General features: G+C 69.8%; 35 protein-coding genes and 1 pseudogene (1 of these 36 running past the window's edge). 18 read left to right on the top strand and 18 right to left on the bottom strand.

The features are described 5' to 3' along the window. Nucleotides 1–221: 221 nt before the first annotated feature. The gene (locus tag QRX50_RS10375; protein WP_285971741.1) at nucleotides 222–791 is read left to right on the top strand and encodes a superoxide dismutase; all 570 of its coding nucleotides are present in this window, start codon (nucleotides 222–224) and stop codon (nucleotides 789–791) included. Nucleotide 792: 1 nt separating this feature from the next. Here QRX50_RS10375 and QRX50_RS10370 read toward each other — a convergent pair whose 3' ends face one another. Beyond that, entirely contained in the window at nucleotides 793–1,194 is a 402-nt protein-coding gene (locus tag QRX50_RS10370) for a pyridoxamine 5'-phosphate oxidase family protein (protein WP_285971740.1), read from the bottom strand. 60 nt (nucleotides 1,195–1,254) lie between these two features. Further along, on the bottom strand, nucleotides 1,255–2,673 hold the full coding sequence (locus QRX50_RS10365) for a DUF2339 domain-containing protein (protein WP_434533253.1): 1,419 nt from the start codon (nucleotides 2,671–2,673) through the stop codon (nucleotides 1,255–1,257). A gap of 186 nt (nucleotides 2,674–2,859) precedes the next feature. On the opposite strand from QRX50_RS10365, the gene QRX50_RS10360 reads away from it, so the two are divergent. Further along, complete coding sequence (locus tag QRX50_RS10360) at nucleotides 2,860–3,285, top strand: hypothetical protein (protein WP_285974791.1); 426 nt, start codon at nucleotides 2,860–2,862, stop codon at nucleotides 3,283–3,285. Nucleotides 3,286–3,968: 683 nt separating this feature from the next. Here the strand turns inward: QRX50_RS10360 and QRX50_RS10355 are convergent. Together QRX50_RS10355 and QRX50_RS10350 are read right to left on the bottom strand one after the other, a co-directional pair. Continuing rightward, entirely contained in the window at nucleotides 3,969–4,139 is a 171-nt protein-coding gene (locus tag QRX50_RS10355) for a hypothetical protein (RefSeq protein WP_285971739.1), read from the bottom strand. Nucleotides 4,140–4,646: 507 nt separating this feature from the next. Beyond that, a complete protein-coding gene (locus QRX50_RS10350; protein WP_285971738.1) occupies nucleotides 4,647–5,597 on the bottom strand; it encodes a Gfo/Idh/MocA family protein in 951 nt (316 codons plus the stop codon). 74 nt (nucleotides 5,598–5,671) lie between these two features. On the opposite strand from QRX50_RS10350, the gene QRX50_RS10345 reads away from it, so the two are divergent. Next, nucleotides 5,672–6,226 carry an isochorismatase family protein gene (locus QRX50_RS10345; RefSeq protein ID WP_285971737.1) on the top strand — a complete coding sequence of 185 codons (555 nt, stop codon included), beginning with the start codon at nucleotides 5,672–5,674 and terminating at the stop codon, nucleotides 6,224–6,226. 11 nt (nucleotides 6,227–6,237) lie between these two features. On the opposite strand, the gene QRX50_RS10340 is transcribed toward QRX50_RS10345, so the two are convergent. Then, nucleotides 6,238–6,756: a 3,4-dihydroxy-2-butanone-4-phosphate synthase gene (locus QRX50_RS10340; protein ID WP_285971736.1), complete on the bottom strand. Its 519-nt coding sequence runs from the start codon at nucleotides 6,754–6,756 to the stop codon at nucleotides 6,238–6,240. Continuing rightward, nucleotides 6,756–7,547, bottom strand: coding sequence for an alpha/beta fold hydrolase (locus tag QRX50_RS10335; protein WP_285971735.1), 792 nt, complete (start codon nucleotides 7,545–7,547; stop codon nucleotides 6,756–6,758). Before QRX50_RS10335 ends, QRX50_RS10340 begins: the two co-directional genes overlap by 1 nt. 182 nt (nucleotides 7,548–7,729) lie before the next feature. On the opposite strand from QRX50_RS10335, the gene QRX50_RS10330 reads away from it, so the two are divergent. Then, the gene (locus QRX50_RS10330) at nucleotides 7,730–10,624 is read left to right on the top strand and encodes a GAF domain-containing protein (RefSeq protein WP_285971734.1); all 2,895 of its coding nucleotides are present in this window, start codon (nucleotides 7,730–7,732) and stop codon (nucleotides 10,622–10,624) included. Next, nucleotides 10,621–12,579, top strand: coding sequence for a helix-turn-helix domain-containing protein (locus tag QRX50_RS10325; protein ID WP_285971733.1), 1,959 nt, complete (start codon nucleotides 10,621–10,623; stop codon nucleotides 12,577–12,579). The genes QRX50_RS10330 and QRX50_RS10325 overlap by 4 nt, the downstream gene beginning before the upstream one ends. On the opposite strand, the gene QRX50_RS10320 is transcribed toward QRX50_RS10325, so the two are convergent. Both QRX50_RS10320 and QRX50_RS10315 read right to left on the bottom strand, forming a co-directional pair. Beyond that, nucleotides 12,476–14,011 carry an AMP-binding protein gene (locus QRX50_RS10320; protein ID WP_285971732.1) on the bottom strand — a complete coding sequence of 512 codons (1,536 nt, stop codon included), beginning with the start codon at nucleotides 14,009–14,011 and terminating at the stop codon, nucleotides 12,476–12,478. The genes QRX50_RS10325 and QRX50_RS10320 overlap by 104 nt on opposite strands. Continuing rightward, complete coding sequence (locus tag QRX50_RS10315; protein ID WP_285971731.1) at nucleotides 14,011–14,592, bottom strand: NADPH-dependent FMN reductase; 582 nt, start codon at nucleotides 14,590–14,592, stop codon at nucleotides 14,011–14,013. The genes QRX50_RS10320 and QRX50_RS10315 overlap by 1 nt, the downstream gene beginning before the upstream one ends. A 151-nt stretch (nucleotides 14,593–14,743) precedes the next feature. On the opposite strand from QRX50_RS10315, the gene QRX50_RS10310 reads away from it, so the two are divergent. The 4 genes from QRX50_RS10310 to QRX50_RS10295 are packed head-to-tail and all read left to right on the top strand — an operon-like array spanning nucleotide 14,744 to nucleotide 18,382. Further along, nucleotides 14,744–15,541, top strand: coding sequence for an SDR family NAD(P)-dependent oxidoreductase (locus QRX50_RS10310; RefSeq protein ID WP_285971730.1), 798 nt, complete (start codon nucleotides 14,744–14,746; stop codon nucleotides 15,539–15,541). A 17-nt stretch (nucleotides 15,542–15,558) separates the two neighbouring features. Then, nucleotides 15,559–16,332, top strand: coding sequence for an alpha/beta fold hydrolase (locus tag QRX50_RS10305; RefSeq protein WP_285971729.1), 774 nt, complete (start codon nucleotides 15,559–15,561; stop codon nucleotides 16,330–16,332). Between the two features lie 12 nt (nucleotides 16,333–16,344). Further along, nucleotides 16,345–17,106 (top strand): SDR family NAD(P)-dependent oxidoreductase, encoded by a 762-nt coding sequence (locus QRX50_RS10300; protein ID WP_285971728.1) that lies wholly within the window; start codon nucleotides 16,345–16,347, stop codon nucleotides 17,104–17,106. A gap of 31 nt (nucleotides 17,107–17,137) precedes the next feature. Further along, nucleotides 17,138–18,382, top strand: coding sequence for an LLM class flavin-dependent oxidoreductase (locus tag QRX50_RS10295; RefSeq protein WP_285971727.1), 1,245 nt, complete (start codon nucleotides 17,138–17,140; stop codon nucleotides 18,380–18,382). Between the two features lie 59 nt (nucleotides 18,383–18,441). Here the strand turns inward: QRX50_RS10295 and QRX50_RS10290 are convergent, their stop codons facing one another. Beyond that, complete coding sequence (locus tag QRX50_RS10290; protein ID WP_285971726.1) at nucleotides 18,442–19,791, bottom strand: MFS transporter; 1,350 nt, start codon at nucleotides 19,789–19,791, stop codon at nucleotides 18,442–18,444. Nucleotides 19,792–20,118: 327 nt separating this feature from the next. Between QRX50_RS10290 and QRX50_RS10285 the strand changes: the two genes are divergently transcribed. From QRX50_RS10285 to QRX50_RS10270, 4 genes are all read left to right on the top strand, one after another. Continuing rightward, entirely contained in the window at nucleotides 20,119–21,159 is a 1,041-nt protein-coding gene (locus tag QRX50_RS10285) for a zinc-dependent alcohol dehydrogenase (protein WP_285971725.1), read from the top strand. 392 nt (nucleotides 21,160–21,551) lie between these two features. Next, nucleotides 21,552–21,683 carry a hypothetical protein gene (locus tag QRX50_RS10280; protein WP_285971724.1) on the top strand — a complete coding sequence of 44 codons (132 nt, stop codon included), beginning with the start codon at nucleotides 21,552–21,554 and terminating at the stop codon, nucleotides 21,681–21,683. A gap of 36 nt (nucleotides 21,684–21,719) precedes the next feature. Further along, on the top strand, nucleotides 21,720–22,865 hold the full coding sequence (gene dusB / locus QRX50_RS10275; RefSeq protein ID WP_285971723.1) for a tRNA dihydrouridine synthase DusB: 1,146 nt from the start codon (nucleotides 21,720–21,722) through the stop codon (nucleotides 22,863–22,865). 65 nt (nucleotides 22,866–22,930) lie between these two features. Further along, a complete protein-coding gene (locus QRX50_RS10270; RefSeq protein ID WP_285971722.1) occupies nucleotides 22,931–23,554 on the top strand; it encodes an SAM-dependent methyltransferase in 624 nt (207 codons plus the stop codon). 118 nt (nucleotides 23,555–23,672) lie between these two features. Here the strand turns inward: QRX50_RS10270 and QRX50_RS10265 are convergent, their stop codons facing one another. After that, nucleotides 23,673–24,317: a hypothetical protein gene (locus QRX50_RS10265; protein WP_285971721.1), complete on the bottom strand. Its 645-nt coding sequence runs from the start codon at nucleotides 24,315–24,317 to the stop codon at nucleotides 23,673–23,675. 248 nt (nucleotides 24,318–24,565) lie between these two features. Further along, nucleotides 24,566–24,988, bottom strand: coding sequence for an Hsp20/alpha crystallin family protein (locus QRX50_RS10260; RefSeq protein WP_285971720.1), 423 nt, complete (start codon nucleotides 24,986–24,988; stop codon nucleotides 24,566–24,568). A 149-nt stretch (nucleotides 24,989–25,137) separates the two neighbouring features. On the opposite strand from QRX50_RS10260, the gene QRX50_RS10255 reads away from it, so the two are divergent. The 5 genes from QRX50_RS10255 to QRX50_RS10235 are packed head-to-tail and all read left to right on the top strand — an operon-like array spanning nucleotide 25,138 to nucleotide 29,756. Further along, the gene (locus tag QRX50_RS10255) at nucleotides 25,138–25,836 is read left to right on the top strand and encodes a GntR family transcriptional regulator (RefSeq protein WP_434533252.1); all 699 of its coding nucleotides are present in this window, start codon (nucleotides 25,138–25,140) and stop codon (nucleotides 25,834–25,836) included. Next, on the top strand, nucleotides 25,833–26,822 hold the full coding sequence (locus QRX50_RS10250) for an ADP-ribosylglycohydrolase family protein (protein ID WP_285971719.1): 990 nt from the start codon (nucleotides 25,833–25,835) through the stop codon (nucleotides 26,820–26,822). The genes QRX50_RS10255 and QRX50_RS10250 overlap by 4 nt, the downstream gene beginning before the upstream one ends. Further along, entirely contained in the window at nucleotides 26,819–27,742 is a 924-nt protein-coding gene (locus QRX50_RS10245) for a PfkB family carbohydrate kinase (protein ID WP_285971718.1), read from the top strand. The genes QRX50_RS10250 and QRX50_RS10245 overlap by 4 nt, the downstream gene beginning before the upstream one ends. Nucleotides 27,743–27,765: 23 nt before the next feature. Then, the gene (locus QRX50_RS10240; protein ID WP_285971717.1) at nucleotides 27,766–29,229 is read left to right on the top strand and encodes a purine-cytosine permease family protein; all 1,464 of its coding nucleotides are present in this window, start codon (nucleotides 27,766–27,768) and stop codon (nucleotides 29,227–29,229) included. Next, entirely contained in the window at nucleotides 29,226–29,756 is a 531-nt protein-coding gene (locus tag QRX50_RS10235; protein WP_285971716.1) for a cysteine hydrolase family protein, read from the top strand. The genes QRX50_RS10240 and QRX50_RS10235 overlap by 4 nt, the downstream gene beginning before the upstream one ends. 56 nt (nucleotides 29,757–29,812) lie before the next feature. Here QRX50_RS10235 and QRX50_RS10230 read toward each other — a convergent pair. The 7 genes and pseudogenes from QRX50_RS10230 to QRX50_RS10200 form a co-directional block, all read right to left on the bottom strand. Further along, a pseudogene (locus QRX50_RS10230) lies at nucleotides 29,813–31,254 on the bottom strand (amino acid permease). A 218-nt stretch (nucleotides 31,255–31,472) separates the two neighbouring features. Beyond that, a complete protein-coding gene (locus QRX50_RS10225) occupies nucleotides 31,473–32,375 on the bottom strand; it encodes an SDR family oxidoreductase (protein WP_285971715.1) in 903 nt (300 codons plus the stop codon). Between the two features lie 19 nt (nucleotides 32,376–32,394). Then, nucleotides 32,395–32,919, bottom strand: coding sequence for a type VII secretion system-associated protein (locus QRX50_RS10220; RefSeq protein WP_285971714.1), 525 nt, complete (start codon nucleotides 32,917–32,919; stop codon nucleotides 32,395–32,397). Beyond that, on the bottom strand, nucleotides 32,909–54,463 hold the full coding sequence (locus QRX50_RS10215) for a WXG100-like domain-containing protein (RefSeq protein ID WP_285971713.1): 21,555 nt from the start codon (nucleotides 54,461–54,463) through the stop codon (nucleotides 32,909–32,911). The genes QRX50_RS10220 and QRX50_RS10215 overlap by 11 nt, the downstream gene beginning before the upstream one ends. Nucleotides 54,464–54,501: 38 nt before the next feature. Next, nucleotides 54,502–54,942 carry a hypothetical protein gene (locus tag QRX50_RS10210; protein WP_285971712.1) on the bottom strand — a complete coding sequence of 147 codons (441 nt, stop codon included), beginning with the start codon at nucleotides 54,940–54,942 and terminating at the stop codon, nucleotides 54,502–54,504. Continuing rightward, nucleotides 54,939–55,337, bottom strand: coding sequence for a YbaB/EbfC family nucleoid-associated protein (locus QRX50_RS10205; RefSeq protein ID WP_285971711.1), 399 nt, complete (start codon nucleotides 55,335–55,337; stop codon nucleotides 54,939–54,941). Before QRX50_RS10205 ends, QRX50_RS10210 begins: the two co-directional genes overlap by 4 nt. A gap of 11 nt (nucleotides 55,338–55,348) precedes the next feature. Beyond that, nucleotides 55,349–57,671 carry the 3' portion of a right-handed parallel beta-helix repeat-containing protein gene (locus QRX50_RS10200; RefSeq protein ID WP_285971710.1) on the bottom strand. It continues 998 nt past the right edge of the window, so the window shows 2,323 of its 3,321 coding nt (coding positions 999–3,321); the start codon falls outside the window, past its right edge — the gene reads right to left on this strand; the stop codon is at nucleotides 55,349–55,351.

The following is a 57,671-nucleotide window of genomic DNA, read 5'->3' as shown; positions in this document are numbered from 1 at the left end:
CGGGTTGGCTCGGCGCTGTTCGTCGGGGTCAGTCATCGGGTGGCTCCAGGGTCGGCTTCGTGCCGAAACACTAAGCCCGACCACCAGACCCCGCCCTCCCCGCGAGCCGGGCCGACCGGGCCGTGGAGGATTCACCCGGCGCCGCCCACGACGGGGGAACTGCTCACACGTTCGGGTGGCGCCCATGGCGTCGCAGTCCGCGCGCTGGCTAGAGAGTGACCATGCGAATCGCTCCCACACTCCTTTCCGCTGCTCTCGTCGCCGGCTTGGCCGGCCTCTCCGGTGCCACCGCCGAAGCGGCAACCCCGGTGCACTTCACCTCCGCGCACGGCACCTTCACCGGATACGTCCCGGGCGCCCACGCCGTGACCTATCGCACCGACCTCGTCCCGGGCGGCGCGCAGGCCCACGTGTTCGGCACCTCGGCGCACGCCACCGGCACCACCACCGCGCTCGTGGTCACCGGCCTGCTGCCGAACCACCAGTACGGCGCCCACGCCCACGCGAACGCGTGCGGCCCCACCGGCGACGACGCCGGCCCGCACTTCCAGCACACGCCGGACCCGGTGAAGCCGTCGGTCGACCCCGCCTACGCGAACCCGCGCAACGAGATCTGGCTCGACTTCACCACCGACCGCTTCGGCACGGGTCACGCCAAGTCCATTGTGGACTGGACGTTCGGCTCACGACGCGCACACTCCGTGGTGATCCACGAAACCCACACGCACACCGACCCCGGTCACGCCGGAACCGCGGGCGCCCGGCTGGCCTGCCTGGACGTCGGATTCTGACCTAGAACCCCCAAGAGCGCTCCGGGACGATGCGGACGCGCACCGAGAACGACGCGTCGAACGCGGCCGCGTCGGCGTATCCGACGCCGGCGTAGGACGACTCGTACTTGTCGAGGTAGCCCGGTGCTTCGGAGGGTTTGCCCTCGTCGACGTGGGCGCGGCCGTTGACGACGAGGATGCTGCCGCCGTTTTCGTCGCTGTTGAGGTGGAAGCTTGCCTCCGGGCTGCCGGCGATGTGGCGGAGCTTGGCGGTGTCCGGCTGGCTGAACACCAGAATGTCGTTTTCGTCGAGGACAAACCACACCGGGCGTGGGGCGGGACGCCCCGTCGGGGTGATGGTGGTCAGCCAGCCCACGGGCTCGCCGGCGCGCTTGATCAGGTTCGGATCGGGTGTGTACGTCATCTTCGGTCTCCCCTCGGAAGTGGTGAGATCAAGAGAACCACAACCCACCGACAGTTTCCGCTAGCGCGAGGCGACCATCCGCGCATATCGGCTCCCTGCAAGCAAAAGAACGAGACCGGCGCCGAGAAATGCACCCACTCGGGCGAGACCGTCGAGCGCCGCGAGGTCGAACAGCACCAGCTTCGCGACGGCTGCGGCAACCAGCACGAGACCCACCACGCGAAGCGCGACGACAGCGATACCGCGGAGAAGCATGATGAGGGCGGCGACCGTCCAGGAGACGGTGATCAACGCGTGGCCCAGCAGGAAACCGGACCGGCCGGGAACCGCCAGCAGTGCCGCGCACAGGACCAGGCCGGCGGCGCCGTAGAGGGCCGCGAGGCCGCCGGGAAGCCACGGCAAAAGCTTGCTGGGCTTGAGAACTTCGAGGCGCACGGCAGCCCAGGTCAACGCGATCGCGGCGCCCAGCATGAGCGCGGCCGCGGCGAGTGCGGCGCGCAGGTCCGCGGTCAGGTGCAGGCGCGGGACGACGAGGAGCGCGGGTGTCACGTCCACAACGATCGCCACAAGCCCACCGATCACCGCGAACGCCAGCGAACCCCCCAGCGCGAAACGGTTTTTCGTGTAGCGAGCGGCGAACGCGAGCGCCACCGCTTCGCCGAGCAGAACCGCGCCCCCGTCGAATTCCGTGACGGTGGCCTGCAGCGCGGCGACGAGGCCGGCGACGCCCGCGACAGTCCCGGCTTGACCGCGCACGAACGGCCATGTCGCGACAAGGACAACCGCCACCGCGCCCGCCAAAAGTGCCGCCTGCGTCTTCGGAAGCACCACTGCGGCGGCCAACACGGGCAACGGCGCGACGGCGAGCACGGCCAGCAAGGTCGGTTCGTTTTCCTTGCGGTGCAACATGATCAGCGAAAGCGCGACACTCACGGCACCGGTGACAATCGCGACGGCGGTGCTCTGCGTGTGCAAGACGGTGCCGATCAGCGACGCTGTCAAGGGCGGAATCGCCGAAGTGAGCGAAAGGGACCACCACGACCGTCGCAACTGGACGGGCACCGTCGCGATCTGGATGATGAGCAAGAAGGTCATGAGTTCCGGCGTGAAGCCCTGGGTGATCACGGGTGCGCACACGCCGCACGCGACGACGACGGAACTGGCGAGCAGAGGGGAATTCCACATGACGGCGAGCAACAGCCCGCCCACCGCGGTCACGAGCCCGACGGCGAGGCCCGCGAGGATGGGCAGGAACTCATACAGGGAGGTGGCGGCTATCGCATCGAGGTAGAGCGTCGCGATCCCTGTCGCGGCAAGGGCGAACGCACCGGTGCGCGCGGCCGGCTTGCGATGCAGCCACGCCCCCGCACCGACGAGCGCCGCACCGAACACGGCCCCGACGAGCACCCGCGGCAACGGCCCCAGCCATCCGCGCTGCACCGCGAGCACGAGCAGCAGCACGACACCCAGCAACGTCACGGCCCCACCGACCCACGCGAGCAACCGCGACCCGGCGCCCTCCTTGCCGAGCCGCTCACTCAGTGTGGGCGACGGGGTGTAGGGCGGAAAGGGGTTGGTCTGGGGGTAGGGCTGCCGTGCGTACGGCTGGGGCGCGGGCGGCATCGGGTAGGCGTAGGGGCCGGGGTAGGGCTGGTAGGCGGGGCCGTGGGGCGAGTACGGCTGCGGGCCGGCCTGGGGGTGAGTCGGCTGCGGCCCTGCCTGGGGCGGCTGGTCCACTCCAGCTTGGCTCTGCGACTGCTCGCCACCCACCTGAGGCAACGCCTGACCCGCGCCGCCCTCGGCGTGCAGTGGCTGCGGCCCCGCCTGCAGCGGCTGGTCCACTCCAGCTTGGCTCTGCGACTGCTCGCCACCCACCTGAGGCAACGCCTGACCCGCGCCGCCCTCGGCGCGCAGTGGCTGCGGCCCCGCCTGCAGCGACTGGTCCACTCCAGCTTGGCTCTGCGGCTCCTCGCCACCCACCTGAGGCAACGCCTGACCCGCGCCGCCCTCGGCGCGCAGTGGCTGCGGCCCCGCCTGGGGCGGCTGGTGCGCTCCGGCTTGATGGGTCGGCTGCGGAGCTGCTTGGGGTGAGGCGGGCTGAGCCTGCGGCTGCTGGCCACCGGGCTGCTGCGGACTGGGCTGAGCTTGCGGCTGGCCACCTGCCACGGGCGAGGTCTGGTTCGGACCTGCCTCAGGCAGGCTGGTGGGCTGTCGCGGGTGCCGGCCCGACGCGGGGTGCACCGGGTCCGCGCCTGCGTGGGATTCCGTCGAGCCTGCCGGGCTCGCGGCTGCAGCCTGAGTCGGCTGCGAAGCGGGGTCGGTGGCCGACGGGGCGTCGTGCTGGCCACGATGCGGAGCTGGCTGCTGGCTGGCGCCGGTGAGGTGCGCCGGTAGGTCGCCTTCGTTCGCACCGGTGAGGTGCGCTGGTGCGGCCGGCTGCACGCTGGCCTGCGGCTGCACAGCGGCCGACGGAGGGTGCGGCTGGCTTGAGTCCTGTACAGCCTCGGCCTGCGGAGCCTCGGCGGGCGCCACTGGCCGGCCCAGCGGCACTGGCGGCTGGGGAGTGGGCTTGACCAGCGGGTTTACCGGCCCACCCTGCGTGGCCGGGTCCGTGGTCGACGTGCCGGGGGCCCCGGCGGCGCGGAGTTCGGTGCCGACGACGGTGATGTGCCGGCCGAGGTCGTCGAGGGCGTCGGCGAGGCGGTGCAGCGTGGCGGCGTCCGTGGTCATGCGGTCAGGGTCGGGGATGGGTGGCGGTGATCGGATCCGTAGCACTACTCAACCCCGGACACGGGACGGTTGCGATCATCCTGGCTGGTCTTCGCGGCGAAGGCCCGGCGACGAGGAGTGGCGTGGCCGATCAGCCGCTGAACGACCTCGCCGAGCCGGCCGAGGTCCTCCGGCCGCACGACCCGGGCGCGACGACGTTCCTCCGGACGCACCACGAACGGCTCGTGCAGGCACAGACCCGGCTCGAACGGCGACGTGCGCTGAGGTCGTTGCTCGGGCTGTTCCGCGGTGCGGCGGGAAGCTTCAACGACCTCTCCCCCACTACCACGGCGACCTCCTGCCCGAGAACGCGCGCATGGAGGAACTCCGGGCGGCCGTCGCGCGGCAGGCTCGCGAGGAGCTGGATTGCCGCTGATCCGGGGCCCAGTCGCGCGGGCAAGCGAATTCTCGAGGCAGAACCCGGAGACAACCTCGGACGGCCAAGCACGGCCGACACGCACCGATGCACCGCGGACAGCCAATCACCCGCAGCAGCAATCTGGACCGCCCACACCCGATGCGGTCCGGTGGCCGAGCCTCAACCCGACAGCAGGTTCCGGCTGAAGACGAAATCGCAACAAGTGGTCGCCGGCTGCCACCCGAGCCCCGAACCCGGGCTACCGCACTTCGCGGACGGGCTACCCGCCACCTGGGCCGGCGGATAGCCCCGAGACCGGCGGCCGTCAGCCGGCTTGAGCGATCACCTCGTCCATCGTCGCCATGATCGAGATGGTTTCGTCGAGCGGCATCAGCGGGCTTTCCAGCGCGCCGGCCGCGAGGAGGCGGGCGACCTCGTCGGCCTGGTGGCGGAGGCCGCGGCCGGGATCGGTGTGGGTGTGGCGGACGGGGGCGCCGCCGCGTGGGGTGATGGTGAAGGAGGCCGGGGCGTAGAAGGCGCCTTCGATGTCCAGGCGGGCTTCGGTGCCGACGATGGAGGCCGTGGTGGGTGAGGCGGCGCGGAGGGCGCAGTTGAGGACCGCGTGGGCGCCGCTGTCGTAGCCGAAGAGCATGGACGTCTGCGCGTCGACGCCGGTGAAGGCCGGCGAGACGATCGAGGCCACGCGCGAGGGCGTCCCGAGGATCATCGACGCGAACGAAACCGGGTAAACGCCCAGGTCGAGCAGCGCGCCGCCACCGAGGGCCGGGGCGAAGAGGCGGAAGTCGGCGTCCTCGGCGAACCACTGGCCGTGGTCGGCGGAGACGGTGACGAGGTCGCCGAGCTCCGGGAGCAGGCTGCGCACGTGGTGGATGTGCGGCAGGAAGCGCGTCCACATCGCTTCCATGAGGAACAGTCCGCGTTCACGGGCGAAGGAGACCAGCGAACGGGCCTCGTCGGCGTTCATCGTGAACGGCTTCTCCACCAGCACCGGCTTGCCGGCGGACAGTGCGAGCATCGCGTTGTCGTGGTGCATCGGGTGCGGGGTGGCGACGTAGACGACGTCGACGTCCGGGTCCGCGGCCAGGTCCTCGTAGCTGCCGTGGCGGGTCGGGATGCCGAGGCGGTCGGCGAACGCGTCGGCGGTCTCCCGGCTGCGCGAGCCGACGGCGGCGACCACGCCGGAATCAGTGAGCTGCAGGTCCTCCGCGAAGGCACCTGCGATGCCGCCCGTACCCATGATTCCCCAGCGCAGCATGCGTCCTCCACGTTTTCGCCCGAAACTGTCGGACCGAAGACATACCATCGACCCAACCGAACGGAGGAGGCGCCATGACCACGCTCGTCAACCGCCCGAAGACCGGCCTGCTCGTGATCGACGTGCAGAACGGCGTGGTCGACCACGCCCACGAACGCGACAAGGTGGTCTCGAACATCGGTGCGCTCGTGGACAAGGCGCGCGCCGCCGACGTCGACGTGGTGTGGGTGCAGCACAACAGCGACGGGATGCCCCGCGACAGCGAGACGTGGCGGTACGTGCCGGAGCTCGTCAGGCACGACTCGGAAGCGTTGGTGCAGAAGGCGTACGCCGATTCGTTCGAGGAGACCGACCTCGAGTCCGTGCTGGCCGAGCGCGGGATCGGGCGCCTGTTCGTCTCGGGCGCGCAGACCGACGAGTGCATCCGCTCGACACTCCACGGCGCCATCGCGCGCGGGTACGACGCCACCCTGGTCGGCGACGCGCACACCACCGAAGACCTCTCCGAGTACGGCGCGCCGACGCCCGACAAAGTCATCGCGCACACAAACCTGTACTGGAACCACCACACGGCACCCGGCCGGAAGGCCGGCACGGTGTCCACCGAGGAGGTCGACTTCACGGCCTGACCTGCGCGAAGTCAGAACACCTCCGCTGCCGAGACCCTCGGCAGGCCGGCGAGTGCCGGCTCGTCGCTCTCGACCGCGGCCAGCACGGCCGCCGCAGCAAGGCCGGCTCGACGGCACAGCTCCACAGCCGCTTCCGCCACGCCCGTGCAGCCGGGACGGGCCAGGATCGGAACGACGTGGCCGGGCCGGGTGAGGTCGGTCCACGTCGTGGCCGGGGCCGCGAGGGTTCGCGCGGTCAGGGCACGATCGTGAGCGGAGATGCCGGTGGTGGTGCCGTCGGCGGCGTCCACGGAGACCGCGAACGGCGGGCAGTCGGTGTCGTCGGCGGGGAGCAGCGGAATGCGCAGGGCACGCAGCCGCTCGCGCGGGAGGGCGACACAGGCGAAACCGCTGGTATAGCGGATGAGGAAGGCCATCGACGCCGTGGTCACCAGCTCGGCCGAGAGGACCACGCAGTCGTCGAGCCGCACCGGTTCGCCGCGGCTCAGGGCCGCGAGTGCTCCGACGTCCAGATCGGCAATGAGGCTCATCAGCCCAGGTAGTCCGTGATCGCGGCGAGAGTGTCGTCCGGGTACTCCAGGAGCATGGCGTGGCCGCCGCGGGGCAGGACGCGCAGCGACGCGTTCGGCAGCAGCGAGGCCATTTCCACCGACTGCGACACGGGCGTCAGGACGTCTTCGGCGCCGGCCAGCACGAGAGTCGGGGTCAGCGCCGACGGAAGGTCCGGGCGGGAGTCGTAGACGCGCAGGCCCGCGGCTTGCGCTTCGAAGCCCGCCAGCGACGTCGGGTACGGGTCGTCCGCGGCCAGTTTCGCCTGATTCGCAAGGGTTTCGTGGTCCGACAACACGCGGGCGGTGAAGGCCCAGGCCATGCCGATCACGCCGACGGCCAGCGGGTCGACGTTGGCGCGGCGCAGGGCGAGGCCGGCGTCGAGCCACGCGAGCTGGATGGGGGTGTACGACGGGAAACCGTTGAGTAGCACGGCTTTCGACAGGATCGAGCCGTGGCGGATGAGCATCGACTGCAGCACCGACGCGCCCAACGACCAGCCCACGGCGGCGACCGGACCGAGATCCAGGAACTCCACCAGCGCGGCCGCGTCGTCGGCCAGCGTGTCCACCGCGTACGGACCCGGGGGCACCGCGCTGCGGCCGACGCCCCGGTTGTCGAAGGTGATCACGGTGAACCGGCGGCTCAGCTCGGGCACCGCGCCCGCCCACGCGCTCGAGTTGGCGCCGAGGCCGGCGATGAGCAGCAGCGGCGGGCCTTCTCCTGCGGTGTCGTAGTGGAGGGTCACGCCGTTCACGGTCGCTGTGGCCAAGGGGCACCGTCCTCTCGAAGACACGAGCATCCGGCCGCGCCGGGTCGCGCGACAACGGGAGGATGTACACGAGCCGCACATCGGACGTGGGTGAACGCACACGCACTGCGCCATCCAGCGGCTTTTGGTCGACGGGGCCGGACATCTGTGGTCAAGATGTCAACAGGCACCGAGGAGACGAGATGGACACCAACGGCGGTGTGACCACCACGGAACGGGACCTGGCCAGGCTGCTGCACCTGCTCGCCGACGAGACCGGCGCGACGGGCGAGTTCGACCGGCTCGGCGAAGACCTGGCGGGCGAGGGTGATGGGGAGCTCGTCGCCCTCACGCTGACCAGGGCGGCGCGCATCCGCGGGCTGCTCGCCGACCGCAAGCGCCGCGAGCGGGAGATGCAGGCGCTGCTGGACACGGCCAGTGACCTCGCCTCGGTGCGCGAGGTCGACGCCGCGCTCGACGCGATCGTCGCCCGTGCACGACGGCTGCTGGGCACGGACGCGGCGTACATGGCGCTCGTCGATCCGGAGACGGGCGACGCGTACATGCGCGTCACGCTCGGCACGATCACGCGGCCCATCGAATCGCTGCGGCAGCCGCCCGGGTACGGCGTCGGCGGCTGGGTCGCACAGGAAGGCCGCCCGTTCGCCACCGCCAACTACCTGCGCGACGACCGGATCCGCCGCAAACACTCGGTCGCGTCGGCCGTTGCGGAGGACGGGATCGTGAGCATCCTCGGCGTCCCGATGCGGGTGGGTTCGGAAGTGATCGGCGTGCTGTTCGGAGCCAACCGCGACGAGCGAACATTCGCGCAATCCGAGATCGATCTGCTGGGCTCGCTGGCGGATCACGCAGCGATCGTGTTGGAAAACGCACGCCTCTTCGCAGCCACGAAAGCGACCGCCGAGGAGCTGACGGTCGCCAACGACCAGCTCGCCCGCCACAACAAAGCCCTCGAACAGGCAGCGACGGCCCACGAACAGCTGATGGCGATGGTCCTGCGCCGCGCCGACTTGGCCGAACTGGTGGCGGCCGTCGCGGAGACGCTCGACGGTGCGGTCCTCGCCGCCGAACCCGACGGGACGCCACTGGCAAAGGCCGGTCCGGTGGAGCTGCTGGATCGGCTGCCGGAGCTGCCACCGGACGACCCCGGACCCGCTCGACCGCGGAACTTACGACCGAGCGCGCGGAGGGCGCCTGCGCTCGCTGCCGAATTCGGCAGGACACCCGCGGTTCCGGCCGATCGACCGGAACCGGGGCAGAGGGAATCCACACCCCACCATCGCCGAGGCCAAGGCGCCCGCTCTACCGCGCCCGTTGTGGCGCCCGGGAGGACGCCCCCACCGACCTCCGGATGGCCGACAGCACCCCGGCCGGAATCCGCTCCCGGCCCAGACCGCGGCCGGAACGCGCGGAAGACGCCCGCGCACGCCCCCGAGCCCGGCTGGACGCCATCCGCGAACACCGGCTCACCGGAATCACCCCTGAAGCAACACCCGGCCGACCCAGACCGCCGCCGGAACCGGCCGCGGACGCCCGCACGCGCCACCGACTCCGACAACACACCATTGGCGAACACCGGCCCACCGGAGCCGCGCCAGCGGGAATACGTACCCCATCACCGCCACGGCCGGCGCACACCCTCGACCGCGCACGCCGACAAACCCGACGGCACACCACCGGCGAACACCAGCTCACCGGAGCCGCCCCAGAGGGAATCCGCCCCCCACCATCGCCGAGACCAAGGCGCCCGCACTACCGCGCCCGTTGTCGCACCCGGGACGGCGCCCGCGGTGAACTCCGGATCGCCGCAATCACCCCGGACGGAATCCGCGCCCGGCGAAGATCGCGGCCGAAGCGGACGGAAGGCTGCCGAAGCCGCCGGGGCGACGGTGGTGGAGACCAGCATCCAGCCGCCTGACGAGCCGGGCATCGGCCGACGAAGCGGGCAGGGCCGCGACGCGCGGGAGGCGGCCGCGCTCGCCGTGGAGGGCGTCGGAACGCACCTGGTGGCGGACGGCCTGACGGCTCCGGCTGCGCTGTCCGGGGAATCCGGAAACGAGCGAGGCGGGCGCGCCGACGAGACCGGAAAGCCCGGGCTGCCTGAGTGGCAGACCAATGAGCCCGGGCCTGGCCGGGTGCGGGATCTGGGGCGGCGCGCGTGGACGGTGCCCGTGCGGGCCGGGGGTGAGACGTTCGGGCATCTGGTGTTCGCGGGGCGTGTGGAGCCGTTGGAGACCGACAAGCGGATCCTCGAGCGGTCGGCGCAGACGGCGGCGTTGTTGTTGCTGGTCGAACGTCAGATGTCCGCGGCCGAACAACAGGTGCGCGGGCAGGTGGTGGATGAGTTGCTTGCCGAACGTGAGCCGGATTGGGCGGCGCTGCGCAGGCGCGCGAAGGTGTCCGGCGCCATCGACTTTGCCGTGCGGCAGACGGTGCTCGTGGTGTCGGCCACCGGCACCACCAGGCGACGGCTGCTGAGGGCCGCCGCCGACTACGTTCGGGCGCACGGGGGTGTGGCGACCGAGCACGGTGGGCACGTCGTGCTGTTGCTCCCCTGTGCCGACGCGACGGCCGCCGTCAGAGCCACGCGAAGGCACCTCGAGCGCGCGACCGGCGGCACCGTCACGGCGGGAGTGGCGGGGCCCGCCGCGACCGCGCCCGTCGTGCGGAGCCTGCACCGGGAAGCCGAGCGCTGCCACCGGTTGCTCGTCGCGCTCGGGCGCGCGGGCACGGCCGCCAGCCTGGCCGACCTGGGCGTGCTCGGCCTGGTCCTCGACGGTGCCTCGCGCGAGCATGTCCGCCGCCTCGTCGAGGACAGCGCCGGCGCGATCCTGGCCTACGACGACGAACACGGATCCCTGCTGGCCGAAACCCTCGACGGCTACTTCGCCGCCGGCGAGAACCCCCGCGCCGCCGCGCGCCGGCTGCAGGTGCACGCCAACACCGTCTACCAGCGCCTCGACCGCGTCGACCAGGTCCTCGGGCACCGCCGTTGGCGCGAGCCCGCGGGCGCCCTCACCCTGCGCATCGCCCTGCAGCTGCGGCGCGTAATCGACCAGATCCCGGTGGTGTCATGACAGCGGATGCGCTCATCAGGTCCACAGTAGACAATCCCGCCGAAGTACTGGCCCATCTCACCTTCCTGCTCGCCGAAGAGGCGCCGGCCGCTGATTTCGAGGCTGTCGAGGCGCACGTCCGGGCGCTTCCCGAAGGCGACCGGAAGAACCTGTTGCGGCAAGCGATCGCGGACGCCCGCACCGTCCGCGGCATCCTCGCCCGCCGCGCGCAGCGCGAACGCGAAACCCAAGCCCTGTACGAAACCGCACGCGACCTGACCTCGCTGCGAGACGTCGACGAGGTGCTCAGCGCCATCGTCGACCGCGTCCGCCGCCTGCTGGCCACCGACTCCACCTATATCGCCCTCATCGACGACGACACCGGCGACGCCTACATGCGCGTCACCTCCGGCACGGTCACCGCGCCGATCCGCTCGGTGCGCCAACGGCCCGGCTCGGGCGTCGGCGGCCGCGTGATCGCGACCGGACGTCCGTTCGCCACCACCAACTACCTCACCGACCCCCGCATCCACCGCGAAACCCAGGTGGCGAGCGCTGTCGGCGAAGACGGCGTGGTGAGCATTGCCGGTGTGCCAATGAAACTCGGACAACGCGTGATCGGTGCACTGTTCGCAGCCGATCGTCACGAGCGAACTTTCGATCAACACGACATCGCTTTGTTGACATCGCTCGCACACCACGCGTCGGTGGTGATCGACAACGCGCGCCTGTTCGGCCAGCTCGGCAGCACCACGGAGGAACTGCGCGAAATCCACGCGCAGATGTCCGAACAACGCCACGCGCTCGAGCTCGCCGGAGCTGCCCACGAGCTCCTGGTGCCACTCGCGCTCGCGGGCGCCGACCTCGGCGAAGTGGCCGACACGATGGCGCGGCTGCTCGACGGCACCGTCGCCCTCGAGACCGGCACCGACCGCGTCGCCGCCACCGCGCCCGGCGGGATCCCGGTCGAGGCCGTGTTCCACACCGGCACCGTCGTCCCGCTGCGCGCCGGCGGCGAGACGCACGGGCGGCTGTACTTCGGCCGCACCCAGCCCCTGACCGAAACCGAACTCGGCACGCTCGAACGCGCGGCGCAAACCGCAACGCTCCTGGTACTTCTCGAACGCCAGACGGCAACAGCCGAGCAAGACCTACGCCACGAACTGGTGGAAGACCTCCTCGGCGAACGCGAACCTGACTGGGAATCCATCACGCGGCGTGCGAAAAGGTTCACCGTCCTGGTGGAAAACGAACCGCACGTGATCGTGGTGGTCTCAGGCGATGCGCAAGAACTCACAACCGCCGCGGAATGCGCGGCCACCCGGCGTGGTGGCCTCGCGAGCGAAGTGGACGGTCACGTCGTCCTGATCCTTCCCGGGTGTGACGCCGGCGCCGTCGCCCGGGCCGTCGCGGCCGAACTCGACGCGAGCACCCCAGTCACCCCAGTCACCGCCGGAGCCGCCGGCCCGGCCCACGATCTACCGGCGCTGCGCACCACCTACCACCAAGCTTTGCGCTGCCATCGCCTCCTGCTCGCCCTCGGCCGAGAAGGCAGCGGCGCCGGCCTCGACGAGCTCGGCGTGGTCGGCGTCGTCCTCGACAACGTCGGCCCCGACCAACTGCACCGCGTCGTCCGCCGCGCCCTCGGCCCGCTGCTCGACTACGACGCCGAACACCGCTCGTCCCTGCTGGCCACCGTCGAGTGCTACTTCGACCGCGGCCAGAGCCCACCCGCCGCGGCCCGCGCGCTGGGCATCCACGTCAACACGCTCTACCAGCGCCTCGACCGCATCGACCACGTGCTCGACAGCGCCGGCTGGCGCGACCCCGAGAACACCCTCGACCTGCAGGTCGCCCTGCAGCTCTACCGGCTCATGCCGGATCCCGCCGCGCCCGCTCCCGCAGCACGAACTTCTGCACCTTCCCCGTCGACGTCTTCGGCAGCTCACCGAACTCCACCGACTTCGGCGCCTTGAACCGCGCCAGCCGCGACCGCACGTGGGCCACGATCTCCTCCTCCGTCGCCGACGCGTCCGCGTGCAGCGTCACGTACGCCGCCGGCACCTCGCCCCAGTGCTCGTGCGGCGCGGCGACCACCGCGACCTCCAGCACGGCCGGGTGGTCGGCGATCGCCTGCTCCACCTCGACGGACGCGATGTTCTCGCCGCCGGAGATGATCACGTCCTTGCTGCGGTCGCGTAGTTCCACGTACCCGTCGGGATGCAGAACGCCCAGGTCACCGGTGCGGAACCAACCGTCGGGCGCCGCCGCGCGCGTGGCCTCGGGGTCTTTGAAGTAACCGAGCATCACGTTGTTGCCCCGCAACGCGATCTCGCCGACCGTCCTGCCGTCGGCGGGCACGTCCACCCCGTCGGCCCCGATCACCCGCACGACGCAGGCGATCATGTTCCCCACGCCCTGCCGCGCCTTCATCCGCGCCTGCGCCGGCGCGTCGAGATCGTTCCACTCCGGACGCCAGTCGCAGATCATCGCCGGGCCGAAGGTTTCCGTGAGCCCGTACAGGTGCGTCACGTCGAACCCCAGCTCACCCATGCGCCGCAGGATCGCCGGCGACGGTGGTGCGCCGCCGGTCGCGACGCGCACCGTTGGTGTGACCCGCACAGCTTCCTGGGCGTACGCCAACATCGACAACACCGTCGGCGCGCCGTTGAGGTGGGTGACACCCTCCTCGCGGATCAGGCGCCACACCTCGGCGGGCTCGACCTTCGGCAGGCACACGTGCGTCGCCGCCGCTGCTGTGACGGCCCACGGGAAACACCAGCCGTTGCAGTGGAACATCGGGAGTGTCCACAAATGCACAGAAGATGGTGACAATCCGACGTGACCCACCATCGCCAACGCCTGCAGGTACGCGCCGCGGTGGTGGTACACCACGCCTTTCGGCCGGCCGGTGGTGCCGGACGTGTAGTTGATCGACAGCACCGCCCGCTCGTCATCGGGTGTCAGCGCCAGCGGGGCAGCGGCCGCGAGCAACGCCTCGTACTCCTCCCCGGCCCGGATCCGCCGCACCCCGCCGACACTCGACAGCACCTCGTCCACCAGCGGGTCGAACACCGGATCGTGCACCAGCACCGACGCCTCGGAGTGCTCCAGGAGGTACGCCACCTCACGCGCCGACAGCCGCGTGTTCACCGCCACCAGCGGCACTCCCGCCCACGGCACGCCGAAGTTGGCCTCCAGCAGCACGTGCGTGTTCGGCGCCAGCACCGCCACCGGACGCCCGCCGGCCAACGGCGCCAGCACCCCCGCCAACCGGCGACACCGGTCGTGCAGCTCCGCATACGTCCACCGAGAAGCACCGTCGACCACCGCGACGCGAGAACCATGCGCCGCGGCCGCACGGTCCAGATAGGACAGTGGCGTCAGGGGCTCGAACGAGAGCTCCATCAGGCGACCCGCGCCCCGGCGACGAAACCCGCGAACCGCACCACCTCGTCGGCCACCAGGTGCAGCTGCTGGACCACGCGCGGCTGGTCACAAGCACCGTCCGCGAAGTGCGCCTCCAGCGAGTTCACCACCGCGCCGTACGGCGTGACCCAGCCACGCAACGCGTGCACCACCGACCGCAGCGCCCCCAGCGTCGTCACTCCCGCCTGCCACCCGTGCGCCGCCACGACCAGCCCGACGGCCCGGTCGGCGAGGTAGGACAACGGGTCCTCGCGCATGTCCTCCACGTAGTCCAGGGCGTTCTTGACCAGCCCCGACATCGACCCGTGGTACCCGGGCGACGCGATGATCACCCCGTCGGCCCGGCGCAGGTGTTCGACGAGTTCGCGCGCCACCGCGCCGCCGTCACCGCCCGGCGCGTACATCGGCAGCTGGGCCAACGAAGCCCCGGCGAACGCGTGTGTGGTTGCGCCCAGCTCTTCCGCGTGCCGCAACGCGATCCGCAGCGACTGCTCACTCGACGATCCGGGGCGCACGGTGCCCCCGAGGCCCACGACGTGCAGCTGTCCAGCTCGTTCCACGATCCACCACCCGTCACTCGTGCTGACTTGGCCACCTCATCGTCAGCGGCAGCCCCGCGCGGCGGCAATGGGAATCCGCACATGCCGCAGGCCCGCAGCGCGCACGAACTTCCGTTGTCGCAACCGCGTGCCGCAGGTCACAGTCGAGCGCATGGTCATGGCACTGGAGAACAAGATCGCCGTCGTCACGGGCGGCGCGAGCGGCATCGGCCGGGCCACCGCGGTGCGCTTCGCGCGCGAGGGCGCACACGTGGTGATCGGCGACGTGCAAGATGCGAGCGAAACCTTACGGCTGGTGGAAGAAATCGGCCAAAAGGCTGTGTACAAACGAACAGACACCACGAGCGAAGCCGACTGCGACGCCCTCGTCGCCGCGGCGGTAGCCGAGTTCGGCCGGGTCGACGTCGGCGTGGCCGCGGCGGGCATCGCGACCGCGGCGGGAATGAGCAACGTCGAGACCCGCGCCGAGAACGGCGACGCGACGCACGTGGTGAACCTGGCGACGGAGGCGTTCCGGCGGGTGCTGGACGTCAACGTCCTGGGCGTGATGATGACCGACCGCGCACTCGCCCGGCAGATGCTCGACCAGGGTGACGGCGGTTCGATTGTCAACATCGCTTCGAGCGCGGCGAAGATCCCGCTCGCCGGCGCGGCGCCGTACTGCACCTCGAAGGCCGGCGTCTGGATGCTCACCAAGGTCCTCGGCCTCGAGCTCGCCACCACCGGCGTCCGCGTGAACGCCGTGGGCCCCGGCTACACCGCGACGCCGATGATCGCCGGCATCGAGGACAACGAGGCGGCCTACTCCTCGGCGATGAGCATCACGCCGATGAACCGCCTCGGCACCGCCGACGAGCAGGCGAACGCGGTGCTGTGGCTCGCGTCCGCCGAATCGTCGTTCGTCACCGGCCAGATGCTGCACCCGGCGGGCGGCCAGTTCACCGACTGAGGAATGGAGGTTCCCGCATGACAACGCTGGACATCGCAGGCATCGGGCGGTTCGAGGTCGACCTCTGGGAGGACGGCAGCGGGTCGCCCTTGCTGTACCTGCACGGGTACGAGCGCCACCCCGGCGGCGCCGGCTTCCTGAAGCGGCTCGCCGAGTCGCGGCGGGTGCTCGCGCCCGAGCTGCCGGGTTACGGGAAGTCGACCGGGTTCGAGCACTTCACCGACGTGCTCGACGTCGCCCTGTTCCACCGCGAACTGGTCAGCTCGTGGGGGCTGGAGCAGGTGGACGTCGTCGGGCACTCGCTCGGCGGGATGTTCGCAGCCGAACTCGCCGTGATCGCTCCCCAACTCGTGCGGCGGCTCGTGCTGGTGGATCCGTTCGGAATCTGGCTCGACGACCAGCCTTCACTCGACCCGTTCGGCGCGGCCGCCGACGTGAAGGCCGCCAAGTGGCACGCCGGCCCGCCCGAGCAAGAGCCGACGAACTTCGTGCCCGACCCCGAAGACCCCCACGCGGGGATCCTGTTCTCCGCCCGCAACCTCGGCTCGGCCACGAAGTTCATGTGGCCCATCGCCGAACGCGGGCTCCGGCGCCGGCTGCCGCTGATCTCCGCGCCGACGCTCGTGGTCAACGGCGCGTCCGACGGCCTCGTGACCACCGCTTACGCCGAGGAGTTCGCGCGGCTCGTGCCCGACGCCAAGGTCACCGTGATCGACGACGCCGGGCACTACCCGATGGTCGAGCAGGAAGACGAATTCGTGTCCGTGGTCACCGCTTTCCTGGATTCCTGAGAGGACATCGAAATGGGCAGGGTAGACGGCAAGGTCGCACTGGTCACCGGGGGCGCGGCGGGCATCGGCCGCGAGACCGCGTACACGCTCGCGCGTGAAGGCGCGACCGTGGTGGTCGCGGACATCAACGAGGATGGCGCCAAGCTGGTGGCCGAGAAGATCGGTGACACGGCGAGCGCCGTGCGGTTCGACGCCACCGATCAACAGTCCATTGAGGACATGGTCGCCGCGATGATCGAACGGCACGGGCGAGTGGACGTGATCCACAACAACGCCGCGCTCGTCGGCCCCGACGCGTGGTTCGGCGACACCACGGTGATCGACACCGACATTATGCTGTGGGACCGGGCGTTTGCCACGAACGTGCGGAGCATCTTCCTGGTGTGCAAATTCGCACTTCCGCACATGGTCGGGGCCGGCCGCGGCGGTTCGATCGTGAACATGGCGTCGATCGGCGGGCTGCGCGGGAGCGGCGGGCTCACGGCGTACGGCACCACCAAGGCCGCCGTCGTCGGGTTGACGCGGTACATCGCGGCGCAGCACGGACGTCAGGGCATCCGCTGCAACGCGATCGCACCGGGCGTGATCCAGACGCAGCAGCTGCTCGACGCCGTACCCGACCTGCCGGAGAAGTCGCTGCCCGGCACCGCGTCCCCGCGCGCCGGGCTGCCGTCGGACATCGCGAACATGGTGCTGTACCTGGCTTCCGACGAGTCGGCCTTCGTCAACGGCGAGACCTACCGCGTCGACGGCGGCTCCATGGCAGCGGGCTGAACCCCTACTCCTCCGAAAGGCAGGTGCGCACGTGAAGTTCCACTGGTTCGCACAGCAGTACTACACCAAGCTCCCCGACGACTACGGCAGCACCGTGCACAGCTCGTGGGTCACGCCGCCGGCGTCGGTGGCCGACCCGTCGCAGGTGCACGAGGATTACCACACCTACCTGCGCCTGATGCAGCAAGCCGACGGCCTCGGCTGGGACTCCCTGTTGTTGAACGAACACCACCAAACATCACTCGCGATGACGCCGTCGCCCAACCTGATCGCCGCCATCCTCGCCGGGACCACACAGAACTCCGCGATCGCGCTGTGCGGCAACTCGCTCGCGCTGTACAACCCGCCGGTGCGCGTGGCCGAGGAGATCGCGATGCTCGACACCATCTCCGGTGGCCGCATCATCGCCGGCATGGTGTTCGGCACCCCGATGGACACGGCCTTCTCCTACGGCGTGCCACCGATCGAGCTCCGCGACCGCTTCCACGAAGCCCGTGACCTCATCACGCGCGCGTGGAAGTCCGAAGAACCGTTCCCCTTCAACGGGAAGTACACGAAGCTGCGCTACGTCAACACGTGGCCGCGGCCGGTGCAGGACGAGATTCCCGTGTGGATCCCGGGCAGCGGCAGCGTGGAGACCTGGGATGTGGTCAACGCCTTCAACTACTGCTATGGCTACCTCTCCTTCAGCGGCAAGCAGAGCGCCGAACCGATCGTGAAGGGCTTCTGGGACTACACCGAGCAGCAGGGCGCCGACACGAACCCGAACCGCATGGCGTTCACGCAGATCATCTGCTGCGCCGACAGCGACGCCGAGGCCGAGCGGCTCTACGGCGACGCCGTGAAGTACTTCTACCGCCAGAACCCCACGGCGCTGGAGTTCGCGACGCCGCCGGGCTACAACTCGCTGCCGTCGATCAAGGCCAACCTCACGCGGGCGCGCACGATGTCCAATGAGGAACGCATGAAGGCCCAGAACGGCGAGCTGTCCTTCTGGGAGTACGACGAGCTCGGCTACATCATCGCCGGCACGCCGGAACGGGTCGAGCAGCGCGTGCGCGACCTCGTGACGGACCTGCGGATCGGCCAGCTCATCACCTGCATGCACGTCGGCAACCTGCCCGAAGAGGTCGCGGCGATGAACAACCAGCTGTTCGGCACGCAGGTGATCCCGAAGCTGCGTGACATCTGGGCCGGGCTCGAGGACCGCTGGACGCCCAAAGTGAGCCAGCAGCGGATCGCGGAACGCTTCCCCTCCGCGGTCACCGCGGGCTGAAACGCCGAAAGGGGCTTCCCCGCGCGGTGCGGGGAAGCCCCTTCTTCAGCTCATGTGCTTCAGGACACCGGATCGGTGGTCCGGGCCGGCAACGTCGGCTTGAGGTCGCCCGCCACGGCCTGGTGCACCCGTACCTCTTTGGACAGAAGGACCGGGATGATGGCCACGGCGAACAGGATCGCACCGACGATCCAGATGGTGTCGAGCTGGCCGCGGCCCGACACCGACGTGTCGATCCACTTCCCGCTCTGGTCGGTGATGATCCAGCCGACCGCGACCTGCATGGCCGCCGACGCGCCGTTGAGCGTGCCGGTGACCTCCGGCCGGGCGATGCCGGCCCAGTAGCTGTTGACCGTGCCCCAGAACATCGGATCGCAGAGGAAGGCGAAGGCCCCGATGAAGAATCCCCACAGGACCCAGGTCGAATCGTGCAGCAGCACACCCATCAGGAACCCGACGGCACCACACGCCGGCCCGGCCACCAGCCACGGCCGCGTGCGGCCGCCGAAGAGCCGGGTCACCAGCGTGCCGTTGATGAGTCCGAAGAGGACCGGGATCGCCGCGATGAGCGGGCTGACCCAGGCCACCGTGTCGGGGTTGACCTTGTCGAGGGTGATGAGGCCGTAGGGCAGCCACGGTCCCGAGAGCCACGTCGGGGTCGTCGCCAGTGCGGTCGCGATGATCATCGTGAGGATGCTGCGGTTCTTCAGCGCTCGCAGCAGTTCACGGAAGCTCAGCTTCTCGCGGACCTCGACCCCGCGGTGTTCGGCGTGGATGCGCGCGATCTCTTCAGGCGTGATCCCGCGCAGCTTCTCGGGTTTGTTGGCGGTGAACAGAACCAGCATCACCAGCGCCGGCACACCCAGCGCCGCCACCACGATGAACGCGTCCCGCCAGGACAGGTGGTTCGCCAGCGGCAGCGCGATCGCCGGCGCGAGCACACCGGCGATGAGGGTCGAGCTCATCCACGTCGACGTCGCCCTGGCGCCGAGCGCGCCCGGGAACCACACGGAAAGGAGCCGCTGCGATGGGGCCCAGGAGAATCCGAAGAAGACGCCGAAGATCAGGTTCCGCCACCACATCTCGTCGTAGGTGTGGACGAACGCCATCGTCGCCGAGAGCACCGTGACGCCGGAGATGCAGATGATGAGCATCAGCTTGGCGCCAATGCGGTCGGCGAGGATGCCGGCGAGCAGCAGCAGGGGAAAGTACCCGAGCAGATAGCTCGCCGTGACGCTCGAGATCTGGCTCGGCGAAAGGTGCAGGTCGGTGGACCAGAACGGGTTGAGCAGGCTGAACTTCGCGCTGTCCAGCCAGACCACGAAGTTGACGATCAGGATGCTCGCGAGCATCAGCCCGCGTTTGCCCGTGAAGAGCTTGGGGCGGGTTACCGGTGCGGGGAACGACATGACAGACCCTCCGGACACAGGGGTGCGGATGCAGGTGGTGGATAGGGAGGCGAATCAGGTGCCTCAGCCGAAGTGCTCCCGACCGACTAGTCGGTTCGAGACAGCTTGCGCCCGGGTTCAGAGTGTGTCAAGCACCACTTCGGAGCTTCTCGATTCAGGACAAAGTTCTTGTACAGCAACGGGTTTCTTGATCTTTCCGGATTCACCCGTGCGGCGCATTGCATGGTTACCGTGGGTCGGCTTTCGAGGTTTGGTGGGGCTCCGCGGTTTTCTTCTCGGCCACAAAGGACTTGGATTTTCCGGAAGACATCCACTTAGGAGGCTGTTGTGCGCGTAGTCACTTGGCAGGCGATCGAAACCCTTTCCCTGGACGAGGTCGACGCACCGGTGTGCGGACCGTCCGATGTGGTCTTGTCCGTCGGGGCGTGCGGGATCTGCGGTTCGGATGTGCACTCCTACACCGAGGGCGTGTGGATCGCGCCCGGCGTGCCGCTCGGGCACGAGTACGCGGGAACGGTGACGGCGGTGGGTTCTGACGTGGCCGGCTTGCGCGTCGGCGATCGGGTCGCGGTGAACCCGGCTGCGCCGTGCGGGTCTTGTCCGCGGTGTTCGGAAGGGCGGCAGAATCTGTGTTCCGGCGGATCCGGTCATTCCGGCGGGTTCGGGGACCAGGTGCTGGTGCGCAACGCCGTTTCCGGACAGCACCTCTTCGTGTTGCCTGGCGACTTTCCATTGGAGGAGGCCTGTTTTCTCGAGCCGCTGTCGGTGGCCGTGCGGGCCGTGCACCACGCCGCGCCGGCGTTGGACGAGCCGATTTTGGTGTTCGGCTTGGGAACAATCGGACAGTGCGTGGTGCAAGTCCTCCTCGCGGCGGGCGCCCGTGATGTGATCGTGGTGGATACTTCACAGCGCCGCCTCACCGCCGCCATGTCCGCCGGGGCGCATGAGGCGTTGAACCCCTCGTCCGACGATGTGGGCGCCTCTCTGTTCGCTTCACGCGGCACGACTTCGTCGCCCTACCAACCTCGTTCGGGTGCGATCGGGGCGGTGTTCGAGTGCTCCGGTGCCGCGCCCGTGCTGCCGCTGGCGTTCTCCCTGGCCCGCGCCGCCGCGCCGATCGCCGCGATCGCGCTCGCGGCCCACCCGTTGAGCATCCCGGTCGACGACCTGGTCCAGAAGGAGCTCCGCCTGCTCGGCAGCTTCGCCTACACCCCCCGCGACTGCCAGGAGGCGTTCGACCTGCTCGTGTCGCGGCGGGTGGACGTCCGGCCGCTCATCTCGCACCGCTTCGCGCTCGCGGACATCACGGCGGCGTTCGAGGCGCAGCGGGATACGGGGGCGTCGATCAAGGTGGTGGTGTCGCCGTAGTGGGGTGTCGTGGGTCGGGCCCGCCACGCGCTCGGTTGGGGTCGCCGTCAGCGACGTAGCGGGCGAGGATGCCGGGCGTGACCACCATTCGGACGGGAAGTACGGAGCCGCGCCGCTGCCCAGTTGCGACGAGGTCGCGGCGCGGGTCAGGAACTTGCCGCCGAAGAGGTCCGAGACGGCGCTCCAAGGAAGCGAGCGGTGGCTGTGCATTTTCGCCGACGCAGGGGGTGCGACGTCGGTGCGCCTCGATCTGGAGGTCAACACCGTGAACGGCAGCGTGCGGGGTTCGACGTCGGCACGTCGTCCGGGCGTATGTCGCGGATCCGGCGCTTCACCTGGGCGAGAAGGCGGCGTGGGGCCTGCTGCCCAGCGGCCAGGCGTGCGAACTGGCAGTGCTGGACAGCAACGCGACGTTCAAAGTCGCCATCGACAACTGGGATGCCGATCGAAGCGATCCGGAGACCTGCAAGATCCGGGCGGCGACTATCGCGCAGGCGTTGTACGGCTCGATCCAGCCCCGGTGAGCCCCCTGGTCGACGTGATCGACACCACAAGCGACAATGGAGGACGTGACCGCCACCTTGAGCAAGCCCGCCCTGCGGATCGGCCCCTACCAGGTCGATCCGCCGGTCGTGTTGGCGCCGATGGCGGGGATCACGAATGTCGCGTTCCGGCAGTTGTGCGCGGAGTACGGGGCGGGCATCTACGTGTGCGAGATGATCACCGCGCGGGCCGTGGTGGAGCGGCACCCCGGGACGATGCACATGATGACCTTCGGCGAGCACGAGAAGCCCAGGTCGATGCAGCTTTACGGCGTGGATCCGAAGACCATGCGCGAGGCCGTGAAGATCATCACCGGTGAGGGGCTCGCGGACCACATCGACTCGAACTTCGGGTGTCCCGTCGCGAAGGTGACGCGCAAGGGTGGCGGGGCGGCGCTGCCGTTCAAGCGGAGGCTGTTCGCGGACATCGTGCGCGAGTCGGCCGCGGCGGCGGCCGAGGCGGGGGTGCCGTTCACCGTCAAGTTCCGCGTGGGCATCGACGACGACCACCGCACGTTCCTCGACGCCGGGCGCATCGCCGAGGCCGAGGGCGCGGCGGCAGTCAGCCTGCACGCGCGCACGGCGGCGCAGCGCTACTCCGGCCAGGCCGACTGGTCGAAGATCGCCGAGCTCAAGCAGGCCGTGACCAGCATCCCCGTGCTGGGCAACGGCGACATCTTCTCCGCGGCCGACGCGCTGCGCATGGTCGACGAGACCGGCTGCGACGGCGTGGTCGTCGGGCGCGGGTGCCTCGGGCGGCCGTGGCTGTTCGGGGAGCTGGAGGCGGCGTTCGCGGGGCGCGAGATTCCGGCCGGGCCCAACCTGGGCGAGGTCGCGCGCGTGTTGCGCCGGCACGCGGAACTGCTGGTCGCGCACGACGGGGCGACCAAGGCGCTGCGTGATCTGCGCAAGCACATGGCGTGGTACTTCATGAATTTCCCCGTCGGCTCCGAGCTGCGGCGTGGGTTCGCGATGGTGTCGAGCCTCGACGAGCTCGACGACCTCATCTCCCGCCTCGACTTCGACGCGCCGTTCCCGGAGAACGCCGACGGTCCCCGCGGCCGCCAGGGTTCGCCGGGCAAGGTGACGCTGCCGCACGGTTGGCTGGACGATCCGGATGACGACTGTGTGCCCGAGGCTGAGGACATGCATTCGGGCGGCTGACCCGGGTGCGACTTTGTTGGTCGCCGACGGAATTCGAGCACGACCTGTCGCATAATTCGCGGCCGGTGAGGATATTCGCGCGCGGCACGCAGTTCCTCGACTGCGGTTCCGGCCTGCCGACGGCCGAAAACGTGCACCAGGTGGCGCAGCGCGTCAACCCGGAGTCGAAGGTCGGGTACGTCGACAACGACCCCGTGATCACCGCCCGCGGCCGCACGCTGTTGGAGGAGAACGAGCTCAACCGTTACGTCGAGGGCGACATCTTCAACCCGCGGTCCATCCTCGACAACGAGACCGTGCGCACCCACCTCGACTGGCACCAGCCGATCGCGCTCTCGCAGGTCGCGACGCTGCACCACCACAAGGGCGAGCGCAGCGCGCCGGCCGAGGTGATGCGCGAGTACATCGACGCCCTGCCGCGCGGGTCCTACGTGATCATCTCCCACCTGCTCGACCCCGAGTCCGAGGACACCGCGGTGATGCGCGAACTCGAAGAAGCCGTCGCGCGCGGCTCGCTGGGCGGCGCGACGTGGCGCACGCGCACCGAGATCGAGGAGCTGTTCGACGGGCTGGAGATGGTGGAGCCGGGCATCACCGAGCTCGTGCGCTGGTGGCCGGACGGCCCGCAGCTCAAGCCGCTCACGGTCGCCCACCGCATCATCGCCGGCGAGATCGGGCGCAAGCTCTGACCTGCGATTTCAGACGTTCTCCACAAGCTGTCCCCAGGTTGTCCACAGGGGGTTGTGGATAAACGGCGAAAAAGCCACTCCGAACGCCGGAGTGGCCGTTTTCGCGAGCGGGGCAGGATCAGGCCGCCGCACCGATCAGCACCGACTGCACCTGGCCGAAGCCGAGGGCGGCGAGGTCGGCGACGTCCTTGGTGACGACGAGGGACTTGCCCGTGAGGTCCGGGCCGGTGTAAAGCGTCAGGGTGCCGGAGACGAACTGGATCGAGCCGGTGGCCGGGATGTTGATGTTGACCTTGTCGCCGACGTTGCCGTTGATGCCCTGCGAGCCCTGCGGCTCGGAGAAGTTCTTGCCCGAGTCGATGATCGCGCTGGCGCCGGCGACCGGCGGCTTCACGGGGGCGTTGTCACCGATGAAGATCGACTGGACGTGGGCGAAGCCGGCGCCGAAGGTGGCCGGGATGTTCGAGACGCTGTCGGTGAGGACCGCGGCGTCGCCGGTCTTGCAGTCGGCGCCGGTCCACAGGGTCATCGTGCCGCCGAAGCTCTGCAGCGAACCGGTGGCGGGGATGCCGACGGTGATGCACTCGCCGCCGTCGCCACCGATGCCCTGGGAGCCCTGCGGCTCCGAGAAGTTGATGCCCGAGTCGAGAATGCCGCTCGCACCGGAGGCGGCGGGCGAAGCGGAGGCGATGCCGGCACCGCCGAGCACCGCGCCGGCGACGGCACCGAAGGCGGCCAGGGAGAGAACAGTCTTGCGCAGCATGGGATTCTCCAGAACCTTGTCGGGTTTCCCGGCTCCGCACCTCGGTGCCGGACACCCGCAGACACGGACCCCATCCCGTGAACGGTTCACGATCTTGATGTGACGGCGGCCACACCGCACGGCGAAGGTGAGACGGGGCAAACGTACTTGCCCGGAAGAATCCTCGACAGAAAATCCACTGTGGACAGACATGGTTCGGCCCCGTCGTTCCGAAAGGAGCGACGGGGCCGTGGAATGAGCCTGGGGACTCAGTTCTCGAGCTGCTGCGGCTCGCCACCGACGGTGATCTTGCGCGGCTGGGCCTTCTCGGCAACCGGGATGCGCAGGGTCAGCACACCGTCGACGTACTCCGCGGCGACGCGGTCGGTGTCGAGGGTGTCGCCGAGCACGAGGCGGCGCGAAACCTGGCCGCGCGAACGCTCGGAGACCTGCACGCGGGCGTCCTCGCCGAAGGCGGCAGCGCGCTCGGCCTTCACGGTCAGCACGTTGCGCTCCACGCTCACGTCGATCGACTCGCGGGCCACGCCCGGGAGGTCGAACTGCACGACGTACTCGTCACCGTTGCGGTAGGCGTCCATCGGCATCGTGCGCGGCGAACTGGTGGGCTGGCCGGCGAAGAACTGCTGGGTCAGGCGGTCGAACTGGGCGAACGGGTCGGTCCGGATCAACATCTGCGTTCCTCCTTCAGGTGGCCTCGATCAGCTCCTGAGCGGCTGACCGGACCTTACGAAGTTGACAACGGCTCGCTCAACTTAGTTGTTCCCGCTAGACGCACATCACAGTCGGGAGTTGTCATTCGCCCATCACGAGGTGTACAGGTATGAACATGTCCGTGGGCGGAAAGAAACAGCAGCTCGTGGGCGACCTCGCCGAGCTCATCCGCTCAGGCCGGCTCGCCCACGGTGACCAGCTACCCGGTGAGCACCAGCTCGCCGAGCAGTACCAGGTCAGCCGGGGGACGGTGCGCAGCGCGCTGTCCGAACTGCAACACCAGGCGCTCATTTCCACACACGCCGGCGTCGGGTCGTTCGTGACGTTCGACGGTGTCACGCTCGACCAGGGCGTCGGCTGGGCCCGCGCGCTCGCCGACTCCGGCGCGCCCGTGACCACCGAGCTGCTCGGCATCACCGAGGTCGAGGACGCCGAGCTCACCCGCCGCTTCACCACGCCGAAGTTCGTGCGCGTGAAACGGCTGCGGCGCGACGAGGCCGGCCGCAGCGTCTCACTCGAAGAGGCCACCCTCCCGCCCGTCGGGTCACTGGCCGAGCTGCGCCTGGTCGACGGCTCCATCACGACGACCTTGCGCGAAGCCGGTCTGCATCCGACCGGCGGCGACCAGTGGATCACCGCCCAGCCGCTCGACGCCGCGTCGGCCGCGCTGCTCGGCCGCCCCGCCGGTGAGCTGTTCCTCAAGGCCACACGCACGTCGCTCGACGCGGATTCCCAGCTCGTCGAGCACGTCGTGAGCCTGCTCGACCCCGCGCGCTTCAGCTTCCACCTCACCTTCGGCCGACGATGAGCCCCCGCGACCGCGCGCTCGCCGCGTTGACCGGGCTGGCCGTGGGTGACGCGCTCGGCATGCCGACGCAGTCGATGTGCCGTGCCGAAATCCGCGCCGCGTACGGGAAGATCGCCGGTTTCCGCGACGCGATCGCCGGCCAGCCCATCGCCCCCGGCCTGCTCGCGGGCACGATCACCGACGACACCGAGCAGGCTCTGCTGCTCGCGCGCCTGCTCGTGGACGGCGGCGGCCACGTCGAACCGCGGGCGTTCGCTGACGCGTTGCTGGCGTGGGAAGCCGACATGATCCGCCGCGGCTCGGCCGACCTGCTCGGGCCGTCGACGAAAAAAGCGTTGTCACTGCTGGAAAACGGCGTCCCCCCGGAGGAGGCGGGCCGCGGCGGCACGACCAACGGCGCCGCCATGCGCGTGACCCCGGTCGGCATCGCGACCCCGGTTGACGACCTGGCCACACTCGTCGACGCCGTGGCCGAGACCGCGCGCGTCACACACAACACCTCCCTCGGCCTCGCCGCCGCGGCCGCCGTCGCCGCGGCCGTGTCGGCGGGCGTCGACGGCGCGAACCGCATGGACGCCTTCGACCTGGCCGAACGCGCGGCCACCCTCGGTGCGGCGCAGGGCCACTGGAGCGCGGGCGGCAGCATCGCCGCGCGCATCCACTGGGCGCGCGACTGGGTGCGGGGCCTGCGGCGCAGCGAGCTCGACGACGCCGTGGCCGACGTGATCGGCACTTCCGTGTCCGCGCAGGAGTCCGTGGTCGCCGCGTTCGCGCTGGCCGAGGTGCTCGATCCGGCCGACGCGCTGACGACGGCCGCGGGGCTGGGCGGCGACACCGACACCGTCGCCGCGATCTGCGGGGCGCTGCTCGGCGCGTGCGGCGAGGAGATCCCGGCTGAGCTGGGCGAAACCGTGGTCCAGGTGAACGGCCTCGACCTCGGCCCGCTCGTCGACGGCCTCGTCACCGTGCGCAGGACCATCCCGTGAGCCGCTTGATCCACACGGGACAGGTCGTCGTCGACCTGGTGCTCACCGTGCCTCAGCTACCGGCGCCCGGCGGCGACGTGCTGGCCACGTCCACGAACCTGTTGCCCGGCGGCGGGTTCAACGTGATGGCCGCGGCCGCGCGCTCCGGCGCCGACGTCGTCTACGCCGGCACGCACGGCACCGGCAGCTTCGGCGACCTCGTGCGTGCCGCATTGGAGACCGAAGGCATCACGGTCGCGCAGGAACCCACGGCCAGCGGCGACACCGGCGTGGTGGTGGCGCTTGTGGACCCGTCCGGCGAGCGGACGTTCGCCACCGGCACCGGCGCGGAGGGCCGGCTGCGCGTCGGCCAGCTCGCGCGCGTCGCCGCCGCGCCCGACGACCTCGTGTACATCACCGGTTACAGCCTTTTGCACGCCGCCAACCGCGAAGCCCTGCTGCGCTGGCTGCCGGATCTGCCGGGTTCGCGGGTGCTGTTCGACCCTGGCCCACTGGTGTCCGAACTGGACACACAAGCGCTGTCCACCTTGCTGTCCAAAGTAGACATAGTCAGCTGCAACGCCCGCGAGGCCGAGTCCCTCGACGTCACGGAACTCGCCGGGACCACGACCGTGATCGTCCGCGACGGCCCCGCCGGCTGCACGATCCACCACGGCGGCGAGGCCACCCGGATCGACGGCTTCCCCGTCACCGGGGTCGACACGAACGGCGCCGGTGACACCCACTGCGGCGTCCTGGCCGCCGAGCTCCTGCGTGGCGCCGACCTGCCGCGAGCCGCTCGCCGGGCCAACGCCGCCGCCGCGCTGTCCGTAACCCGACACGGCCCCGCCACCGCGCCAAAACGTGCGGAACTGAACGAGTTCTGTCGGAATATTGACGGCGACACGGGCGACTTCTACCGTCGCACCGACCAAAGATGAACAGGTTCAGATAGGCGGGCACCATGGCCAGGACCGAACAACAGGCACCGGAAACAGGCAGCCGGCTCAAGGTCGAGACACACGGCATCAACGTGATCGGCGACGCCGAGCGCCGAGGCCGGCCGCGGGACCTGTTCTGGCCGTGGTTCGGCGCGAACGTGTCGATCCTGGGCCTGAGCTACGGCTCCTTCGCGCTCGGGTTCGGCATCTCGTTCTGGCAGGCGACGATCGCGGGCGTGATCGGGATCGTGTTCTCATTCTTGCTCTGCGGCTTCATCGCCGTGGCGGGCAAACGCGGCTCCGCGCCGACGATGACGCTCTCGCGCGCGGCGTTCGGCGTGCGCGGCAACCACCTGCCGTCGGCGATCTCGTGGATCCTCACCGTCGGCTGGGAGACAGTGCTGACCGCGCTCGCGACCATGGCCACGGCGACGGTGTTCGAACGGCTCGGCTGGGGCGGCGGCACGACGACGAAGGTGATCGCGCTGATCGTGGTCGCCGGGCTCACCGTGCTCAGCGGCGTGATGGGCTTCGACCTGATCATGCGGCTGCAGACGATCATCACGTGGATCACCGGCGTGCTCACCGTGGTCTACGTGATCCTGGTGGCCGGCCACGTGCACTGGTCGGCGGTGAGCGCGGTGCCCGCGGGCTCGGCGCAGGAGTTCATCGGCGCGCTCGTGTTCCTGATGACGGGCTTCGGGCTCGGCTGGGTCAACGCGGCGGCCGACTATTCGCGCTACCTGCCGCGCTCGTCGTCCGGACGCGGCGTGATCGGCTGGACGACGTTCGGCGCGTCGGTGGCCCCGCTCGTGCTGCTGGTGTTCGGGCTACTGCTGGCGGGTTCGTCGCCGGAGCTGAACTCGAGCATCGCGGCCGACCCGATCGGCGCGCTGACCACGATCCTGCCGCTGTGGTTCCTGGTGCCGTTCGCGATCGTCGCCGTGCTCGGCCTGGTCGGCGGCGCCGTGCTCGACATCTACTCCTCAGGCCTGTCGCTGCTGTCCGCGGGCCTTCGGATCCCGCGCTACGCCGCTGCCCTGATCGACGGCGTGATCATGATCGCCGGCACCGTCTACATCGTCTTCTTCGGCGGCACTTTCCTCGGCCAGTTCCAGGGTTTCCTCACCACCCTCGGCGTGCCCGTGGCCGCGTGGTGCGGCGTGATGCTCGCCGACGTGCTGCTGCGCCGCCGCGACTACGCCGAAGCCGATCTCTACGACCCCCGCGGCCGTTACGGCGACGTGCGCTTCGGGCCCATCGCCCTGATCGTCGTCGCGACGGCCATCGGCTGGGGCCTGGTCACCAACGCGTCCGCGAGCTGGCTGCACTGGCAGGGCTACCTGCTGGCGCCGTTCGGGCTCGGTGGGCGCGAAGGCTCGTGGGCGTTCGCGAACCTCGGCGTGCTGGTGGCCCTGGCCCTCGGTTTCGTGGTGACGCTGCTGGTCAGCCGCTCGCGCGTGCGCGAGCAGGAGGCCGCCGCGTGAAACCGCTGCTCGGGGTGATCGACCTGCAGAACATCTTCGGCGACTCGGCGAGCGGCTGGTTCACGCCGGGGTTCGCGTCGATCCTGCCCCAGGTGCGTCGGCTGGTGGCCGCGTTCGGGCCGCGGGTGGCGTTCACGCGGTTCCTGGCCTCGGAGAAGCCGGCCGGGGCTTGGGTGAAGTACTACGAGCAGTGGCCGTTCGCGTTGCAGCCACCGGATTCGCGGGCGTACGCAGTGGTCGACGAGTTCCCCGTCGAGTCGACTGTGGACGCCTACACGTTCGGCAAGTGGACGTCCGAGATGGCGGCGCTGGTCGGCGACGGCGGCTTGGTGCTCGCCGGCGTCTCCACGGACTGCTGCGTCCTCTCCACCGCCCTGGCCGCCGCCGACGCGGGCGTCCCGGTGACCGTGGTGTCCGACGCGTGCGCGGGGGTGTCGGACGAAAGCCACGAGCAGACGCTGGCGATCCTGCGGCTGTACGGTCCGTTGGTGGAGGTCAGGACGACGGACGAGGTGCTGGCGAACTGAAACTGGGCCCCCGGCGGAGAAACTCACGCCGGAGGCCCAGGTGCTCAGGACCGAACCTACGTCAGCTCATCCTGCCGCTGCGCCGCGATCCGGCGGACGCGCCCGCGGACGCCGAGCCAGCCGGCGACCAGCACCAGCGCCAGCACGGGAATGCCGTAGATCAGGATCCGCCCGGTCGTGCCGCCCCACCAGCTCATCGTGAGGACCAGCAGCAGGAACGCGAGTGTCACGTAGTTGGTGTACGGCGCGCCCGGCAGGCGGTACGACGGCCGGGACATCTCACCGCGCGCGGCTTTCCGGGTCATCGCCAGGTGACAGATCACGATCATCGACCACATGCCGATGATGCCCAGCGCCGAGAACTCCAGCGCGACCTCGAAGGCTTCACCGGGCACCACCAGGTTCAGCACCACACCGAGCACGTACACCGCGGCGGTCAGGAGCACGCCGCCGAAGGGGACGCCGCTCTTGCTCATCTTCGAGGTGAACTTCGGGGCCGAGCCGGCGATCGAGAGCGACCGCAGGATGCGCCCGGTGGAGTAGAGGCCCGAGTTCACGCTGGACAGCGCCGCGGTGAGGACGATGACGTCCATGATGCCGCCGGCCGCGGGGATGCCGAGCTTGGAGAAGAACGTGACGAACGGGCTCTCCCCGCTCTTGTACGCCGTCCACGGCAGCACCATCACCAGCAGCAGCACCGAACCCACGTAGAAGATGCCGATGCGCCAGGCGACGGAGTTGACGGCCTTCGGGATGACCTTGCGCGGGTTGGCGGTCTCGCCCGCGGTCACGCCGACCATCTCGACGCCGGAGTACGCGAACACCACACCCTGCAGGATCAGCAGCGCGGGCAGTACGCCGGTCGGGAACAGACCGCCGTTGCCGCTGATCAGGCTCGGGCCCGTCACCACGCCGTCGACGGGCGTTCGGCTGATCAACACGAAGATCGCCACGACCATGAACACCACGAGCGCCAGCACCTTGATGGCGGCGAACCAGAACTCGAGTTCGCCGAACAGCTTCACCGAGACCATGTTCACCGCGAGGATCGCGAACAACGCGATGAGCGCCGGAATCCATTGCTGCAGGTCGGGCCAGAAGAACTGCGTGTACTTGGCCACCGCGGTCACGTCGGCGACGCCCGCCGTGGCCCAGTTCAGGAAGTACATCCAGCCGGCGAAGAACGCGGCTTTCTCGCCGAGGAATTCGCGCGAATAGGACACAAAGGATCCGACGACGGACGGTGCATCACCAGTTCGCCCATCGCGCGGACCACGAAGAACGCGACAATCCCGGCCACCGCGTAGACGACGGCCAGCGCCGGACCGGTGCTGTGCAGGCGCGAGCCGGCGCCCAGGAACAGGCCGGTCCCGATGGCGCCGCCGATGGCGATCATCTGGACCTGACGGTTCTTCAGTCCTTTGTGGTACCCGGCTTCCTCGTGCTTGAACGAGGTTTCCGGTGGCTCGGCGACCGCCGTCTGATCCGAGGGCGACATGTGATTCCCCTGTTCTGACAACAAAGTGCGTGTCGTGACGCAGGGGTCGGCCGACCACTGTGTCGTGCCAGATCATGATGTGGTCGGACCGCATCCGGCCGCAACGCGAGCGGCGATAACTTAGGGTTGATTTGAGCTGGGAACCTCAAGCCATTCTCAAATTTGCCCGATAACACCGAGATTCACGGGCTCCCGGGCCGGAAAACGCGAAACGCGTTTCAACGCCAGCTGTCCGGCTGCGAGCCGTCGAGGTCGGTGAAGCCGTATTCGCGCGCCAGCTCCGCCGAGCTCACCGACTGCTGGTTCCACCGCGCGCGCTCCGGGTCGGCGGCCAGCGCCGCCACCGCGCGGCCCACGTACCGCGGCGACTCGGACTGCGCGAACGGCGGCGGGGCGGTCGGCAGGCCGTCCGGACGGCCGGGCGCCAAGGCGGTGCGCCAGGTTTCCTCGGTGACGCCGTAGTTGTCGAGCATCATCTCCGAACGCAGCCAGCCTGGCGTGATCGCGACGGCCGTGCCGCCGTGCGCCGCGAGCTCGTGGCCCTGCGAGAACGCCAACCGGTTCACCGAGGCCTTCGCGAGGTCGTAGAACACGGAGATCCGATACTGGGCGGCGTTGTACTCCAGCGTGCCGTCGGTGACCTCGACGAGGAGCCCGCCGGGCTGCGAGACGAGCAGCGGCAACAGATAGTGCGAAGTGACGAGGTGCGTTTCCACGCCCAGGCGCAGGATCCGCAGGCCGTCGTCGAGGTCGTGCTCCCAGATCGGCGTGTTCCAGTCCGCCGGGCCGCCCTTGAGCCGCTCGGCGCCCCAGATGTCGTTGACCAGCACGTCGAGCCGGCCGTGTTCGCGGCGGACGCGTTCGGCCAGCACGCGCACCTGCTCGTGGTCGAGGTGGTCGACCTGCCTCGGCTCGCCGGTGCCGCCGAGGCTGGTGACGAGCGCGGCCGTCTCCTCGATCGTCTCGGGGCGGTCGTAGTCGGAGTGGCCGTCGCGTTCCCAGCTGCTGCGGCCGGTGCAGATCACCGTCGCGCCGGCCTCGCCGAGGGCCGCCGCGATGCCGCGCCCGGCGCCGCGGGTCGCGCCGGCCACCAGGGCTACCCGGTTCCGGAGATCAGCCATCACACCGAGTGTGACACGGTCAGCCGGCCAGCGCGTCCCGGACGGTGTCGGCCAGCAGGCGGGTGCATCCGGGGGCGCCGGGGTTCAGCAGCAGGTCAACGCCGTCGTGCGCCTCGAGCAGCGCGGGCAGGTCGCGCGCGGCGACGGGCAGCCAGCCGGCCGCGCGGACGCGGTTCCGGTGCGCCGGCGCGGTGGTGGCGAGCACGCACGGGATGTTGTCCGGCGACGGCGCCACCAGCGGCCCGTCGTCCACGTCGAGAGCGACCGACACGGTCGATTCCCGCAGGATCGCGGCGAGCTGGCGGGCGTCGGCATCACCGCGGGCGACCAGGCGGAGCACGGCGTCGAGCGGGTCGCTCGGCGAACCCGGGCCCGACGGTTCATACGCGGGGTTCGCCTCGAAGCGGCCGACCGCACCGTCCTCACCGGCGAGCCAGCCGCCCACGACGGCGGCCAGCGGCGGGGCCGCCACCTCGGCACCGTCCTCGGCGGACGAAGGCGCCCACGCCGGGTCGACGAGCAGCACCCACTGGTCATTCGCCATCGCCGGCGCCTCCTCCACTCGCGTGCGGCTCGCCCACCGAGGCGAGGAAAGCGTCTTCCGCCGCACCCACCTTGGCCGGCATCGCGTCCTGCTTCGCCGCCTGCTCCTTCATGCGCGCGGCGTACTGCCGGATGTGCTCGGCGGTGCGCCAGCGGTTCAGCCACGCCAGGCTGCTCAGGTGCAGGCGCCGCATCACCCACAGCGTGTCGCGGGTCCGCTCCACGCGCTGTTCGAACGTACCCGGCCCGCCGCGCCAGCCCTCGAGCGCGCCGCGTACGGCCTCCTTCAGCACGTCCGGCCCGAGCTTCTCCGAGGCGAACGCGCGGATCGCCGTGGCGAGGTCGCGGGCGTAGGACTCGGCGTCCGCGTGCCCCAGGATCTTGCGGAACTGACCGAGGAACAGGCCGTTGTCCAGCGCGGCGTCGAGAGCGCCGTGGCGGTCGAGGACCTCGACGGCGTCGGCGGCCCGGCCGACGTCCGTGCCGTGGGCGACCTCGTTGGCCAGGTCCAGCAAGGCATCGCGGCCGGTCTTGGCGAGCAGGGTGTCGGCGACGCCGTGCAGCTGCAGGAGCGTGTACTCCTCGGCCAGCCCGACGGCGACGGCGATTTCGGTGGCGGACAGCGTGGCCGGTGCCGCGGTCGCCGGCAGCGAGATCGTCGCCATGGCCTCGGTACCCGGGCCGGGGGTGACGATCGAGGCCGCCGCGTGGGGCGTGACACCGGCCGGCGTCAGCTCCGCCAGCCTGGCCTGGACCTGCGCGACGAATCGGTCCCGCACGTCGTCCGGGCCGCTGACCTGGACGCTCGGTGCGGGCAACCCGTCGGCGGCGCGTTCCACTGTGGACTCGGCGATCCACCGCGCGACGGAATCGTCGAGCGGCAACGACAACGGCTCGAGGTCGAAGTCGCTCGCGGGACCGGGTTCGGTGTTCAAGCGCACGGGCCGGGACACCGCACCGTCGCGCCAGACGCCCTTGCCGGTCACCGTGAACCGCTCGCGCGCCGACTCCGGCAACCGGACCTGCAACCAGCGTCCGTCGACGAGCCGGTGGTCGATCACGTGCTGCACGCCGGTGTTGTGCGACGCCAGCTCCAGCGCCGCTGTCCACAGGAGATCGGGCTGCTCGTGGCGGCCCACGACGTCAGCCGCGGCCGTGAGGTCGAGCGCGGTCCCGCCCGAGCGCAACGCGCTGACCGCACCGCTGAGCAGCGCCAACGTGCCGGTGCGGTCGTCGAGGCGCACTGGGCCGGCCGGAATCGACGGCCGGTACCACCAGCCGTGTTCGGCGGCGTGGCCGAGCTCGGTGATCGTGCGGCGGTCGTCTTCGGTCAGCGCGTGGTCGCCCGAGACCAGGTAGGAGATGGCCGGGAAGGTGTCCACGACGTTGTCGGGCGACGGCTTTGGCGAAGCGTGCACCGGAAGGTCCATTCCGGACGAACGCACGTGCTGCGTGAACTCGTCCGCCAGCGAGTCCGACGCGAGCACCAGCGTCGGCGACCGGTCCGCCGCCTGTGCCAGCTCGGCACTGCCATCGGGGGTGGCGTCGATCTTCGTGACCACACCGGGCTTCGCACCGCGGTAGCCACCGAACGGCGGTGAATCCGAGGAGTACGGCTTCCCGTCGACACCGCCGAACAACGCGGGAGCGGCCGGTGCGTCGAGCGAGAACTCCACTGCGGCACCCTGCGCCGGCCGGAACGACACGGTGATGCCCGAACCCTCGGCGACCCGGATCTTCACCGGCACCCGCGCCAGCAGATCGCGGTCACCGAGCTCCCGGCCGAGGTGCCCGGCCAGCGCCCGCGCGGCCTCGCGCGCCTGCGCACGATCGCCACCGGTCACGTGGATCGCGGGCAGCTCGCCCTCGACCGCCCGCAACGCCCGCGCCAGGTCCCGCGCGCCGGTCTCCAGCGGACTATCCATATCGGACACCAGGACCGCGTCGTCCCGGGTCCGCAGAGTCGCCCCGTGCTGAACTTCACCCAGCGTGCGATGCACCCGGTCGCGATCGAGGTCGAGCAGGGCCCGCGCCGACGCAGGCAACCGCACAACGTGGTCGGCCCCGGTGTACGTGTGCTGGTCGGTCACCGTGCGCACGAGCGGCGCCAGGTCGGGATCCGCCGCGACGAACGACAGCGCCGCGTCCCACACCAGGTCCGGGTCGGCGTGGCGGCGCACGGCGGGCTCGACCGCGGTCAGGTGCAGGTCACCGGCGCGGTTGTACAGCCCGCGCACCAGGCTCTGCACCACGTGCTGGGTCAGCTCCAGCGTCTCGTCGCGCCCCGACACGGGTTCGGTCCCGCTCGCGGGCGGCTTGAGCCAGCTGCCGTCGCTGTTCATCCGGATGTCGGTCATCTCCGGCAGGTCGAACGCCGACGGCAGGCCGATGCGCCGCGCGGTGCCCGACAACGCCGAAGGCCCGGTACGGCGGATGATCGAGTTGCGGTGCCCGCGGCCCTGCGGCAGCTGGAAGAACGCCGGCGGGAGGTCGTACGCCTCGGGCGGCATGAGGTTCCGCTGGGTCTTGCCGTAGTTCTCGCGCACGACGTCGAGGTGCACGCGCGCGAACGGGTGCCCCTTGCTCATCGCGAACGCCGAGTTGGCCACGTTCATGCCGATGCGGTGCGTCGCGTAGCCCTCGCGCGAGGTCGCCGCGTGGAACAGGTCCTCGAGGCTTTCCACCACGTTGTCGCCGTCGGTGTAAAGCCCGCCGAAGCGGTTCATCAGCTCCATGCGCAGGATGTCGCTGGCCGCGGCGTAGCCCGGGCCCGTCAACTTGCCGGTCTCGGACTGGTAGAACTCGTTGAGCAGCATGGGATTCTCGCTCGAGAACACCTCGTCGACGTTCACCAGCCGCACGTGGTGCTGCTGCGCCCAGTTCACGAAGTCGCGCACGTCGGCGAGCGGGTCGGGACCCTCGGCCGGCGGCTCCGTGGTCAGCGCGAGCTCGATCTGCGTACGCGGGACGTCCGTCCACAGCACCGGCACCACGCCGTCGTGCAGCCGCGAAGCCGCGCCGCCGAAGTTCTCGCGGAACGCGCGCATCGTGCCGGCGTCGCGCAGCGGCCCGCCGAGCCAGATGGCGTGCATGAGCAGCGGCGTGGACGTGGTCTTTTCCAGCGGCTCGACGTCGCCGGGCGCCCACGCGGACAGCCGGTCGTCGGCGCGCGTGTGCTCGACGGTCCAGTCCCTGAGGTCGGGCAGGTTCGCCGGGTCGGCCTGGTCGCGTTGCACCGGCACGCCGCGGGTCAGGTCGAGCGTGTCCAGCAGCGCGAGGCCCTGACCAGCGGTGCTGGTCGAATAGTCGTGGCCACGCAGGAAGTCGGGCGGCTCCGGCGCGCGGTAGAGGCCGAACAGGTCGGGCCCGAGCAGCGGCGCACCGTCGGGCGCTGGGCCATGGTTCGCCGAGGCGACGCGCAGGTCCTGGGCGAGCTCTTCGGCGGAGGTATACGGCGGCAGCTCATCGGGCATCGCCGTCGCCCGCAGGTACTCGTTGACCACCGCGGCGAGCAGCTCGGGATCCTCGTGCCGGCCGAGCAGCGTCTGCACCTCGTCGTCGGGCGCGCGGTCGTAGACGGCGTTCACGACCTCGGCCGCCAGGTACAGCGTGCGGGCGCGGTCGGCGAGGCGCACGGGGCCGGGCGTGGCGGCGACCCAGGCGTAGCGCCAGTTCTTGAGCAGCGCGTTCGTGAGCTCGTCGACCACGGCGTCGGCGTCGAGCGGACGGCCGAGTGTCTCCCAGTGGCCACCGCGCACCACGGTCGTGAACGCGGCGTCGCCGTGGTTGACCAGCACCGAACCCGTGGCGGCGTGGACGATCGACGGCCCGCCGTTCGTCTCGAGCGCGGCCTGGAAGTCGTGCGCGACACCGCCGGGGCCGAGGTGGCGGGCCGCGGCGGGCTGGAACAGGGTGATCGAGTCCGGCTGCGCGTCGGCGAACTCTGGCGACGCCGCGACGATGCGCGCGAACGTTTCGCCGTCGACGTACACCGCTCGCCGCGTGCCGTCCGGGCCGGTCAAGAAGACCTTCACGCGGATTTCGTCGCCGTGACCGGTGACGAGGAACGTGCGGCCTTCGGCCAGTTCTCCGGCCCACGGCGGGTGCACGGGAAGGCCGCCTTCGCCGGGGGGTCGCGTTTCGTCGGGCTCGGTCTCGACAAGCAGGTGCTCGCCCCGGGCCTGGACCTTCGTGGCCTCAGGGGAGTCGAGGAAGGTCAGGCCACGCGCGGTGCCGGTGTGGTCGGTCAGCGCGGTCGTGGTGACGGCGCCGGGCGCGAAGTCGACGGTCACGCCGGGTTCGCCGACGACCTCGCCGGTCAGGCGCGTGTGGTCAGCGTGCACCAGGTGGGCGAACGCAAGGTCGCCGAAGCCGCGCTCGTCCAGCGGGCGCGTGACGTCGGCCGTGAACTGGTCCACGCGGTCCGCGGGCACCGTGACCAGCGGCAGCGGCCTGCCGTCGAGGTGGTGCTCGGCGAGCGTCTCGGCGTAGTGCGCGGCGTCAGGCCGCGAGTGTGTGGCCTCGCGCGCCGGGCCTTCGGTCCACGCGGGGTTGAGCCGCGCGGGCCGGGCCAGTTCGTCGGCGTTCCAGGTGCCCTTGCCCGTCACCGTGATCAGGCCGCGCGCCATCGGCGGCAGCGGCACGCGCGTCCACTCGCCGGTGTCCGGGTCGCGGCGGGCGTCGACCACGGTGTGTACCGGCGTGTTCCCCGAAGCCAGGTGGGTCAGCACAGCCGAGTAGACGACGTCGGGCCGCTCGTGGCGGGCCACGAGGTCGTGCACGTCGGTGAGCCGCAGCTCGCCGGTGCGGGCGGCCGCGGCGGCCAGCTGTCGCTCCACAGTGGACGCCAGCGCGAGCGTGCCGTCGTGGTCGGCCAGCGAGATCGGTCCATCCGGCGGTTCGGCGTGGTGGCTGGTGTCGAGTTCGCGGACGAGGTCGACGATCGCCTCGTCACCCGGGCGGCCGCCGAACGTGCGGAAGTGCCCGCCGTCCGTGACCGCGGTGAACGCGCCGGTGGCGCCGAGCGCCCTGCCGAGCGTCGCGGTGTCGCGGCCGAACAGCGTGGGTTTCGTGGGCGCGTGCACCGTCGCCGGCCCGCCGAGGTCGCTCAGCGCGCGCTGGAAGTCGTGGGCGACGCCGCCGGGGCCGTCGGTCTGGCCGGTACCGCAGGCGATGAGCGTGACCGACGACCTCGGCCCGGCCTGCGCGAACGGCGCCGAGTTCGCGACGATCCGCGCGAACGTCCTGCCGTCCACCCGCACGGTCTGCCCGCCGACCAGCGTCAGCTTCACCGACTGCGGCTTGCCGTGCGCGAAGACGAAGAACGTGTCTCCGGTGTCGGTGCCCCACGGCGCGGGCGACTTCGTGGCCCAGTCGCCGAAGCTCCGTCCGCCCAGGTCAGGCGTGGTGCCGTAACGGCGCGCCTCGGCGACCACCGGGTCGAGCGTCTTCGACGTCACGCCCTCGTCGAGCGAGGAGACCTCACCGGAGTTGTCGGCGACCCAGTCGTGCTCGACCGCGGACGTCTGCTCGGCCGCCGGCAGGAACGACACCGCGACGACCTTGTCCGAGCCGTCCGTGACCTGGTGCAGCTGGACGTCGTTGACGTCGAAGTCGTACGGCCGGTCGGCGTTGACGTCCCAGCCGGAGATCGTCGCGGGCCCAGTGTCGGGTGCGGTGTCCGGGGCCTCGACGACGTGCTCCATGGAGCGCGGATCGAAGCGGGACTCGACCTTCTTGGCCGGCCACACGTGCGTGGCGAGGCGCCAGTCGACCTCTTCCTTGGCCTGCCACCACTTCTTACGCGCCTCGTCGGCCGCCTCCCGCGCTTCGCGCACCTGGCGCAGCGCGTCGTCGCGGCGGGAGGTGAAGTCGGAATTGTCGTTGCGGTAGGAGTCGAGGACGTTGGCCAGCTGCTCCGCGCGGTCCTGCGCGTCCTGGCGGCGCTGCACGAGCTCGGGCTGCGCGGCGCGGATGTCGCGTACACCCTGCTCAGCGCGGGCGACCTGGTCCAGCAGCTGCTGCCGCTCGGGCGAACCCTCGTCGGTGACCGACGCCAGGGCCAGCGCCTGCTCGGAGACGTCCTGCAACCGCGTGATCTCGGCGTTGCCCTCGCGCAGCTCGCGGCCGGCGGCCTTGGCGTGGTTCTCCTCGTCGGTCAGGGCCTGGCGAAGCTCGCGCACGGGGTCGGGGTCGGCGTCGGTCTCGACGTCGAGGCCGTTCGCGTCCTTGGTCAACGTCTTGACGCTGTCGCGCTCGTCGAGCCAGCGGTCGTCGGCCTCGTGCTGGGCCGCCTCCACGGCCTCCTCCGCCTTGCGCCAGCTCGAAGCCGCGTCCTTCACCGCGTCCTGCGCCTTGGTGATCGCGTCCGGCAGCGCTTCGCCCAGAAGCTTTTCGAGGTCCACATCGGACATCCGGACCAGCGCCGACGCCGGCACCTTCACCTCGACCGCCGCCGTGCGGCCCCCACCGAGGTCGGCGACCACGCGGTACTCCACATCGAACCCGACGAGTCCGCTGCGGCCCTTCGGTTTCGCGACGGTGGAGCGCTGTCCACCCGAAACAGTCGCCGTCCGGTCGCTCATCGCGGCCGGGTTTCGGATGTCCGCGCCGCTCCATGAGTGCGAGTTGTCCTTCGGGTCGGTGACACCACCGACGCCGGGCAGGTACTGGTTCTCGCCGCTCAGGGCTTCCTTTGCCTCGCCCGTGAACGTGGCCGTGGTCTGGTCGGTGCGCTCCAGCTTGACCGTGTCACTCAGGGCCGTGAGGTCCGGGTTGACCAGGCGCGAGTAGACCCTCACGCTGCCGTGGCCGTTTTTGATCAGCGACGCTTCGTGCAGGTCGGGTGCGGCCAGCGGGCCGTCGAGCATGTTCGGCAGGTGGCCCTGGAGGATCTCGTTGGTCAGCGAGGTGACCAGCGTGTTGTTGGCGCCGGTGCCCGGGCCGGTGAGGCCGGTGCCGGCGCCGGAGAGCCGCAGCGCGCGCACGGCCCCGGCTTGCACCGCGGCCGACCCGCGCACGCCCTCGGGGTGCGCCGACGGCGGCAGCTTGCCCACGCCGCCGGCCTGCCATTCCGCGAGCTTCTCGGGGTTCGTGTCGGCGGCGGTGAGCTCGGTGGTGCGCGGCTGGTAGGCCTTCGATGACTGGCCTTCGGTGCTGATCTTGTGGTCGTCGGCCGCCGAGCGCACGGTCACGTTCGCGTTCTGCTCGGTGACCGGGTACGTCTTCCCGCCGCGCTGCACCACGAGCTCGAACTTCAGCTGGTGGCGGTAGCGCACGGCCGGGCCACTCTGCGAAGCCTTGGAGCCCCTGGTTGTCGCGGTGGCCGACACCGTCTGGTCGGTTTTCGTCTTCGAGCCGGAGACACCGAGCGTGAGGCCCTCGTAGCCGCTCACGTCCGCCTTGGTGTCGCTGAACAGGCCGCGCCCGGCGCCGCGGAACTGGCCGCCGTAGGACGAGCCGTGGCCGGCGTTCTCCTTGTCCGTCACGGCCGCGCTCACGACGTGGTCGATCTCGCCGCCGTCGTGGACGACGTCGAGGAACTCGGTGTCGGTGATCGTCGCCTTGAGCAGCACCTGGTAGGTGTCGGTGGACAGCAGGCTGGCGTCGTGCAGCAGCAGGGGCGCGCCACCGTCGAGCGCACTGTCCACAAGGGAGGTGACGGCGTCGGGCGAAGCGAGGTCGAGCGTGCGCTGCAGGTTGGTCATGGAGTCGTCGAGGACCGACTTCGGCAGCAGCTTGTCGCCGGTGCGACCGAGCGCGGTCCGGGCGTCGCGCACGAGCTGCGACAGGTCCGGCGCGTCCTCGACCACGGCGGCGCCCAGCGCGCTGGGGTTGTGGCCGACCAGCGCGGGCGGCGCCATCTTGCCCGGCGGCTCGGTGCGCGGCTCGACCTCGGGCAGCAGGCCCTGCTCGCGGGCCTGGTCCTCGGACATGCGCACGTAGACCGCGCCGGGCAGCTTCACGTCGGCGCCGGCGCGCGAGGTCGAACCGTTGACCAGGCTCTCCTGCCGCGTCTCGGCGACCAGCCGCACGTCCGCGTCATACTGCACGAGCACGGTGCGGCCCTTGGCGTTGGTGCGGTTGAGGTGGTCGACGCTCGCGCTGACCTCCGTGGACCCACCCGACGTGCGTGTCCACGGGCTCCACTTGGCCGACGCGTAGACCTGGCCCTGACCGTGGGCCGTGGCCATGCTGCCGTCCGGACGGATGGTCACGCCGAGCTGCACGTTGCCCTCGAGCGCCTGTTTGTGCGTCTGCTCGAACGCGGCCTTCGCACCACCGGCGAACGTGGTCTCACTGCCGCCCGCGTCGGACGCCACGACGACCTTCGGGTTGCTGAGCGCCACGTTCATCCCGAGCCCGCCGACCCGGTCGGCCACGCGCCGTTCGTAGCGGAAGCCGCCGGCCCGCGCGCCCTGGCGCAGGAACTTCGGCAGGCCACCGCGGAACGTCTCGGGCGAGAACATGCGGTCCACGCGCTTGCGGGCCTCGCCGCCGGACAGACCGAGCACACCGTCGCCGTCGGACGCATGTTCCAGCTGCCGCAGGGCCTCGTCGCGCAGGGCCTCGGTGTTGGTGAACGCCTCGACGTGCAGGAACTTCGGCTGCTCGGGCTTGGGGCCGGCCAGCATGTCGTCGATGGTCGGGGTGTCGTTCTTGGTCAGCACGGTGGTGCCGGGCTTGCCGGGCAGGAAGTCGCCGGGGTCCTTCTTCAGCGCGGAACCGTCGTTGACCCACAGGTCGACCTTGCCGGAGAGCTTCGGCAGTGCCGGGTCACCGGTCTTGGCCACAGTGGACACCTTGGGCGTGACGCGGAACGGCGAACCGGGCGTCAGGCGCTTCACCCACGGACGGTTGCGGGTGTAGCTGGTGATCTCGACCTCGAACTCCACGTCATGCTCGAACACCTGCGAGTCCGGGCTGCCGGAAAGACTCGTGGTGGTCGTGACGGTGGGGCCGCCGGAGTTCTTCCAGCTGTAGGCGTCGGAGTACTGGATCGGCACGACCGCGGGGCTGATGCTGGAGTTCGCGATCGACGTGGGCTGCGGGATGACCATGCGGCCTTCCAACCCGACCGACCAGCTCTTGTCCACAGCGGTCGCACTGCTCAGCGACGGCGCCGTGGCGACCGAGCCCTTGACCGAGCGGCCCGTGGCCTGCCCGAGGTGCCGGCCCGGCGACAGCTTGGCCTTCACCGTGACGCTGAGGTACTCGTCGGTGAACAGACCGCGCCGCTTCAGCTGCACGGACACCCCCGGGCCGAGCAGGGTGTCCATTTTGGCCTTGAGCGCGGCCGGTGAGAACGTGGCCGTGAGCTTGCGCAGGTTGGCGAAGCGCTCGGCGATGTCGCGGCTGGAGCTCTTGTCGTCGGCCTGGAACTTGTCCCAGCGCGGCAGGAACTTCGCCATGCCAGGCCGCTCGCGCAGCGCGTTTTCGATCTGCGGCTGCACTTTCACGGCCGGGGTGAACGAGCCCGTGCGCACGTGGCCCGCGGCGGCGGCCGCGGCGAGGTAGGGCGGCTCGTAGCGCCGGCCGACGTCGGTGAGCTTGTCGCGGGTGTCGCCCGGCACGGGCAGGCCTTGGACCTTCGCCTCGGGCAGGCCCATGCGGACGTACGCGGTGGCCTCGACGGTCTCGACCTCGCCGGCCGAGGTGACGACGTCGACGTCCACCTTCACCTTGTAGATCCCGATGTCGCCCTTGGCCTCGACGGTGTTCTTCGCCGTGACGCCGGTGCCACCGGTCGCCGTCTCCGTGACCTTCGACGACACCGACCCGCTGACGCCGACGAGGCCACCGACCTTGCCCGGCAGGTAGGAGCCACCGCCGACCGTCACGGCCAGGTCCATTCCGGTCTTCGACGCCGCCGCTGTGGCCCCGCCGTTCACCGACGAGTCGTTGAACCGCAGCTCGCTGTCGCCCGGCACCACGCCGACGAGCTCGACGTCCTTCGGCCGCGCCTGCAGCTGCACTGCGTCGCGGTGGCTGCCGTGGGGGCTGAGCAGATCGTTGGACACGACCGGGCCGCCCTGCAGCGCGGTGCCCAGCACACCGCGGATGCCGCCGCCGCTGACGAACTCGCGCAACGCCTGGCGCCCCGGGGCGCCGAACTTCGTGACCGACGGGTGCAGCCGCTTGGCCACCTTGTCGAACAGCGCCTGCTCGTCGAGCAGCACGGCCTCGGGCGCGAGCAGCTCGATGTTCTCGGCCCAGTCCGGCTTCGGGTCGCCCTTGGCTTCCGTGTCCGGCTTGAGGTTGCCGAGGTCCTGCGACCACAGCAGCGAGACCTGGCCGTCCACAGTAGACCCGGTGAGCCCGCCGACCTGGTCGGTGACGGTGATCGAGTACTTCACGTTGACGTCGGCACCGTCCACGTCGCCGGCCGAGCGCACCACCCGCTGCTCGGTGCCGGTGACAGTGGACGTGTGCGTCTGCGCCGCGGTCGCGAGCTGCACCATGGGCGCGACCGAAACGTAGGCGCCGGGCGGGATCAGCGCGAAGTACGACGTCCCGACGGTCCGCGCGATGGTGTCGTTCTGGCCTTGGGCGTGCGTGGCCTGCGTCTGGTCGTTGACGTCGCTGATCGTGGCGTGCGGCTGCTTCGCGATCCCGTCGGCCTGCACCGCGTCCAGGTCGAGCTCGGCTCGCACGTGGACCTCGTACCACTTCTCGCCGACGCGCACCATGGACTTGCGGCCCGGCCCGAGGAACGATTCGAAGGCGGCACTGTCGAGCGTGCCGGTGATGGCGTCGATGCCCACCGGGTCCGGCGGGTTCCGGCGGGAGTCCAGCGAGGTGACCAGGCGCTTGATGGTGTCGCCGACCTGCTTCACGCCCTGCGGGTTCATCGGCACGAGCGAGCCTAGGGCCTGGCCCTTCTTGGCGTACTCGGGCAAGCGGTCGGTGAGCGAGCGGGTGTCGGGCGCCGGATCGTCGTCGGCGACCGTGACCACGCGCTCCTGCTCTTCCTGCTCGCGCCGCACGTCGTCGTCGAAGAGCTGCTTGAGCTCGTTGTACTTCTGCGCGTAGTCCGGGTCGTAAACGAAGCGGTGGCCGCCGTCCGTGGTGACGAGCGGACCGTGGGGGCGCGCCTCCTTGATCCCCGACAGGGCCGACTTGGCGCCGAAAGCCTCTACCCTTCCATTGTGGACGAAGTGGCTGTCGGCGTAGTACGACGAGAAGTCGGCCTGGTAGTACTGGTGGAACTCGTCGAACAGCTTCTTCACGTCGTAGGCCCGCACCGGACCGCCGCCGGGCCGGCCGACGTCCTTCGCAAGGTTTTCGATGAAATCGTGCACCTGCTGCGCGCCGACATCCTTGCCGCGGAAGTAGAAGCCGAACGGGTCGGCGTCCACCATGGACCGGGCGATGCGGAAGTCGCGGGCGGAGTTCCAGAGACCTTCGTGGCGGTTCATCTGCTCGACGGCGCCGCGGTGCTCCGGCTCGTTGTCGTGCTGCTCCTGCCCGGCGCCGTACTGGTTCTTGGAGTTCAGCTTCTCCATGTCGTGGAACAGGATCGCCTTGGCCAGCGTCTCGCGCGGCACGAACCGGTCGGCGTCGTGTTCGCCGCGAGTGAGCCGCAAGTACTGGTTGAGCACCATCTGCGCATGCTCGCCGAAGGTGTTCGGGTTCGTCTTCGTCCCGGTGCGGTAGCGGTTGTGCTTGCCCTCGGCCTTCACGACCTCGTTGAACTTCCGCGCGATCGACTCGTGGGTGTCGGGCGTACTGCCGTCCGGCCGGCTGTCGAGCCGGGTGACGAGGTGGTCGAGGATCCGCTGGGCGCCGTGGTGATCGTCGTCGGTCTTCGCCAGCTCGTCGCTGATCACGGTGTCCAGGCCGCGGCCGATGTCCTGGTGCCGGTCGAACTCGCCGGCCGGGTGGAACCGCGTGTGGCCGCGGGTGGCGCCCTGCGACCAGGCGCCGAACTCGTTGTCGAACGTCTTCGAGTCGACCTGCTTGGTGGCGGGATCGTAGGCGTTCTCGCGGGTGTTGAAGTCGACCTTCACGCGCTTCTCGTCGGTGGCGATGGCCGCACCGATCTCCGCCTGGGTGGCGTAGTCGGGCACCTTCGCCATGAACGCGTCGACGTCTTCCTGCGTCACGGGCTTGAAGGTGATGCCCTTGACCGTCTCGGGGTTCAGCACCCTCGCGGCTTCGTCGGCGAGGGCCTCACGCTGTGCGGTGGTGGTGAACTTGAGCACGGGGTCCTTGTCCATGCTCGCGCGCACCTTGGCCGCCGCATCCTGCAGGCCGTTCTCGAACACCTCCTGCAGCTGCTTCGAGTCGAGGCCGACGAGGTGCTGCGTCGTCACGTCGGAGACGGCGTCGGGCAGCACGCCGTCGGACAGGCGCTGCTTCACCGTCTCCCGGTCGAAGCCGAGGCCGGAGCCCCTGGCGTCCTGGGCGAGGTCGGCGTTCTTCAGAGCCGCCGAGACCTCGGCCGCGACGGCGTCGGCACGGTTGCCGGCGAAGTAGTTCTTCTTCGCGCCGTCGTTGTTCGCGAACCCTTGCTCGACCTTGTCGTTGAACTTCCCGCCGGTAACGGTGAACTGCTGCTTCACGGCGTTCTCGACGGCCGTGGTCAGCTTCTGCTTGAAACCGTCGACCCCGCGGTTGGCACCCAGGGCATCGAGCGTCGTGGTCACCAACTGGTCGGCCGTGTTCTTGGCGATGGCGTCCACGAGCTTCTCGTTCGCCATCACCTCGCGCAGTTTGGCGATCGACTCGATCTTCGCGTCGGGGGAGACGAACTTGGTGACCGGGTCGGTGTGCAGCGCCCGGAACTCCTTGTTGACGACGTCTTTGAGGATGCCGCCGAGATTCTTCGCGGCCGTCAGGACCTCGTCGCGCACCTTGGTGCCGTCGAGCGCCACCGTGTCCGGGCCCTGGTCGAGGTGCTCGCCGAGCGCGTGGCCGATCCCGTCGGTGAGCTGCTTGACGACCGAGCCCGACGGGCCGCGGGTGTTGAGGAAGACGTTGAGGTCCTGGCGGCGCTGCTCGACGGTGCTCGGCGGGGCCTGCTTCCCACCGTCCTTACCGGACTTCTCCTTGTCGCTGGGGATCGAGTCGGAGTGCGGGGTGAAGTATGCGTCCCAGGTCTTGCCGCCCTTGAGCTCCTGGTGCGTGTGGTAGAGGTCCGAGAGCTTCTTGGCCAGCGCCCGCAGGTCCTGCGGATCGTTGCGGAAGTACTTGCGGTCCTGGCCCTTGTCCGTCGTCCAGCCGAACCACGGGTCGTTGTCCTTGCCCAGCGCGTCGGACTGGAATCCGGGCGGCAGACCGAGCCGCGAGTAGAGGTCGGCGATGTCCTCCTGTCGGCCGGCCAGATCGGAGTGGTCGTAGGTCTGGTTGGCGGAGTAGGTGACGAGCGAACCCTTGAGCGCCGCGTCCCGCATGGCGGTGAAGTGTTCGCCGCGCAGGCCGAACTGGTTGACGTCACCGGTCTGGTCCACGTTCATGGCGAGCTTGTTGTCGGGCAGCGCCTCGACCGTCGCTTCGTTGCTGACCTTGGTGAACGTGTCGAGCGGGACCAGGAACGAGCGCAGCACCGGCTGCATGCCCGGCTGGAAGTTGGGGTCGGTCTCGTACTTCGACGTCCACTGCACCGCGCGCATGGGCCGCCCGCCGCCGACCCAGAAGATGTCGGCCTTGCCGGCGCCGCCGAAGACGTTGACGTTGCCCTCGTCGTCCTGGTGCACGTCCTTGAACGTCCCCGGCTTCGCGGGGTTGAGCACGGCGGTGTACATCCGCACGTACTGCTCGCCGCGGATCGTCTCGATCTCGAACTCGCCGCGGTTGAGGACCTTGCGCTTCTCGCGGTCGAAGTTGTTGGCCGCGAGGTCCTTCTTCGTCAGCACCACCGACGGGCCGGGGTAGCTGACGTTCTGGCGTCCGATGTGGACGTTTTCCTTCGTGCCGAGGTAGCTTTCGTCGCCGTCCACTTCGGCCTTGGCGATGTGGACCGGGCGGCCGGTTTCAGGTCCGTGGCTGGTCCAGCTGCCGTTCTGCTCGAGAACGTGGACGCGGAGCTTGGCGGCGCGGGCGATGGCGTCGAGGTCGGTGTCGGTGTTGGCGCGGAGGTTCGCGGTGATGCGGTGGTGCTCCCTGGGCGCGTCCTGCGAGATGCTCGCGATGACCGCGCGGCGGAAGTTGTCCGGGCCTTCGTGCCCGCCGACGTAGACGCCCTCGATGCCGTGGGTGCCGAGCATCGTGCCCTGCTCGGGGCGCAGGACGTCGCGGGGGATCACGGTCCCGTGCTGGACGGGGAGGATCTTGCCGTTGATCTCGACCTGGGTGCTCGGGGCTTCGGCCGGGGTGTGGAGGTTCTGGGGGTCCTTTGTGGATCCGTTGGCGTGTTGCGGCGGCTGGTACGGGTGGTTCGGCTTGGCGTCGGGGTCGCCGAGGTGGTGGTCGTGGATCACGGCCTGGTTGGAGATGTCCTCGATCTTGGCCAGGTTGTCGTCGGTGAGCGACGTGTCGGCCCAGGCGTCGAGGCCCATCACACCGGGCTGGTCGGTGCGGTTGAACAGCAGGGTGTTGTTCTTGTAACCCTCGCCCAGCCCGATGAAGTGCATGACCTCGTGGGTGAGACCCGCGGTGTTGTCGTTGACGTCCCAGTTGGTCTGGTTGGTCTGCGGGGTGTTCTCGTCCACAGTGGAGTCGTGGACGTTCACCGGGACCCCGCGTGACGGGTCGGCGGTCCAGCTGTCGTCGTTCGGGTCGACGGTTTCGTTGGCGTGGGCATCGACGGTGACGTGCAGCTGATCACCGTTCGGCAGGTGGTAGTGCTGGTTGACCGTGTTGTCGAGGTGGTTCTGCAGGTCCTGTGCGAGCTGGTTGCGCTGCTGGGTCGTGACGGAATTCGATGACGACGTGAGGTCCAGGGGCACAGTGAACTCGCGCACCCAATTGCCCGGCGACGCCTCGAAGCGGCGCACGTCGTAGCGGATGTGCGTCACGGCGCCCTCGAGCTGGCCGTCCTTCAGGCCGGCGCGGTTGCCGGAGAACTGTTGCGCGATCGCCTTCTTCGGGTCGAACCGCTCCAGCACGAGCCGCGACGACGGCGCGGTGTCGCGGCGGTTGCCCCAGCCCTTCGGGCCCATCAGGTCCTTCGGTGACTGTCCGGGGTTCGCCTGGTTGTTGTCGCCGTGGGTCTTCGGCGGCGCGCCCGACGGCGAGAACGGCGCCGGCGGACGGCCGTTGACCATCAGGTTCGTGACGGTCTCGAGCAGGTTGTCGAGGTGCTCGGTCGGGTTCCCGCCGAGCTGCGCGACGGTGATCTGCTGCGCGACGTGGTTCGCGATCCCCGGCAGGTCCTGGTCGCCGACCTGGCGCCAACCCCACGACTTCGGGTCGTTGCCGACGTGCAGCCCGTAGACGGTGAGCACGGCGGCGCGGTCCTGGTTGAGCTGGGCGACCTGTTGGTTGAGGCGGTCGAGGCGCCGGTTCAGGAACTCGCGCCGCTGGTTGCGTTCGGCCTGGTCGCGGATCATCGAGTCCGTCTTGAGGCTGTTCGGCAGCTGGTCCTTGACGTTCTTGAGGCCCTGCAGATCTTTGGTGACGTCGTCGATCGAGGTCTGCAGGTTCTTCAGGTGGCCGTCGAGACCGCCTTCGGAGAGGGCGATTTTGTCGTACTTGAGGATCTTCTGGACCTCGGGCAGCCGCATGGGGTCGTCGAGGTAGAGAGTGTGGAGCGCGTTGAGGCCCGAGCGGTCCATGCCGTAAAGGGAGGATTCGAAGACTTCGCGTTCGAGGTCAGGGCCGAGGTCGGCAGGGTCCTGATTGGTGTCGTGGCTCGAATTCTGGTCCTGAGTGAAGTCTTGGTTGGTGTTCTGGTTGGTGTTCTGGTTGGTGTTCTGATTGGCGTCCTGGTTTGTGTCCGTTGTGGACTTCGGGCTTTCGTCCGGATTGGTGTCCGGCGTGGACTGCGGGTTTGGGTTCTGGTTACCCGCGAGTGCCGCCTTTTCCGCCGCCGCCTTGGCTTTCCCCTCCGTGGTCAACGTCTCCAGGTGCTGCATGTTCTTGTAGATGCGCGCACTGCGGGAGATGCGGCTGTCGTAGTCGGGGTTCTTGATCAGATCGATCTTGTGCTGCAGATCCGACAGGTGGTCCTCGGTCTGGCTGATCTCCTGGTCGAGCTGGTCGCGGTAGTCGGCGTTCTCTTTCGTGTCGAGGGCGTTGAGGAAGCTCCACAGACCCGTGTCGAGGGCGACGTTCTTCTGGTCCTCACGCAGGCTTTCCAGGCTGTCGGCGGTCTGCTCGGCGAGGTTCTCGAAGTGCTGGGTGCCCGTGACCGGGATGTTGTTCACGAGCTGGCGCACGGTGGGCTCGTCCTGCACGCGCTGCTGCAGCGTCTTCAGGTGCGTGGTGTCGAAGCCGGCCTTGGTGGCGGCGTCGATCTGCTGGTTGAGGTGTGTGTCCAGCGACTTGAGCTGGTTGGGCCGCAGCCGGGCGAGGTTGTCGGCGTTGGGGCCGTCGACGTGCTGGTCGAGTAGGTACAGGTTGTCGAGGGTTCGTTTGTCGGCCGCCAGCAACAGGATGCGGCTCGTGAGCTCCTCTTGCATCTGCTCGAGGCTGGTGATGAGCTGTTCGCGCTGGTCACGCGCGTCCTGGTCTTCGCCGAGGAAGCGCCTGGCCAGGGTGTTGGCTTCGGCCTTGAGGTCGTTGATGCGGGTGCTGACGTCGTTTCGCTTGTCCCGCAAAGCTTTCGTGAACTCGTTCGGGCCGCCCGGGTAGGCCACGGCCTGCTTGAGGCGCAGGATGCGTTTGGCGCCGTCGAGGAAGTCTTTGTCGATGTCGCTGGTCAGGACGTCGGAGTTGCCCTGGACCAGCGCCTGCCGCATGCGCTCGAACCGCGCGGCGGGGTCGTTGACGTCGTTGTCGCGCTGGTTCGTCGCGAGGTCCACCACGATGTCGCGCACCTGGTCGGTGTCGAGGTCGCTCAGCGCCGCCTCGAACCCGCGCACCATCTCCCGCCGCGACGGCCCGCCCAGCGCCCCGAACTGCCCGTCCTGATTGCGAACCCGCACCTCGGGGTTGTTCTCGCTCCCGTAGCGCGACGTGTGCTCCGGCCCGCCCCGCTCCACGATCAACCGCACGTCCAACGCATGCGCCACCGCCTGCGGCAACCGCCTCCCGACCACGGAGTCATGCCACGCCGGCGTCCGCAGCCCCTTGACGATCAGCTCGGCGGACGTCGGCAGCTTGTTGTTCTCGGTGACCTCGGTCGCGATGTGGTCCAGCACCTGACGGTCGCCGTCGGACAGCTTGCCGCTCACCGCGGTGCGCACGTCCTGCCACCGCTTGCCCGACGGCCCGCCCAGGTCTTGCGCCACAGCCTTGCGCCAGCCGCGGATGTGCGTGGCGTCGTCGGTGTCTTTGTTCTCCGGCTCGAGATCGGGAGCGACGTCCTTCAGCTGGCGGGAGTCGAGGTTCTTGACCGCCCAGTCGCCGAGGCCGTCGGGCTTGAGCGAGGTGAAGTCGAAGTTGCCGGGGTTCTCGGTGACTTTGGCGATGAGCGAGTCGGTCGCGGTCTTGACATCCGCCTTGGTGAGGAAGGGCTTCGCACTGTCCACTTTGGCGGATTGGAAGTGAGCGCTACGGAGTGCTGCTTCGACGAGGCCTGTGTCGCGGGTGTTCTGCTCGGTTTTGGCGGGGCCCTGCTTGCTGGGCGCTTCGGCAGGGGTGTGGCGATTGCGACGGGGAGTCGGGGTGGGGTTTGGGTTGGTGGCTGGGTTCGGATTGGGGTTGGTGGCCGGGTCTTGGTTGGTGGCGGGGCTCGGGTTGGTGGCGAGGCTCGGGTTGGTGCTTGTCTCGGGATTGGTGTTGCTGTTGGTCTTGGTGTCCGAGTCCGGCGTGGGGTCGGTCTTTGTGTCAGTGGCCGAGTCCTGCCTCGGGTCGGCGTCCGTGCGGGTCGCCGGGCTCGGGTTCGGCTCAGTCTTGACGTCGCTCGCCGAGTCGGTGTTGGTCTCCGTCTTGGTGTCAGTCGCCGAGTCGAGATCAGTCTCGGTCTTGATGACCGGCGCCGGAGTCGTGTCGGTCTTGACGTCGGTGATCGAGTTGGAGTCGACCGCGGTGTTCGTCTCTGGCGTGGGCGAAGGCTCGGTCTCGAGATTCGTCGCCGGGGCCGGAGTCGGTTCGGTGTTCGTGCCCGGGGCGGGTGTGGGGTCGGTGTTGGTGGCCGGGGCCGGCGTGGGCTCGGTGTTGAGCGAGGTGGCCAGGGCCGGCGTCGGGGTGGTGTCGATCTTTGGCGCGGGGGCCGGGGTGGTGTTCGGCTCGGTGTCGGTATCCGTATCCGTGTCCGGGTTGGGGTTGGATTTTGGGCTCGGCGACTTCGAGCTGGTGTCGGCCTTGGGACCGACGGTGTTCGGGTTCGGAGAGCTGGTGTTCGTCGATGGGGCCGGGGTCGATGAGGTGTTCAGCGACGTTGGCGCCGGGGTCGGCGAGACGTTCGCGTTCGGCGCCGGGGTCTGGGAGAGGTTCTCGCTCGGCTGAGGTGCCGGCGAGGTGTTCTCAGCCGGCGTGGGCGACGGCGAAGTGTTCTTCGCCGGAGCCGGCGTGGGCGCAGTGTTCTCGGCCGGGGTCGGCGAGGGTGAGGTGTTCTGGTTCGACCCCTGGCTTGGGGTGAGGTTCTGGGGTGCGGGCGTCGGAGAGGTGTTCGGCTGGGTGGCCGGGGCGAGGTTCGGGCCGTCGGTGCTGGTCTTGGTGTTCGGGTTGGTGGCGGTGTTCCCCGGGGTCTGATCGGGCCCCGAAGTCGACTTGACGCCACCGACACTGCCGGCCACCGGAGGCGGCACCGACTTGGTCGAGCTGGTGTCGGAGGTCGTGTTCGGGCCGGTCTTGGTGTCGCCGGTGGTGTTCGGACCCGTGTTGGTGTTGCCGGTGGTGTTCGGACCCGTGTTGGTGCTGCTGCCGGTGTTGTTGTTCGAACCGGTGTTGGTGCCGGAGGTGGTGTGCGGACTGGCGCCAGTGTTGTTATTCGAACTCGCGTTGGTGGCCGAGGCGCTGTTCGGCGCCGTCCCGGTGTTGCTATTCGGACCCGTGGTGGTGTTCGGACCTGTGCCGATGTTGCTTTTCAAACCCGTCGGGCCTGAGGTGTTGTTCGGACCCGAATCGGTGTTGGTGTTGGTGCCGGCGGTGTTGTTTGGCCCACTGCCGATGTTGTTGTTCGAACTTGTGTTGGTGTTCGGGCCGGTGTTGATGTTGTTGTTCGAACTCGCGTTGGTACCCGAGGCGTTGGGCTCGGTACCGGTGCTGCTGGTGTTGGGGCCCGTGGTGGTGTTAGGGGTCGGGGTGGCGTTGCCGCTGGCGGGGGTGTTGGGCGGGGCGGCCGTGTTCTGGCCGGTGTTCTGGTTGCCGCCGAAGCCGGGGAGGCCGGTGTCGTCCTGGGGGGCCGAGCGGTCGCCGGCAGTGGCGGGCGGTGGGGTGGATGTGGTGCCGATGTCGGAGTTCATGCCGCCCGGGACCGAGGGCGGTGGCACCGGGCTGCCGGTGTTGACCGAGCTCGGCGACGATGGCGGCGGTACCGAACCATCACCGGTGTTGTTCGTGTTGATGTTGCCGTTGGTGTTGGAGCCGGTGTTGCCGGTGTTGGTGTTGCCAGTGCCTGCGGCAGTGTTGCCGGTGTTGGTGTTGCCCGAACCGGCGTTGGTGGAACCGGTGTTATTCGTGCCGGTGTTCGTGTTGCCCGCAGCGGTGTTACCCGCACCCGTGCCCGTGTTGCCGGCGCCGGCGTTCGGGTTGCTGCTCGAGCCGGTGTTGTCCGTGCCGGTGTTCGGGTTGCCGTTCTGGCTGCCGGTAGAGCCGGTGTTGTTGTTGGCGTCGGAGTTGGCGCCGCTGGTGTTTGCGGCTCCGGTGTTGCTGGTCGAGTCGGTGTTGCCAGTGCCGGAGTTTGTGTTGACTGAGCTGGAGTTGTCGCCGCTCGTGTTTCCGGTGCCGGTGTTGCCTGTGCCGACGTTGCCCGTACTAGCTGCACCGGCGTTGCCGGTGTTTCCGCCACCTGCGTTGCCAGTGTTTCCAGCGCCTGTGTTGCCCGTGTTACCGGCACCGGCATTGCCCGTATTACCGGCACCTGCGTTGCCAGTGCTTCCAGCACCCGTGTTGCCCGAGCCACCGGAATTGCCCGCGCCCGTGTCTCCGGTGTTACCGGCACCGGCATTGCCGGTGTTGCCGGAGCCGGTGTTGCCCGTGTTCCCTGCGCCAGCGTTGCCCGTGCTGCCGGCGCTCGAGTTGGCGCCGCTGCCGGTATTCGCACCGCCGGTTGCGCCGGAGCCCGAGGTGGCACCGCTGCCCGAGTTCGCCCCGCCACCAGTGTTCGCACCGCCGGTAGCACCGTTGCCCGAGGTGGCACCGCTGCCCGAGTTCGCCCCGCCACCAGTATTCGCACCGCCGGTAGCACCGTTGCCCGAGGTGGCACCGCTGCCCGAGTTCGCACCGCCACCGGAGTTGGCGCCGCCGGTTGCGCCGGAGCCGGTGTTGCCGCCGCCTGTGTCGCCGGAGCCGGAGTTGCCGCCAGAGCCGGAGTTGCCGCCAGAGCCACTGGAACCGTTGCCACCGGAGCCACCCGCAGCCGGAGGTGGCGGCACCGAAAGATTACCCAGATTCGGATTCCCGTTGATCCCGCCCAGGTCGCCCGGGCCGTTGGGGCCTTTGGCCGTCGGGCCGTTGCCGCCGTTGTTGAGGGAGTCGTGGAGGGACTGGCCGGCGTGGTGGGCGCCGTGGGTGGCGGCGCCGGAGAGGCCGCCGTTGAGGGCGCCCCAGCCGAGGCTGTCGGTGTCGCCGCCGAAGAGGGCGGCGCCGGCGCCGCCGACGACGACTTCGGTGGTGGCCTCGTTGGCGGCGGCGCCCCAGACGTTCTTGCCGAATTTGGTGCCGAACTTGTTGTCGAACTTGTTCATGGCGCCGTGGAAGTTGTGGGCGAAGGCACCGCCGATGCCGCCCAGGACGCCGGACTGCATGATGGCCTTGCCGTCGAGGCCGTGGCGATTTCCCTGCGCAATCTGGATGACCTGCGCGAGCATCTCTTCCGCGATCTCTTCCGCCGCCTCCTCCGCGGCGGCCTCCGCGAGGTGCGTGGCGAGGTTCATCAGGCGCTGCATGAGCGTGCGCTCGATCTCCACGATGGCGGTGCGCCCCGCCGCGAAGATCTCCGGCACCAGCGGCATCGTGAACGGGTTCGACATCGCCCAGATGATGTCGGCGGCCGTGACCGCGATGGCGATCAACATGCTGTACTTGGACTTCTCGACGTCGAGCGCCTGCGCCCGCAATGCCTGCGCCTGACCCTGCGCCGCGGCGATGAAGTCCGTGCCCATCGTGCCAAGGTTGTTGGCGAAGTCGACGAAGTTCTTCTGCACGTCGCCGCCGACGTTCGCGGCCACGCGGCCCGCGATCTGGTTGAAGCCGGTGCCCGCTTCGGACACGCGCCGGGCGACGTCGTCCCACTCGTCGGCCAGCGCGCGCATCGCGTCTTCGTCGCCCTGAGGCCAGGCGTCACCCGCGATGATGTAGAAGATCCAGTTCAGGCTCGGATCCACCATCAGGCTCATCGCGGATTCACCCCCTAACGCAACAGTCTACAAAGGACTCAGTGAGCCGGCTTGGACGGAGTCGTCGGCTTCAGCAAGGTCTCCTCACGCGCCCGCAACGGCTCGCCCGGACCGCCGTCGCCACCACTGTTGACGTCCGTGCTCAGCTGCGTGAAGTCCTTTCGCAACGACCCGGCGAGCTCCGTCGCACCCTCGTCGACATCGCGGAACGAGTCGGCCATGTCCCGCACCGCCGTCGTCGTGCCGTCCACGGCCTTGGCCCACGCGTCGAGTCCGTTGTAGATCTTGCCGGCCGCCGCGAGGTGCACGTTGGCGAAGTTCGAGCCGTTCTTGTCGTTGCCGGTCGCCGCCAGCACGGTGCTCGGGTTGGTCAGGGCCTGCACCCGCTGCGCCAGGCTCCGCAGCTCGCCCGCTTTCTGGGCGAAGCCATTGGCACTGTTGGTGAGTCCGTCCGCGTCGACGAAGAAGTCGTCAGTCATCCCTGGGTCCCTTCCTCCATGCCGGGAACACGTCCCGAGAACAACGCCCGCACGTCCACGCGGCCGCTCATCAAGTCCTGCGCCGAGAGCCCGGGCGGCAGCATCGGTGCCATCGCCTCCGCCGAAGCGCTGATCGACTTCTGCCGGGCCTCTTCGACCGTTTTCACGATCACCGCCGCCAGCTCGGCCGGCGCCATCCGCTTGTACACACTGGTGGGGAAGGAAAGTTCGGTCAGCTCACCGGTGCGCGACACCGTCGCGGTCACCTCGCGCCGCGCCGATGTGGCGCTGGCAGTGAGCGAATCCACCTGCTTGCGGTTCTCCTCGAACCGCTGGCGCTGCTGCTGGTAGGCGCCCATGGCCTCGTCCAGCATCTTCTGATACGGCGAACTCATGCGTTACCTCCTCAGCCGACCGACGCCAGGCCCGGGCCCAGCGCCAGTGCTCCGGTCTCAGGTGGACGGATACCGCGCAGGTCCGCGGCCGCGAGCGTGCGCGACGCGGCCGCCACCGACAGCGTCCGCGCCAGCTCGTGGGCCGCGTGCACGGTGTGCTCCGAAGCCGATGCCAGCTCGTGGGCCAGCGCGTCCCGGACGTCGTCAGGAACGTCGTGACCGCACCGAACCAGCAGCCGCACGGCGATCTCCGCCAGTTCGTCCACTGTGTACTCTCCGAGCTCCCACCCGACGGTGAACGAGCTCCGCAACGTGGGCACCACACCCAGCAGCGCGGCCACCCGCTGCGTCTGCCCGGTCAGCACCACGACCGGGTCGGCCGGACGGCGCGTCACCGCCTCCGCGACAGCCTCGACGACCTCCGCGCCCGAGCTGTGCGTCGCGATCTCCCAGTCACCGTCCACATCGAGCACGAGCACGCCACCGCTGGCGTCGTTCATGGCCGTGCGCACGAGGTGCTCGGCCTGTCCCGGCCACCGCGGATACAGGTCCGCGGCCACCGAGCAGCGCACGAGCTGCCCGACGTTCACCAGCCCCAGCTCCGCCAGGCTCAACGCGTACAGCTTCGCGAACTCCGCGCGCCCGGACCCGCGTTCGCCGCTGATCACCAGGTTCGCCAGGTGCCCCAGCGGCTGCCGCTCCTGCCTCAGCCCGCCCAGGCGCACCAGCTGACGCTGCGCGTTCTCCCGCACGCCGGCCTGGCCGACCAGCGTGCGCAGCCGGTTCCAGCCCGTGCTGGCGCCGACGGCCGCCGCCGGGTCCGAACCCACCGACACCGCCGCCGTGGCCGCCGCCGGCAGCTGCACCAGCTCCGCCCGCAGGTCCTCGGCGGTCAGCCGGTTGAGCTCCGAGTCCTTCGACGGCGGCTGCAACGCCAGCCGCGAAGCCTGGTTGTTCACCATCGCCTCGAACAGCTTGCGCGCCACACGACCATTACCGAACGTCGAATCCTTCGGCACCCGCTCGAAATACTCGCGCAACGCCTGCAGCGCGTCGTCGGTCAGCTCGTAGTAGTGCTTGCGCGTCAGGCCGGTCGTGATCGTGACCAGCTCGTCGACGCTGTAGTTCGGGAACTCGATCGTGCGCGTGAACCGCGACGCCAGACCAGGGTTCGACTGCAGGAACAGCTCCATCTGCTCCGAATAGCCCGCGACGATCACCACCAGCGAGTCACGCTGGTCTTCCATGATCTTCATCAACGCGTCGATGGCTTCCTGCCCGAAGTCCGGACCGGACCCACCCGAACCCGCGGCCAGCGTGTACGCCTCGTCGATGAACAGCACCCCACCGATGGCCTTCTCGACCACCTCGGTGGTCTTGATCGCCGTCGAACCGATGTACTGGCCCACCAGGTCCTGGCGCGCGACCTCGATCATGTGGCCCTTGGACAGGATCCCCAGCTCCGCCAGCACCGTCCCGTACAGGCGCGCGACCGTCGTCTTACCGGTACCGGGAGGGCCCGCGAACACGAGGTGGCGGCTCATCGGCGGCATCGGCAGCCCCATGCGTTCCCGCATCTGGGACATCTTGATCAGGTTGATCAGGCCGGTGACCTCCTTCTTCACCCCGGCCAGACCCACCAGCGACTCGAGCTCGCCCAGCGGCCCGTCCAGCACCTCACCCGCGGCGTCACTCACGCTCTGCGGGTCGGCCGGCTGGTCGGGCGTCGAGGGGAACTCCGAGGACAGCCCGCTCGGAGACTCCGCGCGCACCTGGTCGGTGCTCACGTTCTCCACCGCCGCCTGGTCGTCCTCGAGCCGGTGCACGGCCTCGCCGCCCGCGTCGTTGACCACACAGTCGCGGATCGTCACCGGCTCGCGCGTCTCCACCAGGAACCCGTCACCGCCCGCGCCGAGCACTTCGCACTCGACCAGCGACCCGCGCGAACCCTCTTCCAGCACCACGCCGCTGCGCTTGGCGCTGCGCACGCGACAGCGTGAGGCGGTGAGGATCGCGCCAGCCGCGACGGTGATCCCGTCGGCCTTCGCCTCGGCGATCTCGCAATCCTGCAACGAACTCTCGGCCGGGCCCGACACGCGAAGGCCGCCGCCGCGCACCAGCACCGAGGTGAGCGACGACGGCGTGCTCGCCCCGAGCGTCACGGCGTGTTCGGCGGTCGAGCCCACTCTGATGTCGGCCACGGTCACGCGCGCCGACTCGGTCACCTCCAGGCCCGCCTCACGGCCGGTCTCGATCGACGCGTCGGTGAGTTCCATTCGCGACTGTCCGGAAAGGACGATGCCCGGCCCGGCGTCGGTGTTCAGCCGTAGGCCG

It is taken from the genome of Amycolatopsis sp. 2-15 (assembly GCF_030285625.1).
Taxonomy (GTDB): Bacteria; Actinomycetota; Actinomycetes; order Mycobacteriales; family Pseudonocardiaceae; genus Amycolatopsis; species Amycolatopsis carbonis.
This window is presented reverse-complemented; position numbering and strand designations above follow the sequence as displayed.

What these genes read in the sequence shown, in the direction of transcription:
- QRX50_RS10260 (WP_285971720.1), bottom strand. Translation starts at nt 24,988, where the DNA reads ATGTTGATCCGGACCGACCCGTTCGCCCAGTTCGACCGCCTGACCCAG.
- QRX50_RS10215 (WP_285971713.1), bottom strand. Translation starts at nt 54,463, where the DNA reads ATGAGCCTGATGGTGGATCCGAGCCTGAACTGGATCTTCTACATCATC.
- QRX50_RS10240 (WP_285971717.1), top strand. Translation starts at nt 27,766, where the DNA reads ATGGCCAGGACCGAACAACAGGCACCGGAAACAGGCAGCCGGCTCAAG.
- QRX50_RS10250 (WP_285971719.1), top strand. Translation starts at nt 25,833, where the DNA reads ATGAGCCCCCGCGACCGCGCGCTCGCCGCGTTGACCGGGCTGGCCGTG.
- QRX50_RS10305 (WP_285971729.1), top strand. Translation starts at nt 15,559, where the DNA reads ATGACAACGCTGGACATCGCAGGCATCGGGCGGTTCGAGGTCGACCTC.
- QRX50_RS10375 (WP_285971741.1), top strand. Translation starts at nt 222, where the DNA reads ATGCGAATCGCTCCCACACTCCTTTCCGCTGCTCTCGTCGCCGGCTTG.
- QRX50_RS10205 (WP_285971711.1), bottom strand. Translation starts at nt 55,337, where the DNA reads ATGAGTTCGCCGTATCAGAAGATGCTGGACGAGGCCATGGGCGCCTAC.
- QRX50_RS10220 (WP_285971714.1), bottom strand. Translation starts at nt 32,919, where the DNA reads ATGGCGAATGACCAGTGGGTGCTGCTCGTCGACCCGGCGTGGGCGCCT.
- QRX50_RS10345 (WP_285971737.1), top strand. Translation starts at nt 5,672, where the DNA reads ATGACCACGCTCGTCAACCGCCCGAAGACCGGCCTGCTCGTGATCGAC.
- QRX50_RS10350 (WP_285971738.1), bottom strand. Translation starts at nt 5,597, where the DNA reads ATGCTGCGCTGGGGAATCATGGGTACGGGCGGCATCGCAGGTGCCTTC.
- QRX50_RS10255 (WP_434533252.1), top strand. Translation starts at nt 25,138, where the DNA reads ATGAACATGTCCGTGGGCGGAAAGAAACAGCAGCTCGTGGGCGACCTC.
- QRX50_RS10320 (WP_285971732.1), bottom strand. Translation starts at nt 14,011, where the DNA reads ATGGAGCTCTCGTTCGAGCCCCTGACGCCACTGTCCTATCTGGACCGT.
- QRX50_RS10325 (WP_285971733.1), top strand. Translation starts at nt 10,621, where the DNA reads ATGACAGCGGATGCGCTCATCAGGTCCACAGTAGACAATCCCGCCGAA.
- dusB (WP_285971723.1), top strand. Translation starts at nt 21,720, where the DNA reads ATGGAGGACGTGACCGCCACCTTGAGCAAGCCCGCCCTGCGGATCGGC.
- QRX50_RS10210 (WP_285971712.1), bottom strand. Translation starts at nt 54,942, where the DNA reads ATGACTGACGACTTCTTCGTCGACGCGGACGGACTCACCAACAGTGCC.
- QRX50_RS10300 (WP_285971728.1), top strand. Translation starts at nt 16,345, where the DNA reads ATGGGCAGGGTAGACGGCAAGGTCGCACTGGTCACCGGGGGCGCGGCG.
- QRX50_RS10310 (WP_285971730.1), top strand. Translation starts at nt 14,744, where the DNA reads ATGGTCATGGCACTGGAGAACAAGATCGCCGTCGTCACGGGCGGCGCG.
- QRX50_RS10225 (WP_285971715.1), bottom strand. Translation starts at nt 32,375, where the DNA reads ATGGCTGATCTCCGGAACCGGGTAGCCCTGGTGGCCGGCGCGACCCGC.
- QRX50_RS10340 (WP_285971736.1), bottom strand. Translation starts at nt 6,756, where the DNA reads ATGAGCCTCATTGCCGATCTGGACGTCGGAGCACTCGCGGCCCTGAGC.
- QRX50_RS10370 (WP_285971740.1), bottom strand. Translation starts at nt 1,194, where the DNA reads ATGACGTACACACCCGATCCGAACCTGATCAAGCGCGCCGGCGAGCCC.
- QRX50_RS10265 (WP_285971721.1), bottom strand. Translation starts at nt 24,317, where the DNA reads ATGCTGCGCAAGACTGTTCTCTCCCTGGCCGCCTTCGGTGCCGTCGCC.
- QRX50_RS10330 (WP_285971734.1), top strand. Translation starts at nt 7,730, where the DNA reads ATGGACACCAACGGCGGTGTGACCACCACGGAACGGGACCTGGCCAGG.
- QRX50_RS10290 (WP_285971726.1), bottom strand. Translation starts at nt 19,791, where the DNA reads ATGTCGTTCCCCGCACCGGTAACCCGCCCCAAGCTCTTCACGGGCAAA.